This is a genomic window from Frankia torreyi (assembly GCF_000948395.1).
GTDB lineage: Bacteria > Actinomycetota > Actinomycetes > Frankiales > Frankiaceae > Frankia > Frankia torreyi.
Genome location: NZ_JYFN01000003.1, coordinates 1 through 57,671 on the forward strand (window position 1 = coordinate 1; position 57,671 = coordinate 57,671).

Consider the following 57,671-nt stretch of genomic DNA (forward strand, 5'->3'; position numbering starts at 1 on the left):
CGTGCGCAAGTCATCCTCAGGATACGGCGCCGTGGCTGCCGTGCCGACCACCCGCGATCGTTCGGTCGGACACTTCCGAGGCGAATATTCGTGTGCCTGGCGATCGCTTGTGTCGGGGCGATGGTTCGGCGCGTCCTGGGCGTCGGTGATCGTCGGGTCGGTCGCCGTGCACGCCGGGGGCGGCCGGACGCCCAACGCGCGCAGACGCGCGCACGCGCGTTGGGGCCGTGCATGCACACCCTCGTGCACACCGGTGCACGGCGCGTTGCACGATCCGTGCACACCCTCGTGCACACCGGTCCGGCCGGCCGATCGAGAGCCGTCACGCGCCCGGTCGGAGCACTGCCGCACATCTTGATCGTGGACTCGGCTTTCCGTGTTCAAACCATGCCTTTCGTCCCGGCTCTCGGCTCTGTTATCCGATTCTCCGTAGTGGGATAATTAGGTTCGGATCGGTGTGCCCTGCCGTGCGCCGCTTCGAATGATCGTCAGTCCGGCTCCTGTGAAGTGGGTGGGTATGACATCGTTGTGGATCTTCGTTGGCCGTTCGGTGCGTCGGGCGGGCGCGGCAGGTCGTGGCACGCGCCTCTCCTCGGCGACCGGCGTGCGTCGTCTTCTCGTGGTCGTGTCCGTCCCTGGAGAATCCACGAGGGTCGGGCGGAAACCCGGGTACACATGGCGCGGTGGATCACCTTAGCCGGCGGGCTATTCACTCTGTGTGACGGTAGCGGGATGTCCGCTACGGGGTAGCGGCGTCGCTGACGGGTGCGACGGCCTGTCCGCCGGTCTGAGCTGGGCGGACGGGTCGGGGTAGCCGTAGCGGCCGTGGGGTCGCTGTCGGGCGCGTGCCCGCGTGGAGCGGGGGCGACGTGCCGTGGCGCGGCTACCGCTGCCCGTGCGGACATCGGCATTCCTCGGATGATCCGGATCACGCGAGAGAAACGGGTATCGGCTCGTTGGAAGCGGCACGCCGTGACAAGGTTCAGATCCTCGCCGAATATCAGCCGGAAATCAACTGCGATGACTTTGCCGCCGCGATAGTCGCCTGGGCGGACATCCTTGTCCGCGAAGGGTCGGAGAACGGTGCCGGGGGAATTCCATCGGCCCGTACAGGAGAATCCGAGAGGCTTGGTAACGACTCGGAGAGCCGGTTTTCGTAGGGTCACGTCGTGCTATCATGCCCGCGACGATCACCACGAGAAAGGGTGTGCCCATGCCCCCGAAACTCATCCCGGAATCCAATGTGCCGCTGTCCGCATCGTCTTCCCGACGACTGCGGGCGATCTTTTATCTTCGGGTGTCGACGAAGTCGCAGGTTCGCACCGACTACGATCCGGAAGGCATCTCGATTCCGGCGCAACGCGTCGCCTGCGGGGCGAAAGCCGAGACGTTGAATGCCGACATGGTGGGCGAATATGTCGAGCCGGGCGCCTCGGCGCACAAGAATCTCGAACGACGCGAAGCGTTCCGCGACATGATCGCCCGGATCGAGCGGGACCGAGACGTCGATATCGTGATCGTCTACCAGCTCAGCCGGTTTGCGCGGGACCGGTACGAGGATGCCGCTTTCACGCTGCGGCTGCGGAATCTCGGGGTTGTTCTCGTGTCCGCGACGGAGAACATCGACGAGACACCGGCCGGTGAACTCCTCCACGGCATGCTCGCCGTGATCAACCAGTATCAGTCTGCCGCCAGTGGGAAAGACATCAGCTACAAGATGCGGCAGAAAGCCGCGAACGGGGGCACCCCGGGACTTGCTCCGATCGGCTATCTCAACGTGCGGATCCGCAGTGAGGGACGGAACATCGCCGATGTCATCCTGGACGACGACCGGTGGCGACTCGTGCAATGGGCCTTCGAGCAGTTCGCCACGGGCGCATGGACGGTGGACAGCCTGACCGAGGAACTCAACCATCGTGGTCTGACCAACCGCGCCGCAGGGAAACGCCCGGAACGACCGCTACATTCCTCCCACGTTCACAAGATCCTGACGAACCGGTACTACGTCGGCGTTGTCACCTTCGACGGGGTCGAATATCCGAACGGCCGGCATCCCACCTTCGTCGCCGAAAGAACGTTCATCAGAGTGCAGGGGCTCCTGAAATCCCGTGCGACTGCTGGCGACAAGCCACAGAAGCACTTTCATCCATTGAAGGGAAGCCTGTTCTGTGGCTACTGCGGGTCGAAGTTCGGGATCACGAACGCGACCGGCCGGCACGGCGGAACCTACCCGTACTTCTACTGCCTCGGCCGGAAACCCGGAAAGTGCCGACAGCCCTACGTGATGATCGATGTGGTGGAACAGCTCGTGGCGGACTGGTGGCGCCGCGTCGAGATCACGTCACGGCAGAAGGCGCGGATTCGTGACATCGTGCTCGACGGTGCGCAATCCCTCGTGACGAACGGCAGCGAACAGGCCGATCGGCAGAAACGCCGCATCGGCGAACTCGAAGACGAACGGCGCTCATGCATGCGCGCCTACTACAACGGCGCCATCGGCGAGGAACTCCTGAAGGAGGAGCAGCAGCGGATCGACCGCGACCTTGGTAAGGCGCGCCATGCTCCGCGCCTGCGAAAGCGAATGGCAGTCGATCGGCGCGGTTCTCGACCGACTGTTGAGTCTGTGCGAGGACAGCCACGCCCTTTACACCACTGCCCCGGCACTCGTGAAACGCCAACTCAACCAAGCGGTTTTCAAACGCTTCTGGATCATCGACAAGGGAATCCACGGGGCGGACCTGTTCCCGCCGCTGGCCCAACTCCTCGGTGATGATCTTGCCGCACTGCTGAGTCAGGAGATCCAAGATCTGATCAAGGCTCAGAACGCCACAGACCAGCCGGAAAGCCCAGACCTACATATCCCCACCAAGGGCGCACCTACGGTTGTCCACGATGACACCAGACCCCGTAGCGGGCATGCGAAAGCGCCGCTCGGCATCTATCCGAACGGCGCAACGCCCTATCAGCTCAAGAGAGGGGAAGATCATGTTTCGAACTTCACCACTCTTGTGGAGGTGAGGGGACTCGAACCCCTGGCCTCCTCCGTGCGAGGGAGGCGCTCTACCAGGCTGAGCTACACCCCCTGGAAGTAACCGAAGCTTACAGGATGGCGGGGGCTGTGTGACGACCACCCCCGTCCGGAGTGCATCGCCATCCGTCCGCCAGCTCGCGGGGCGAGGTCAGCCGATCCGGACCGTGCGGTCGCTGTGGGCCTCGGAGCGGGCCTCGTCGCGCCTCTCGGAGCGGGCGGCGGGGAGGGCCACCTCGGTGAGGTCCGCGCGGCGGCCGGGGTGTTCCGCGGCGCCGACTGTGACGGCGGTGCCGGCCCGGCGCGGGGTGCTTGGGCGCCGGGCCGGGGAGCCTGTGCGGGCAGGCGCCACGCCGGCGCCGACGGGACGATCGGGGGTGGTGGCCCAGCCGCCCTGGCCCCGGATGCCGAGGGCCTCCTGCGCTCCGGAGCCGACGAGGGTCGCGAGGAGGTGGTCGAACAGGTAGGCGGCGGCGGTCGGTCGCAGCAGGCCCGCCTCGTGGCGGGACCAGCCCCACGCGCGGGCGCCGTCGACGACGAGTTCCTGGTCCGGCCCGGCGTCCCCGGGGAAGGCCAGTCGCGCGTCGGCGGTCGGCGGTGGGCCGTCGAGGGGGCGGTGGGCCCACAGTTGCAGGGCCTCCTCGGGGCACCATCCCTCGTCCCGGACGGCTACCTGCCACGCCGCCCGACCGGGCCGGTACACGGCGAGCCGGACGGACGTGCCCCGGCAACGGAAGTGCAGGCCGACTCCGTCCGGGCGGACGCCTCGTATCTCGACCGGCACCGCGGAGCTGCCCGGGCAGACGAGGTATCCCTCGTCCCGCAGACGGGCCATCCACGCCTTGAAGGACACGGCGGATGCTGCCTTCCTGATCGATACGCACGTCGGGGGACTCCCACCGGAGGATCGGCGAACTGCCGGCCGGACCTGGGGCCGGGACATCGCGCGCGGCAGGCCACCGGCGAGCCGATCCGAAGCCGGATCGGTCGCCGTGGCCTGCGGCATGTCGCGAATCCTCGGCAGACGTCGGCAAACGCCGGATGCCCGCGTTCGGCGGGAGATGACGGAGCGGTGCCTCTCGCCACTGCGACCGGAGGTGGCGGTCCGTGGGCGCTGCCGGCTCGTTGCGGGGCCGGTGACCGGGACGACGGACGATCAGCGGGGGTCGGCCCGCCGGTCAGGATGGTCTTGCGCCCAGGTTCGATGCACCGAACTCCGAGGCCCCTCGCACCCGGGCCGGCCCCGAAACTATCGGGCCGACCGGCTCGTCACGCTGGCGGCGAGCCTCAGTGGGCGCGAGGGCTGGGACAACACGGACAGCTCCCGGGACGACAGACCACTCGCCACCCCCGGTGAGGGGCGGCGCCGTGCTGCAAACGGAGCGTCACCTCTCCATTATGCATGGGGGCCGATTCGGGTGCCGACGCGCAGACACCCGGCGGGCGGTTCGGGGCTGACCGGGACGAGGCCGGCCGCGATGGTCCGGCGGCCGTGCCGGGCGTCTCCCAGTGGTCCTCCCGTAACAGCTCCCGTGAGGCATCCCGTCGGCCCGGCGAGTTCAGGCCAGGCGGTGGGGGCGGCGCGGGCGCACGCCTGTCCGCGCAGTTCCGGCGCGTGCCGCGTCCCCGCGATCCGGCGACCAGCCGCGGCCGGCGGTCAGCGGTCGGCGGCCGGCTGCGGCGGCCGGCCAGGGCGGCCAGGGCGGACCGGGCCTGGTCGCTGGCCGCGGTGGATCGGGCACGGCCGATCGCACGGTCGACCCACGCGAGGGGGTTCCCCCATGCCAGCCTGGCAAGGCGGCCGGCGTTTGGCGCCTGTCCGGCGGCCACCGCGCTCGGCGGGACCGAGACCCCGGGGCCGGACCGAGGCCGGGACCGGACCGAGACCCCGGGACCGGTCGGCCGGATGGTCCGACCAGGGGATACCGGGTTGGTAGCGGTGCTCCGCGGGCATCGGGCTCGGTGGGGCCCGATCGGGCGGTGCGGATGTGGCCCAGGGCGGATCGAACCTGGCCTTCCCGGGAATCACGACGGCACAGACGTCCAGTCGGAACGAGGGACGGTGAGACGGTCGTGATCTTCAACACTCGGGTGGAGGCGGGCCGGCAGCTCGGCGCACGGCTGGCCCACCTGCGCGGCCAGGATGTCGTCGTCGTGGGGCTGCCCCGCGGCGGGGTCCCGGTCGGGTACGAGGTGGCGCGGGCCCTGGATGCGCCACTGGACGTGATCCTTGTCCGCAAGATCGGTGTGCCGTTCCAGCCCGAGCTCGCCATGGGCGCGATCGCCGAGGGCGGGGTGCGGGTCGTCAACGAGGAGACCCTGCGGCTGGCCAACGTCGGTCCGGGCGCGTTCGCCGAGGTCGAGGCGCGGGAGGCGGCCGAGTTGGAGCGGCGCGCCCGGCGCTTCCGGGACGGCCGGCCGCGGATCCCCCTCGCCGGCCGCACGGTGGTCATCGTCGACGACGGGATCGCGACCGGTTCGACGGCGCTGGCCGCCTGCCGGGTCGTCCGGGCCCAGGGGGCGGAGCGGGTCGTGCTCGCCACCCCCGTCGCCGCCCGTGACCGCGTCGACTGGCTGCGCCGGCAGGCCGACGAGGTGATCTGCGTCCAGGAGCCGGCGAGCTTCTTCGGCATCGGCGAGTTCTACGCCGACTTCGATCAGACACCGGACGAAGAGGTCACCGATCTGCTGCGCCGGGCCGCTGCCCGCCGTCCGGGGGGCGCGACCGGAAATCGCGATGCCGATCCGGTGGAGGACGCCCGTGCGGAGGCCGCCCGCGTGGAGGGTGCCCGAGCGGAGAACGCCTGCGGGGAGGCCGCCCGAGCGGAGGGTGCCCGCGGGGAGACCGCCCGAGCGGAGACCGCCTGCGGAGAGACCGCCCGAGCGGAGGGTGCCCCAGCGGAGGGTGCCTGTGACGGTGGGGGGCCCGGGACGGGCCGGGTCGTGGAGGTGTCGATTCCGGCGGATCTGGTGCGGCTCGCCGGGCGGCTGAGCGTGCCCCCGCAGCCGGGCGGGGTGGTCGTCTTCGCGCACGGCAGCGGCAGCAGCCGCATCAGCCCGCGTAACCGCTTCGTCGCCGACACCCTGGCGTCCGCGGGGCTCGCCACGCTGCTGTTCGATCTGCTGACCCCGGACGAGGAGCGCGACGTCGGGAACGTGTTCGACATCGGGCTGCTCGCCCGGCGCCTGCTTGCCGCGACCGCCTGGCTGCGGGAGGTGTCCGCGACCGCCGCCCTACCGCTGGGCTACTTCGGCGCGAGCACCGGCGCCGCGGCGGCGCTGTCCGCCGCGGCCGAGGCCGCCCAGCAACCCGCCTTCGACGTCGCCGCCGTCGTCTCCCGGGGCGGGCGGCCGGACCTGGCCTGGGATGCGCTGCCGGCGGTGCGGGCGCCGACCCTGCTCGTCGTCGGCGGGCTCGATGAACAGGTCCTCGAGCTGAACCGGCGGGCGCGGGAGCGGCTCACCGGCTGCGCGAGTCGCCTGGAGATCGTGCCGGGCGCGACGCATCTCTTCAGCGAGCCGGGCGCGCTGGAGCGGGTGGCCGCGCTCGCCCGGGACTGGTTCGTCGACCACCTCACCCTGCTGGGCCACGCACACCAGGTCTGACCGACCTCGTTCGTCAAGCACCTTTGCGTAATCGTGTGCGTGCTCCCCGAAATGGGGGAACGACGTCAAGGGGAGCGCATGGCCCACCCGGGCGGGGCGTCGGGCGGAGAGGGGCTAGGCATGGCCTACATCGGTTCGGTGGTCAGCGGGCCGCCGGTGACCGTGGCGAGAGCCACCACGATCAGCGAGGCGGCCCGGAAGATGGGGCGAACGGGCGTCGGCGCGCTGCTCGTCGTCGACGATGACCGGCAGGCGGCGGAGCGGCAGGTCGATGACCGGCAGGCGGGGGAGCGGCAGGTCGGGGATCGACTGGTCGGCATCGTGACCGACCGTGACATCGTCCTGCGCGGGGTGGCGCGGGGGATCGGGCCGGACGGCCGGATCGACGCGCTGATGACGACCGAGGTCATCACCGTGCCCGCCGGCATGGGCGTCGAACGGGCCTACGAGATCTTCCGGGATCACGCGATTCGGCGGCTGCCGGTGCTGGACGGCCGGCGCATCGTCGGCCTGGTCTCCGTCGACGATCTGCTGATCCGCAGCGAGCGGGAGATCGCGGACCTGGTGCATCCGCTGTGCGAGGAGACGTTCGCCCCGCACCGCGAGGCGGCGGCGCCGGTCGTGACGGAACGAGTGACGACCACGACCACGACCACCACGGCGGCCGTCCGCATGGCCGATTTCGCCGCGCCCGCCCGTCGACGGACCGCGCTGCACGCGCACCCCGGAGACACCCTGGTGGTTCACAGCCACGTACCCAGGGCACCGGACCGGCTCGGGGAGATCTTCGAGGCCCGGACGGACGCGGGTGACCCGCCGTTCGCTGTGCGCTGGTCAGACACCGGGCATGTCAGCTTCGTGTACCCCGGCCCGGACGCGGAGATCCGCCGTGGCGGCGAGCGGGCGGTCGCGGACAGCACCCGCTAGGGTCACGAGCTCGCCGACCGGCACCCGCCGCGGGGTCAGGCCGCGGTGTCCACCACGTGGCCGCCCTCGAAGGCGATCGTGCGGTCGGCGAGGACCTCGGCGTCGGTCGGGTCGTGCGTGACGATCAGTACGGGTGCGGACAGCGTCGGCAGGACCGTGCGCAGGAACGCCCGGACCTCCCCCCGGGTGGTGGTGTCCAGTGCGGCCAGCGGCTCGTCGAGCAGCAGCAGGCGAGGCTCCGTGGCCAGCGCGCGGGCGAGCGCCACCCGTTGGCTCTGGCCGCCGGACAGAGCCCCGGGGCGGCGGTCGCCGAGCTCGCCGATCCCGAACCGCTCCAGCCACGAATCCGCCCGTTCGCGCGCGTGCCGGCGGCCCTGGCCGAGGCGGGCCCGCACCCCGAACGCCACGTTGTCGCGGGCGCGCAGGTGCGGGAACAGCAGGTAGTCCTGGAACACGACGCCCACCGGGCGGCGCTCGGACGGGACGAAGCGGTGTTGCGTGGGGTCGTCGAGGACCTGTCCGGCCAGCGTGATCCGTCCCTCGTCGAGCGGGAGCAGCCCGGCCAGCGTGCGCAGCAGGGTGCTCTTGCCGGCACCGCTGCGGCCGAGAACGGCGACCGTCTCCCCCCGGGCGACCTGGACGTCGACGGCGAGGACGAACTGGCCGCGGCGCACCGTCACGCGGGCATCGAGGCCGCCCGTCTCCGACGCCGGTTCGGGCCCGGGCTTGGACGGGTCGGACTGCGTGCTCCCCGGCGTGCCGGCGCTCACCCGAGTCCTCCCTCAGGGCCGACGGCCACCGGTGTCGGGCGGGATGCCCGGCCCCGTAGCAGCCGCCGGGCGCCCGGGAACCACCGCGCGCGCAGCGCCACCAGCACCGCGACGCAGACGGCGAGCAGGACGAGGGACAGCGCGATGGCGGCGTCGGTGTCCGTCTCCAGCGCCAGGTAGACGGCCAGTGGCATCGTCGTGGTGGTGCCGGGGAAGTTGCCGGCGAAGGTGATCGTCGCGCCGAACTCGCCGAGGGCGCGGGCCCAGCACAACGCGGCCCCGGCGGCGACGGCGGGCGCGACCAGCGGGACGGTCACCCGGCGGAACGTGGTCCAGGGGCCCGCGCCGAGGGTGGCGGCGGCGTCCTCGAAGCGGCGATCGGCGCTGTTCAGCGCGCCCTCGACCGAGACGACGAGGAAGGGCATCGCCACGAAGGTCTGCGCGATCACCACTCCGGCGGTGGTGAAGGGCAGGGTGATCCCGAACCAGTCGTCCAGGCGCTGCCCGACAATGCCGCGCCGGCCCAGGGCCAGCAGCAGCGCCACGCCGCCGACGACGGGCGGCAGCACCAGCGGCAGCGTGACCAGCGCCCGTAGCAGGGAGCGACCCGGGAACCTGGTCCGGGCCAGCAGCCAGGCGAGCGGAATGCCGAACACCAGCGACAACGCCGTCGCCGCGGTGGCGGTCTCCAACGACAGCAACAGTGCCTCGCGGACGCTGTGCTTGGTGATCAGATCGGGTAGCCCGGACCAGGGGGCCCGGACGAGCAGGCCGACGAGCGGCAGGAGCAGGAACAACGCGGCGACCGCCCCGGGCACCCACAGCGCCCACGGCGCCCGGCGGCGGGTCTCCCGGCGGGCGGTACGGCCCATCGCCCGCGGGCGGGGTCGCCGGTCCGGATCGCGATCCAGGCCGCGATCCGGACCGGCTACCAGGCTCTCCGGTGCGCCCGCGGAGCCGCCCCTCGACCGGTTTCGCGCGCGCAGTGCTAGCCGCCAACCGGTCACGGCCCGCTGCGCCGGAGCGGCCCACGGGAGCGAGGCATCGCCTGGACTCGTCATCGCCGGCGGGGCCCCTCTCCCTGGTGACTCTGGTGATCCGTTGCAGCACAGGTGATCCGTTGCGGAGCAGGTGAGTGATCCGTTGCAGAGCGGGCCACCCGCGGGACCCGGGCCGCCGGACGGTCAGCGGCGGTCGGGCATCTCGATGACGACGTTGGTCGACTTCACCGCGCCGACCGCGAGGACGCCGGGTTCGAGCCCGAGCTCGTCGGCGGCCTCCCGGCTCATCAGGGAGACCAGCCGGTGCGGGCCGGCCTGGATCTCGACCTGGGCCATCACCGTGTCCCGGGTGACCCGGGTGATGATCCCGGGGAATCGGTTGCGGGCGGACTCGGCGACGACGGGCGTCGCTGTACTGGTCTGGTCTCCTGCCATATCCTTGGCGAACTCGGCCAGGTTGGCGCCCTCGATCGCTCGGCGACCGGCGTCGTCCAGGACGGTAGGCAGTCGGCCGCTGTCCGCCCATCGGCGGATGGTGTCGTCGCTGACACCGAGCAGCGCTGCCGCCTCACTGATCCGGAATCTCGGCATGCTTGTGATGGTAGCCCGGTAGCTTCGGCGAGTTCGACGCGCATAACCCGAATTTGCGGTGATTTTGGCGGCGTTTCTTCCGCTTACGCGGAGCTCCTCCGGTGCGGCGGGGTCGGCCCGTTCGTGGCCTCGGCCGGCCCGTCCCCGGCGGGATGACCGGTTGGCGCCCAAGCATCCGCCCCGACGGGGCACCATGCGGATGTTGCCCCGTCCGCCGATCCCCGTCCCTGGAGCGCCCGTGACACCGTCCGCTCGCCCGTTAGCCACCGCCACCGCCAGCACCGCCGACGGCCCGGCCGTCGACCCCACGGATCCGGTCGCGGCGCCGGTGCGGATCAACGTCCGCGCGCTGCTGGTCGAGGGTGACCGGATCCTGCTCGCCAACGAACGCGGCCAGACGTGGTTCCACCTGCTCGGTGGCCGGGTCGAGGCCGGGGAGACGGTGCAGGGGGCGTTGCGCCGCCTGCTCGATGAGCAGGCCGGCATCGAACTCGACCATCTCACGTTCGCCGGCTGCCTCGAGGGAACTGCGATCGAGCGCGGAGAGCGGGTCCGGGTGCTTGACGTCGTCTTCGCGGTCGACCGGTCCTGGGCCGGCGAGTTCGGCACCAGGCTCGACGACCTGGACATCGTCTCGGCGTCCCTCGTGAGCCTCCCCGACCTGGATCTGCGCCCCGCCACCCTGCGCCAGCTCATCCCCGAGTGGCTGCTGCACGCCCGACCGGCCTGGTACGGGGCGAGCGGCCGCTGACCGCCGAGGCGTGGCCGACCGCCGAGGCATGGCCGACCGCAAGGCGTGGCCGGCATCACGGCGTGGTTGACCGCAAGGCGTGGTCGGTCTCACCGAGTAGGTGACCTCGCGGCGTGGTTGACCTCAATCCGACTTCAGGTTCTAGCGTTCGGTCACGGGCCGGCGCCGCCTCGTGGGCACATCGGCGCGGCCCGTGGCCACCCGGCCCCGACCGCGACCTGGAGGACGGATCATGTACGCAGTCCGGCTGCACGAGTTCGGCCCGGCGGGCAATCTCCGCTACGAGCAGGTCGACGATCCGGTGCCGGCGGCCGGCCAGGTGCGCGTCGCGGTGGCCGCGGCCGGCGTTCACCTGGTCGACACCATCCTGCGGCAGGGCTCGGCCGGTGGCCCGTTCCAGCGCCCCGAGCTGCCGACCATCCCAGGGCGGGAGGTCGCCGGCACGGTCGACGCCGTCGGGCCGGGCGTCGACGAGGGGTGGCTCGGCCGGCGTGTCGTCGCCCATCTCGGCCTGACCGGCCAGGGATACGCCCAGCTTGCCGTCCGCGAGGTGGACAGCATCCATCCCATCCCGCCCGGCCTCGACGCCCCCGCCGCCGTGGCGATGATCGGCACCGGTCGCACCACGATCGGCATCCTCGACGTCGCCGAGCTGACCGCCGAGGACGTCGTCCTGATCACCGCCGCGGCCGGCGGCATCGGCAGCCTGCTCGTCCAGGCGGCCCGCGGCGTCGGGGCGACCGCCGTCGCCATCGCCGGGGGAGCCGCGAAGGTCGCCGCGGCGCGCCGCCTCGGCGCCGACATCGCCGTCGACTACACCCTCCCCGACTGGCCGGACGCCGTCCGGGCCGCCCTCGACGGCCGCACCGTGACCGTGACGCTGGACGGGGTGGGTGGCGCCGCCGGCCGCGCCGCCCTGGAGCTGATCGGACCGGCCGGCCGTTACTACACGTTCGGCTGGTCGGCCGGGTCGCCCACCGCCATCACCACCGAGGACGTGACGGAACGTGGCCTGCTGGTCGCCTCCGTCCTCGGCCCGCGGATGTTCCGCCGGCCCGGTGGGCTGGCGGCGCTGGAGGAGGCCGCGCTCGCCGCCGCGGCCGCCGGCACCCTGGTACCAGCCGTGCAGACCTTCCCGCTGGCCGAGGCGGCGGCCGCCCATGCCGCCCTGGAAACCCGCGCGACGACCGGCAAGGTCGTCCTGATCCCCTGATCCCCACCGAGCCCCCCTGAGCCCCGGGCGGAGCGGGCGGGGATCGTAGTGTTGCGGTGGTGGCGGTTCGAGGGACGGGCGACGCGCTGGTGCTGCTGACCGGATCCCAGGCGCGCCGGGCGGCCCTCGCGGCTCAGGGGCTGGCTCGTCCACGGCCGACCGGCCGGCTCGATCGTCGGCACCTGCGGGCCCTGTTCGCCCAGGTCGGGGTCGTGCAGATCGACTCGGTGAACGTGCTGGCCCGGGCGCACTACCTTCCCGGCTGGTCGCGGTTGGGACCGTACTCTCGGGAGATGTTCGACCGGCTCGTCCAGGTCGAGCGGTACGCCTACGAGTACTGGGCGCACGAGGCCTCGCTCGTCCCGGTCGCCTGGGAGCCGCTGTTCCGCTGGCGGGCGGCGGCGGCGCTGGCCGGCGAGGGCCTGTGGCGGGGGGTCGCCGCGTTCGGCCGGGAGCGCGCCGACTACGTGGCCGACGCGCTGGCCCAGGTCCGTGACCGCGGCCCGCTCGCCGCCGCCGACCTGGCCGAACCCGGCCGCGGCGGTGGGGGCTGGTGGGGATGGGCGGACGGCAAGCGGGCCCTGGAGTACCTCATGTGGACGGGCCAACTCTGCGTCGCCGGCCGCCGCGCATCCTTCGAACGGCTCTACGACCTGCCGGAGCGAGTGATCCCACCGGCCGTTCTCGGCCTGCCGACCCCCGACCCGCACGAGGCCGTCCGGATCCTGCTCGGCCACGCCGCCGACCGCCTCGGGGTGGCGACCGCAGGTGACCTCGCCGACTACTTCCGGCTGCCCGCCGCGGTGGCGAGGCCCCGCCTCGCCGAGGTGGTGGAGAACGGGGAGCTGGTGGAGGTGGGGGTGGCCGGCTGGTCCGGGCGGGCGTACGCCCGCCCGGAGCTCACCGTCGCCCGCCGGGCCGCCGCTCGTGCCCTGCTGTCCCCCTTCGACCCGCTGGTCTGGGAACGTGCCCGCACCCGTCGCCTGTTCGGGATGGATCTGGTCCTGGAGCTCTACACACCCGCGCCGAAGCGGCGGTACGGCTACTACGTACTGCCTTTCCTGCTCGGGGATCGACTCGCGGCCCGGGTCGACCTCAAGGCAGACCGGGCGGCGAGGGTCCTGCGGGTCGCGGCGGCCTGGCACGAACCCGATCCCGGCTCGGACATCCCGGCCCCGCGCCGTTCGGTTCGGCCAGGTCGGGCAGGTCAGCCGTCGGTCGTCGCGGCCGGTCGGGATCTGGCCGGTCGGGATCTGGCCGGTCGGGATCTGGCCGGTCGGGATCTGGGCGGTTCGGATCCGGCCGGCTCAGCGTCGGACGGTCCGGATCCGGGCAGTCCGGCGACGGTCGCCGGCGAGCTCGCCGCCGAACTCGCCGCGCTCGCCGGCTGGCTGGGCCTCGACCGTATCGAGGTCGTCGCGAACGGGACGTTGGCCCCCGCACTGACCCGAGCGGTCGCGGCCCTCGGCGCGGCCGGCTGAGCGCGCCGGTCCACCCGGCGGCTTTGGCAGCGCGCCTTTGGGATCACGGCTTTGGGATCACGGCTTTGGCAGCGTGGCTTTGGCCGCGCGGCCTTGGGAGCGCGGCCGGCGCCGCTACTTTGCAAGAGTGGCCCTCGATGCCGATGCCGATGCCGATGCCGACCGGCGCGAACCGGTTCGCGGACTGCTCACGCGGCCGTCGCCGGGAGGGGTGACGGTGTGGTCGTCGTCGGCGTGACGGGCCACCGGGGGCTCACCGGGGATCAGGCCCGCTACGTGGCCGCGCAGGCGCGCCGGCTGCTCACGCCCCTCGCCGACGCCGGTTTCGCCGGGATGACCTGCCTCGCCGAGGGCGCGGACACCATCGTCGCCGACGTCGTGCTCGCTCTCGGCGGCCGGCTGATCTCCGTGATCCCGGCGGACGGGTACCGCGACTTCCAACCCGCCGCGCATCGCCGGGACTTCGACCGCCTGCTGCGCTGCTCCGCCGAGGTTCGTCGGCAGGACCGCCCGACCCCGGACCTGGCCAGCCTGATGGCGGCGAGCCGGGTTCTCGTCGACGCCTCAGACCGGATCATCGCGGTCTGGGACGGTCTGCCGGCCCGCGGCTACGGGGGTACGGCTGACGTCGTCGATTACGCCCGGCTACGGCGCCGGCCCGTAGAGATCATCTGGCCGGCTGGTGCCGTGCGTCGCTCGGCGAGACCCGACGCCGAGGACTGACAGCGCCGGCCAGCCGGCGGCCGGACCGTCAGCGGGGAGTGAGCGGGACGATGCCCACCTGGACCGGGGTGAGACCGCTCTTGGGCGCGGCCGAGGTGCCGGCGGTCCCCGCGGCCGGAGGCTGCGCCTGGGCTGGGGCCTGTGCCTGGGCTGGAGCCTGCGCCTGGGTCTGGGTCTGGGTGCGCGCCGGCGCCTGGCTCTGACTCTGCGGTTGGCTCTGACTCTGCGGCTGGCTCTGGGCCTGGGTTCGGGGGGGTGCTTGCTGGGCCTGGGCCGGCCGGGCAGCCGGGGCCGCACCGCCGCTCGCGGCCGGCAGCCCCGCCGCGGCGGCCACGGGCGCCGCCGGAACGCGGTCCGTGCCGGCCGTGCCCGGCGTGATCGTGCCGGGCTGCCCCGTCGGTGCGGTGACCCGGGACGCCGGAGGCTGCGCGGCGGGCCGTTCGGTCGGCGTGAGGGGGGTGACGAGGAGCCCCTGGGGCGCCTGGACGGCCGGGTTCGGGGCGCTCACCGGGGCCTGCCCGGCGCCTTGCGCGGGATGACGATCGGCCGAGACCAGTGGCGCGCCAGCCGCACCGGCGTCCCCGGCACGGCTGGCCGCGGCGAGCCGCAACGTGTGCAGCGCGAAATCCTCGGCGGCGAGATCCTCCTGCTGCTCGTACTCGGTCGGGGCGAGCGCCGCCCCGCCGCCGGGGCTGGTCGGGGCGCCGGTGGCCGCGTCGCCGGGATCGGTCGGGGCGGCGGGATCGGTGGAGTCCGTGGAGTCGGCGGAGCCCGCCGGCGCGGGCGCCGCGGACGGGTGCGCCGGCGCCGGCGCGACCCGGTCTGCGGACCGGCTCCCGGCCGTGCCGTCCCCGGCGCGATTCTCGTGCAGGGGGGCCTGCGCGCCGGTGGTCACGTCGTCGCTGGAGCCACCCAGCCCCGCGGCGGTCGCGGCCGCCGCGACCGCGGCCGCCGCCGCCACCGCGAGCACGGCGACCGGGCGGGCCCGGGGACGGCGCCGACGCTCCTCCTCCGGGTCCGGCGAGTTCGGTGGCAACCGCCGCACCCCCGCCGCGGCCGCCGAACGTTCGGACGGGGTGGACTGGCCGCCCACCGTGGCGCCCTGGCCGGGCGGGAGGATCAGCGTCGGGTGCGTGCGGCTGGCACTCTGCTCCGAGCGGTCTGCCGCGGCGGACCGGCGGGGGCCGGGCCCCGCCGGCCGCTGCGACGGCGTCGGCGGCGGGGGGAGCACCGGCGGCGGTGGCAGGGTCGGCAACGGGGGCAGCGTGAGGCTGACCTCGGGTAGGTGGGGCAGGTCCGGTAGGCCGCCCCCGGCCGCGTCTCCCCGCCGTCCGGCATCCTCCCGCCGTCCGGCATCCTCCCGCCGTCCGGCATCCCCTCGCCGCTCGGCGGAGCGGGCTCGTCCGAACGGGTCGGCCCGCCTGATCGCCCGGCCGAGGCCGTTCCCGGCGCCGCGACCGTCCCCGCCACTGGTCTGCGTGTCGCTACTGGTCTGCGTGCCGCTACGAGTCTGCGTGCCCCCGTGGCTGGTCGCGCGGGCGGTGCTGTGGCGACCACCGCTGGCCGGCCTGACCTCCCCACTCCCACCGTCGGAGCGGGACGGCGGCGGAGTGAGTCGCGCGGTGACGGCCTGCTGGCGGGAGATCGCGCGGGAGCGGTCGCGCCCGGCGCGACCCGAACGAGGGCGTGGACCGGCAAGCAGGGCCAGTAGTTCGGAGACGTCGGGCAACGAGGCACCGTCGGCCTGTCGCACCCGGGCCAGCGCGCGGGCCACCCCGGGGCTGGTCGGGCTGTCCTGCTCGGGCCGTTGCGCGCGCCGCCAGCCGCCGCGGCCCGCCGGCTCCACCGAACCGGACGCCTTGCCCGTGGCGGCCAGGTCGACGATGCCGGCCCAGGCCACGATGTCGGCGGCCGGCCCGTCCCAGCCGCCCGCCGCCGGCCCGTAGCCGTACCCGGGCACGTAGCCGCCGCCGGCCGCAGGCACGGTCGCGGCCCCCTGCCCGGCGGCGGCCGTGGACAGTAGCAGCGGGCGCAGGGCGGCGGCGATCCCCAGGTCGACCAGGCGAGGACCGACGACGGACAGGACGACGTCCGTGGCCGTCAGGTCGCCCAGGGCGCCGACCGTGTGGTGGGCCGCGTCGATGGTTTCGAGCAGGGTGCGGGCGAGCCGGTCGATCTCGTCGGCGGACAGCGGTCCCCGCTCGGTGAGCTCGCGCGCCAGGGTCGGCCCGCCGACGAACTCGGTGACCACGTATGGGCGGTCCGCGTCGGGCGCGGCGTCGAGCACGCCGCAGGTGTGCGGACCGGACAGCACGCTGGCCCGGTCGACGGCCGCCGCGAAACGGGCCCGCATGTCGGCGCGCAGGGCGTCGCCCGGATGCAGCGCACGGATCGCCACCTGGCCGCCGCCCGGCGCCCGGCCCAGGTAGACGATGCCCGTGATGCCCGCGTCGAGGCGGCCGAGCAGCGGATAAGGCCCGAGCGCCGAGGATTCGCCGGCGGCGAGCGGTGCGACGTGGCGAGGTAGTCGAGCGGTCATGGTGGGTGCCCCGAATGCGACTCGCGGATGGCCGGCGGCGTGCGACCTCTCCGACGGTAGCTACTCAGGTCGTGTCCGTGAAGGCCGCTACGCCCCCTTCTTCGGATGCATCCGGGTCGTGGCCGCCGTGCCCACGAGGTCCGGGGTCGGCGTGGCCGCCTCGACGGGGCGCGGGGGCGCCGGCCGGGCGCCCGGATGAGCGGCCTCGATCCCGTCGAGCAGCCAGCCCAGGGCCTGCTCGAAGCGGGGCGTCAACAGCCGGCAGCCGGCCGTCCGCAGCGACTGCAGCCGGGGCAGCTCCTCGGCGGCGACGATCGCGTCGAAACCCGGTTGCGGTTCCAGCATCGGCGCAGGATCATCGTTATGGTCGCCCGCGGGTTCGTCCGGGTCGCGGTACGCCTGGCCGCTGAGCTCCCGCAGCGTGCAGCCGACGACCAGATCGCTGACGGAGTGGATGATCCGCAACTGCTCGTCCGGATCGTCGGTGATGCGCGACGCGACGGTGAGGTACTGCTCGAGGTAGCGCAGCTTGTTGGGGCCGAGCGCGGGGCGGACCGCGACGCCCAGCGCCCACGGGTGGCGCTGGAAGGACTGCCTGATCCGCCGGGCGATCTCGGTCAGCGCCGTGCGCCAGTCGGCGGGGATGTCGTCGAGCAGGTGCCCGCCGAGAAACTCGTTCCACATCAGGTCGAGGAGCTCGTCCTTGTCGCGCACGTGGTAGTAGAGCGTCATCGTCCCGACGCCCAGGCTCGCGGCGAGCCGGCGCATCGACACGGCCGCCAACCCCTCGGCGTCGGCGAGCTCGATGGCCGCCAGCGCGAGCCGCTCGGGGCTCAGGCTGGACCGGCACCCCGGTGGGGGACCCTGTCCCGCCCGGCGCCTCCCGCCCGGCCCGACGGCCGGTTCCGTCGGCGCGGCCATGACCTCGTCACCTCCGAACACGCAGCCGAACAGCAGTTTTTGCCGTTGGTACATCGTACGGCGTAGGGTGGCCCCTAGTCCTCGTACGGTGTACGACGGCTGCTAGGAGGGGATGTTGGGAATGGCACATTCGGAGGGAACAGGCGCAAGCGGCGTCGGCGGTCCCGATCAGGTGGCGGCGGGGGTGCCCGGGGGCACCGCGTCCGTCGAGGCCTCCGTCGGGGGTGGTCGGGGCGCGGCCGGTTCGGCGCCGCCGGCCCCCCGGGCGAAGTGGGCCGTGCTGGCGGTGTGCTGCCTGGCCCAGTTCATGGTGGTGCTCGACATCTCGATCGTGAACGTCGCGCTGCCGGCGATGCAGACCGATCTCGGCATGTCGGCCGGCGGTCTGCAGTGGGTGGTGAACGCCTACACCCTCGCCTTCGCCGGGCTGCTGCTGTTCGGCGGCCGGGCGGCGGACTTGTTCGGTCGGCGCCGGGTCTTCGTGTTCGGGCTGGGGCTGTTCACGCTGGCGAGCCTCGCCGGTGGCCTCGCCCAGTCCGAGACGCAGCTCATCATCGCCCGGGCGGTGCAGGGTCTCGGCGGCGCCGTGCTGGCCCCGGCGACGTTGAGCCTGCTGATGACCTCGTTCGCGGAGGGCCGGGAGCGGACCAGGGCGCTCGGCGCCTGGGGTGCCACGGCGGCCAGCGGCGGTGCCTTCGGAACGGTCGTCGGCGGGATCCTCACCGACGTCGCCGACTGGCGGTGGGTGCTGTTCGTCAACGTGCCGATCGGGGTGGCGCTCGTGGCCGCAGCCCGCGTGGTGCTCGTGGAGTCGCGGGGGCAGGTCAGCCGCCTGCGCGACCTCGACGCGCCGGGCACGCTGACCGTGACGGGCGGCCTGGTTCTGCTGGTCTACGCGATCGTCCGCACGGAGACCTCCTCCTGGGGCTCGCCGGTGACGATCGGGTTGCTGGTCGGTGCGGTCGTGCTCCTCGGTGCCTTCGTCGCGATCGAGGCCACCACGGCCAATCCGCTGGTGCCGCTGAACATCTTCCGCTATCCGGGGATCGCGGTCGCCAACGTGGTCGCGGCGCTCCTCGGCGCGGCGATGTTCGCGGTGTTCTTCTTCCTCACCCTGTTCCTGCAGCGGGTCGAGGACTACAGCCCGCTGCGGGCGGGGCTGTCGATGCTGCCGATGCCACTGATGATCATTTTGGCGTCGCAGCTCGTCACGCGGACGATCGGTCGGCTCGGCCCACGGCCGATCATCATCTTCGGCGCCGCCGTGGGCTCGTCGGGCCTGCTGTGGCTGTCGGCGATCACGGTGGGCGGCTCGTACTGGACGCATGTGTTCGGCCCGCTCGCGGTAATGGGCTTCGGCATGGGAACCACGATGGTCTCGATGGTCTCCGCGGCCACCGCGGGTGTGCCGATGCGGCTCGCCGGGCTCGCCTCCGGGCTTATCAACACCGGGCGGCAGATCGGGGCGGCCGTCGGTCTCGCCGCCGTGACGACGATCGCCACGCATCACACCGACAGTCGGCTCCGCCATGGGATCGCGCCGCCCGAGGCGCTGACCTCCGGGTACTCGCTCGGCCTGTTCATCAGCGGCTGCGTCTTCGCCGTGGGAGTCCCTGTGGCGTTCCTGCTGCCGCGGCTGCGCCGGCCCGAGCCGGCTGCCGCCGGGCCGCCGGCACCGGCCCAGCTCGCCGACGCCCAGCTCGCCGACGCCGACGAGCAGGCAGTCGCCCACACCGCCGAGATCTGACCTCGGGTCGAGCTGCCTGGTCTTTCCAGAGGGATGGACCGGACACGGAACCCTCTGGAAAGACCAGGAACTCCGACGCCCCGCCGCGGCGGGGCGTCGGAGCCGGCGGGACGTGACGTCAGGGGCGGGCCGAGCGCAGCAGTCCGACGACCTCGGCGGCGGCCCGCTGCACCCCGTCCGGGCCGAAGATCTCGATGCGGCCGACCGCGCGGCCGTGACCGGCGTGCACCGTGCGGACCTGGAACAGGTGCCAGTCCCGGACGTCCAGGTCATCGAGGAACGTGACGGTCTGGGACAGCACCGCTGCGGCGACCTGCGGCCGTTCTCCGGGCAGGGGCGGGATCCCCGCGGCCGCGAGCAGATCAGCCAGAGGTAGCAACTCGCAGGAATGTGCCAGCAGGGCCCGCCAGATCGTCGGGTCCTCGCCCGCGTCGGGGATCCGCTGCCACTGGTCGAGCCGGTGCGGCTCCGCCCGCGGCAGCACCCTGACCTCCCACGGCATCATCGGCCGATCCGGGCGCGGCAGCCCCGCCTCCGGCCCCGGCAGGTCCACTCGGCTCGTCTGCACGCTGAGGAAGTCGGCCTCCGCGGCCCGCAGCATCACGTCCGCCCGGCAGATGTGCAGCGAGCCCTGCCGGAAGGACAGCGCCAGCGCGTCGATCGAACCGCCGTGCGCGAGACGTTCGACGTCGACCCAGAGCGGCTGCCGGCAGTCCCCGGGGCGGGAGAAGATCGTGTGCAGCGAGTGCACCGTCTTGCCCGGCGCCATGCGTTCCGCGAGGACGATCTGCTGACCGAGCAACTGCGCACCGAGGATCCCGCCGTGCGCGCTCACCAGACATCGGGCCGGCACCGGAGGGACGTCCCCGCCCAGGTCCAGCACCGCCAGCAGGTCGCTCAGCGTAAGCCTGCCAGGCGCCGGGGCGTTGACCGGTACCAGCGACTTGGGCCGTGCGGATTCCGAACCGTCCCGCTGGGGATCGATGGTCTCCACGGACCGTCCACCCACATCGCACCCCTTCTCTCGCGACGGCCGACGGCCGGTGCCGCGAGGGACGCGATCGCTGCGCGCCGCGGCTCGGCGCGGGCAGGTGACCGGTCGCCGCGCCTGCCGACGGTCCGTCGCGCGTGGATCACGACTCCGCCCGGCGCGGAGCCTCGCGGGCCAATATCGACCCGTTCGGCGCTGTGAGTGGCTCGCAGTGGCGTACGCCACGTCCCCACGAACCGCCGACCAGCACAAAAGCCGCTAAACGCCAGATCGACCGTTCTCATGATCTGTATACGAATTCGGATACGGGACGGGATACAGAGTTTATCGACGCGTTACGTGCCGGGCGGTGATCTGAAACGACACCCCCTGACCCTCGTCTCCAGACCCGACGGGGGAGGCACCGGACGACCGGGCCGGGCGTGGCGAGCTCCCTCGACGCACTCCAGACGCGCGGATCCGACCTGCGCGGACCCGAAACCCGTGGACTCCGATGGCGAGAGCTGGCATGAGCGAAACCGCAACGACCCCGACCGCGCCCCTGACCGTGAGCGCCCGACCGTACGACTTCACCTTCGACCCCGCAACCACCGCACTCGTCGTCATCGACATGCAGCGCGACTTCCTCGAACCGGGTGGCTTCGGGGAGAGCCTCGGCAACGATGTCAGCCAACTGCGCAGCACGATCGAACCGCTGCAGGCCGTGCTGGCGGCCGTGCGGGCCGCGGGGCTGACCGTCATCCACACCCGCGAGGGCCACCTGCCCGACCTGTCCGACCTCCCGCCGGCGAAGCTGCACCGCGGCGACGCCGCGCTGCGCATCGGCGACCTCGGTCCCAAGGGCCGCATCCTCATCCGGGGTGAGTACGGGCAGGACATCATCGACGAGCTCGCGCCGGTCGACGGCGAGTACGTCATCGACAAGCCCGGCAAGGGTGCCTTCTACGCCACCGCCTTCGGCGACGTCCTCGCCGAGAAGGGGATCACCAGCCTCGTCGTCGCCGGGGTGACGACCGAGGTCTGCGTGCACACGACCGTCCGCGAGGCCAACGACCGCGGCTTCGAGTGCCTGGTGCTCAGTGACTGCGTGGGCTCCTACTTCCCCGAGTTCCAGCGGATGGCGCTGGAGATGGTCGCCGCCCAGGGCGGGATCTTCGGCTGGGTCGCCCCCTCCGCCGACTTCCTCGCCGCGCTCGCCTCCTCGGCCCCCGCGGCCGACTCCACCGTGCCCGCACCCGCCGTCACGGCCTCCTGAAAGAGGACGGGTCCCACCATGGTCAAGATCGGGAATCGGCCTGCGTCGTCCGCGCCGGCCCTGCCCTACTGGACGAAGGGCGACACCAACGCCTTCTTCGGCCTGGGCGTCAACGTGCTGGTCAACGTCATCGTCCTGAGCTCGCTGTGCCTGTTCGTCGTCAACATCCCCTCCGCCGACGTCTTCGGCGCGATCCTGCCCGCGCTCGGGATCGCGATGCTGCTCGGCAACCTGTTCTACGCCTACCTGGGTCGCCGGCTGGCGGCGAAGGAGGGCCGTGACGACGTCACGGCGATGCCGTACGGGCCGAGCGTCCCGCACATGTTCATCGTCGTGTTCGTCATCATGCTGCCGATCTACCTGAAGACGAAGAACCCGGTCGAGGCGTGGCAGGCCGGCCTCGCCTGGGCATTCATCATCGGCATCATCGTCGTGATCGGTGCGTTCGTCGGGCCGATGATCCGCAAGTACGCGCCGCGGGCGGCCATGCTCGGCACGCTGGCCGGCATCTCGATCGCGTTCATCTCCATGCGGCCCGCCGCGCAGATGTGGGACGCCGCCTGGATCGCGCTGCCCGTCTTCGGCCTGCTGCTCGTCGGCCTGCTCACCGACCTGAAGCTGCCGTGGAACCTGCCGATCGGCGCGGTCGCGCTGGCGCTGGGCACCGCCATCGGCTGGATCGGCGGGTTCATGGACACCCCGGCGGTGTCGGAGGCGGCCAAGGACATCGCGGTGTCGCTGCCGACCTTCCACTTCGACAAGCTGTTCCACGGCCTGTCCGACATCTCGCCGCTGCTGGCCACGGCCATCCCGCTCGGCGTCTACAACTTCACCGAGGGCATGTCCAACGTGGAGAGCGCCGCGTCCGCCGGGGACAACTACAACCTGCGGCCGATCCTGCTCGCCGACGGCTTCGGCGCCATCATCGGCTCGGCGCTCGGCTCGCCGTTCCCGCCCGCCGTCTACATCGGCCACCCGGGCTGGAAGGCCGCCGGTGGTCGCACCGGCTACTCCCTGGCCACCGGCATCGTCATCGCGGTCCTGTGCTTCCTCGGCCTGTTCGGCCTGCTCAACGCCGTGCTACCGCTGCCGGCGATCGTGCCGATCCTGCTCTACATCGGGCTGCTCATCGGCGCCCAGGCCTTCCAGGCCTCGCCGAAGGCGCACGGCGCCGCCGTCATCGCCGCGATCATCCCGAACATCGCCTCCTGGGCGGCCGGGCAGATCGACAACACGGTGACGACAGCCGTCGGCGTGGCGTCGAAGCTGAACCCGGCGGTCAACCTGAACGTCACCGACGCCGACCTCGAGGGCAACAGCGTGCTGCTGCATGGCCTGCACCTGCTCGGGGACGGCGCGGTGTTGGCCGGCCTGGTGCTCGGCTCCATCGTCGCGTTCATCATCGACAAACGGTTCATCTCGGCCGCGATCGCCTCGGCCGCCGGTGCGGTGTTGTCCTTCGTGGGGCTGATCCACGCGGAGAAGGTCGAGTGGGACGCGGGCGGCGGCCAGGTTGCCCTGGGGTACCTGTTCCTCACGCTGGTCTGCGTGGCCTGGGCGCTGACCAGGCCCGCACCGCGGGTACCGGACGCCGAGGAGATCGCGCTGGAGCGGGAGCACGGCATCCCGTCGCAGACGCGGCGGAGCACTCCCGACGAGGCCTCGCCGGCCGCCGACGCCGCCCGCCCGCCCGTCGCGGACCCGGTCTCGGCCCCGGACACCCCGGCCAGCACCTCGGCGACCGGCCCCAAGCCGACGACCTCGGCACCTGCGGGCGCCGGAACCGTCTGACCGGTCGCCTCAGCGAGGGGCGGATCTTCGCCACGCCGCCCGAGGCGCAGCCTTCGCCGCGCCGCCGGTCACCCACCCCGACCGGCGGCGCGGTTCTCGTTCGTGACCGGTGACGCGCATGCCGTACGGTCCGGTCGACGTGTGGCGGCCTGGTTGCATTACGCAACTTTGCCCTTCCGAAGCGCTTCGTGTCCGTTTCGTCTCTCTGGAAGGGCAGGGGAAGGGCAGGGGAGGGGCGGTCAGGGGCTGGCGGTGGTGGCGGGGGCCGCGGCGGAGCGGGTGAAGATCAGGGAGACCTCCATGATCCCGTGATCCTCCGTGGAGACGCCGGGGAAGCTCGGGTTCGGGACGTCGTAGTCGGCGAAGACGATCGGGAGCTGGCCGACGGTACGGATCGAGGTGCCGTCCCAGCGGGACTGCAGCGTCATCGTGACCCGCCTGGTCTTGCCCCGCAGGGTCAGGTCACCCTTCGCCGTGACGGCCCGGGTGGTCTTCGAGTCGGTGGGGACGGCGCCGATGTCGACCGGTTCGGCGAGGGTGAAGGTGGCGGTCGGGAAGGTGTCCGTGTCCATGATCCGGCCGCGGAACTGGCTGTCCCGGCGGCTCTCGTCGCTGGTCACCGTGGCCATCTGCACGGTGAAGGACGCCTTCGAGGCCCGCGAGCCGTCGATGGTGAGCGAGCCGGACACCTGCTTCGTCCGCCCCGCCGCCGTCGTGTCCTGGCCGAACAGGTTCTCCTTCACTCGGTAGCCGACCTCCGAGCCCGGCGCGATCGCCCAGGAGCCGGCCAGCGAGCCGGTCGGCGCCACCGTCTCGCTGCCGCCCGGCTGGGCCAGGGAGAACTCCTCCGGGGCGTCTTTCTTGATCACGTTGATGTAGAGGGCGGTGCCGCCGACGACCAGGATCGCCAGCACCACGACGGCGCCGATCAGGACGACGAGCAGCCGCGGCCGCCGACGTCGGGGCCGCGGGCCCGGTGCCTCGGGTTCGGTCATCGGAAGATCGTCCCTCTCGACGTGGGGGCTCGGAGACGGGCGTCGCCGAGGTTCGTTGCTGTTAGTTGTCCAGACAACGATGTTGAGAGGGTCATTGTGCCTGTCACCCGCCGGCGGCCGTCCCCGGGCCGGCGTGAGCGCCGCTGTCGGCGGCGTCCTGCTCGCGGGCGTGGTCGCCACGGTCACGGGTCTCGTGGCGGCGGGTCTCGTGGTCACGGGTCTCGTGGCGACGGGTCTCGTGGTCGCGCGGGTGGGAGCCGTGCTGCTCGGGCGGGCGGACTCGGCCCTGGGTGAGCGACTTGACCTGTACGGACAGCCCGTCGTCGCGCACCCGCAGGGGGACCACGACGAACCGCCCGGTCGGCAGGTAGGCGCCCGCCGGCGGTGAGTCCCAGCCGTGCAGGCCCAGCCACCAGCGATGACGGGAGTCGGTGAAGGCGTGGGCGCCTCCGGGGCCGAAGCCGACCTTCCCACCCGTCAGCATCGGCTTCGGTGCCGGGCGGCAGGGCCCGAGCGGGCCGGTGCACGACGCGCTGGCCACCACCTGGCGCCCGTTGAGCTCCGGTGCGGCCGAGTACACCAGGTGGTCGCGCCCCTGTTCGACGATCATCGAGGGGCTCGCGACCCGCTTCTGCTGCCAGGGCAGGCTGGGGCGCAGCAGTACCGCCGGCTCGCCGGTGAGCACCAGCCCGTCCGAGCGCAGCCGCTGGGCCCACAGCGTCGGGCCCGCGCCGCCGGGCCGTCCCGGGCTGCTCCAGGCCAGGTAGGCGCGCCCGGCGTCGTCCACGAAGGGGCTCGGGTCGGTGCTGCCGCCGTCCGCGGTCTGGCAGACGAACGGGGCCTGCGAGGTGTCCACGAACGGCTCGTCGAGGTGCTCCGAGGTCGCCGCCGAGATGCAGCGAATGCCGAGCTCGTGCCAGATCGTCGTGTAATAGAGGACGTACGAGCCGTCGAACGCGCCGATCGCCGCCGGCCCCAGCCCGCCGCCCGGGTCGGCCCAGTCCGGTGGCGCCTTCAGGGCGTCGGGCTGGGTGGTCCAGCTCCGGCGGTCCCGGCTGGAGAGCAGGCTGATCGTGCCGGGGGTACGCGGGTCCACGCCGACGGCGTAGGTCGTCCGGTTGCGGGTCAGCAGGGACGGCGCCGGGAAGTCGACGCCGGGGACGAGGATGGCCCGGGTCGAGGCGCCCGAGCTCGCCTTGGACAGGTACAACCCGGCGATGACGATGACGATGACGACCACGGCCGGCTGGCGTCGGGCGAAGTCGACCAGACCACCGGTAAGGCCCTTCTCGCCCATGCCGCCACCATCCTCATTGTGAGTATCTGATGGCGGAGTGTATTCACGGTGGGGTGAAGTTGGGCGTCAATCGACTCGTCGGACACTCCCTGTCGCCTCGGTGGTTGTTTCAGTAGTTGTCTCGGTGGTTGTCTTGAGGGGCGGCTCGAGGGGCGGCTCGGCGGTCGTCTCGGGGGGCGGCTCGGTGGTCGTCTCGGGGGGCGGCTCGACAGACAGCCCCCGCAGCAGGGCGGCGCTGCGCGGATTCAGCCCGACGATGGTCACCTCCGTGCCACGTTCGCGGTACTTCGTGCGGACGTCGTCGAGGGCGGCGACCGCGGCGGAGTCGAGGACGTCGGCCTTGGACAGGTCGATGACGACGCGGGCCGGGTCGCGGCCGTAGGCGAAGGCGTCGACCAGGTCCCCCGTCGAGGCGAAGAACAACGTGCCCTGGACGGCGTAGATCCGTTCGCCGCCCTCCGGGTCGAGCACGCTGGTCACCAGGGCCAGGCGGGCGACCTGGCGGGTGAACAGCAGGGCGGCCAGGACGACGCCGACGGCCACCCCGTACGCAAGGTTGTGGGTGGGCACCACGACGGCGACCGTCACGACCATGACCGCGGTCTCGCCGCGGGGCATCCGGCGCAGGGTGGACGGCGCGACGCTGCGCCACTCGAAGGTCATCACCGAGACCAGGATCATCACCGCGACCAGCGCGGACATGGGGATGTGTCGGACGAGGTCGCGCAGCGGCACGACAAGCATCAGCAGGAAGCCGCCGGCGGCGAAGGTCGACAGCCGGCCGCGACCGCCGGAGTTGACGTTGACGATGGTCTGGCCGATCATCGCGCAGCCACCCATCCCGCCGAAGAAGCCGTTGACGACGTTGGCGATGCCCAGGCCCCAGGCCTCGCGGTTCGGGTCGTGGGTGGAGTCGGTCATCCGGTCGACGATCTGGGCGGTCAGCAGCGTCTCCAGCAGGCCCACCGCGGTCAGCGCGACCACGTACGGGGCGATGATCTGCAGGGTCTGCCAGGTGAGCGGGACGTCGGGGAGGCCGGGCACCGGCAGGGAGCTGGGCAGCCGGCCCTCGTCCCCGACCGTCGGCACCGAGACGTGGAAACCGCACGTGACCAGCGTCAGGATCGCCACCGCGACGAGCGGCGCCGGGATCGCCGTCGTGACCCGGGGGACCGTCAGCAGGATCGCCAGGCCCCCCGCGACCAGAACGTAGACCTTCCACGACTCGCCGATGACGTGCGGCATCTGGGCGGTGAAGATCAGGATGGCCAGCGCGTTGACGAAGCCGATCATCACGGTGCGCGGCACGAAGCGCATCAGCCGCGCGACCCCGAGCACGCCGAGGACACCCATCAGCAACCCGACCCCGACGGTGGTCGCGAGCAGGTAGTTCAGCCCGTGCTCGCGGACCAGCGGCGCGGCCACGAGGGCCATCGAGCCCGCGGCGGCGGAGATCATCGCCGGCCGGCCGCCGGTGAACGCGATGATCACCGAGATGGTGAACGACGCGAACAGGCCGACCTTCGGGTCGACCCCGGCCACCACCGAGAACGAGATCGTCTCCGGGATCAGCGCGAGCGCCGTCACCAGGCCCGCGAGCAGCTCCACCCGGACGTGGCGCGCGCCGGGCCAGTGTCGGGCCAGCACGGGCAGGCGCAGTCCCCCGACGACCGCACGACGGCTCCCGGCCGCCACGCCGGCGGCCTCGCGGGCGGAAACACCTGTCATGGAAGCGGACCTCGAGGATCGACGGCGGCGTCGGCGCAGCGCCGAAGCCGCCGTGGCGGGACCGGACCCCTACTCGCCCGCCGCCTGTCGCCACCACGCGACGCATCGATCAGACGGCGACGCATGGATCGGGGGACGGCGCCCCGTGGGGAGACGCGACGGATCCCCGGGAGAGCGCAGCGTGGCGGCATCATCGCCCTGGGAACGACTGCGGGGCAGCGTTCCCCACGCCTCGGGTGCACGACCGGCGGTACGGTCCGGTTAGACGGATCTGACGATACAAAGTCAGCTTCGGTGAGGCGACGGCCGGGTTCGGCCGGTCATGCCCGGGGTGCCCCGAGCCGGGCGAGGGCCTCCTGCATCTGGTCGACCTCGATCGACTGGTTGAGCACCATCGCCCTGGCCAGGCTGCGCGTGCGGTCCGCATCGGCGTGCTGCGCCGCGTACTGCGCCATCGCCAGCCCCCCACGATGGTGGTGCACCATCAGGGTGAGGAACAGGACGTCGAGGTCGCGGCCGTGGATTGTCGCGAGCCGCCGCAGCTCGTTCGGGGTCGCCATGCCCGGCATCCGGGCGGTGTCGCCGGCCGACGCGGCGCCGCCGGCGGTGCCGTTCATACCCGGCATGTCGGTCATGGTCGCCGAGCCGGTGTCGCCGTGCCCCTCGTGCCCGGTGCCGGCCGCCGCGCCCGTGCCGCCCATCCAGCGCATCGGCGCGCCGGCGGCGGTCTGGGTCCGCCCCCAGCCCGACAGCCACGCCGACATGATGCCGATCTCCCGCTGCTGGGTCAGCGCGATGTCCTGCGCGACGCTGCGGGTCGACGTGTCGCCGCCGCGGTCGAACTCGATCATCGCCATCTGCACGGCCTGCGCGTGGTGCTCGGACATGTCGCGGGCGAAGCCGACGTCGACGGAGCTCTCGCCGGGCGGGCGGTCGAGCAGGTCGCCCAGCGCCGCGCCGGCGGCCAGCAGCCCGGCCACCAGCACCACGACGACCGGGGTCCACCACAGGGCCGCCCGGCCCCGGCGACGGCGACGCGGGGCACCGGCCTCGCCCGGCCGGGCTCTGGCGGTGCCGGGCTCGTCTCGCGCGGGCCGGTCGTCCTGCCTGCGCGGCTCGGCTGGGGCGTCTGCGGGCGCGGTGGGGGAGGCGGGCAGGCCGCCCCCGGCGCGCAGCTCTGAATCGCTCATCGTCCGTCAAGTCTGACGTAGGTGCCGACGTTTCGCGCGCCACCCCCCGCGAGCCTCCCCGTTTCGGCCGCGGGGACCAGGGTCAGCCGCGGGCGGTGGGGTCGGCCGCGGGCGGTGGGGTCAGACGTGCAGGTGTGAGTTGAAGACGAAGGTCCGCTTGCCGACCTGGACGCGGGTGCCGGGCACCAACGGGGCGGGCTGGTGCGGGTTGAGGGGGGTCCACACGGTCGCCTCGGGCGGCGCGATGTAGGTGCCGTTGGCCGAACCCTGGTCGGTGATCACCGCGTCCCAGCCGGCCAGGGTGATCACGGCGTGTACCCGGGAGACGGCGCTCTCGCCGTCCTCGACTGGCAGCGCCCGCGCCTTGCCGGCCCGGACGGCGTCGTCCCGGTCGGGCTGGCGGCCGATGACCAGATCCATGTCGACGTCCATCGTCTGCCCGTCGTCGAACACGAGCACCCCGACGGTCGGCCGCGGGCCCCACACCGTGCGGGAGCCCTGCTGGGCCAGCGACAGGCCGCACTCGGCGCAGTACGGCGCCTGCGGGTGGTTGAAGTGCCCGTTCGCGCACAGCACCCCCTCGACCTGGGGCTCGGAGCCGCTGGGCAGCATCGTCGGGGCCTCGTCGTCCTCGATGAGGTCGGAGACGGTGAAGGTCTGCCCGGGCAACTGGGTCATGGCGTCGTGCTCGTCGTCGGTGAGGTCGTCGCCGAGCCCGTCGTCGAGGCCGTCCGACAGGGGCTCGGCATGGCCGCCGAGCTGGCCGAGGCGGCCGAGCTGGCCGAGCTGGCCGCCGGGGCCGGAGTCGACAGCGGCGTGGCCGATCACCTCGCGCCCGGCGAGCTCGGTCGGCGGGTCCTCGTCGAGTTCGTCGAGTTCGTCGAGGTCGGCGGCCTGGGTGGGCTCCGCCGCCGCCCGGCGACGGTGGGCCTCCTCCTCCTCGCTGAGCAGCGGGGCCAGCGCCGGCGGGGTGGTCGACATCGGGTCCGGGGCGCGCGAGCCGGGCGTGGGGATCGCCGCGGCGCCGGTCATCGGGTCGCGCAGCGGATCGAAGCCGGCGAGCAACTGGTCGGCCGACGCCTTGGGGGCGGGCAGCGCGGGCGCGTCGCTGAGCAGCAGGCTCACGCCGATCCCGGGCACCGCGCCGATCCGCAGGTCGAGGGGGAAGCCGAGGTCGCCGAGGCCGCCGGGGAAGCCGGTCGGGCCGACGATGCCGGTCGGCCCGACGTCGATCCGGGCGATCTCCGTCGGCAGCAGCCGGTCGACCCAGGTGGCCGAGTCCACGCCGGACAGCGTCACCCCGGACGTCCCGGACGCCACGACGTCCATCGCCCCGTGGACGAGCGCCGCGACGCGGTCGTTGACGGTGGTCAGCAGGCTGAAGTCGGGCACCCGGTCCGGGTCGGCGTCGGCGAGGACCCCGGCGACCCGGCGCACGAGCCGGCGACCCATGGTCGACGCGGTCGTGCCCACCTCCGCGGCCACCTCGGCGCACAGCCCGAGCAGCCTGCTGGTGATCTCGGCGGTCTCGGGCCGGCCGGCCCGGGCGACGATGAGCGCGCCGGGCAGCCGGACGACCACCCCGGTCCGATCCGGGTGCCCGGACTCCACGACCACCCGGAAATGGTCCAGTCCCGCCATGACCTCGCCCCTCGTCCCCACACCCCGCGCCGCGCCGGTCATCACCGCCGGCAGCCTCGTGGCACATCCTCGCCGCTCGGTGCGGCCCGTCCGGTACGGTCCTATCCTGCCGTGCCCACGGGTCGGCTGGTACCGCCTTACCGTCACCGCGGCCGGTGATGTCCGGGGCCCGACAGGCGAGCGCGCGCCGCGGGCGCGTCACCCGCCCGCCGGGTGGTCGAGGGCGGGGCGGCGGTTACCCCAGGGCCCGGTCCAGGTTGATCGCCGCGCTGATCAGCGCCAGGTGGGTGAACGCCTGCGGGAAGTTGCCGAGCGCCTCGCCGGAGGAGCCGATCTCCTCGGCGTAGAGGCCCACATGGTTGGCGTAGGTGAGCATCTTCTCGAAGACCATCCGGGCCTCGCTCACCCGGCCGGCCCGGGTCAGCGCCTCCACGTACCAGAACGAGCACAGGTTGAACGTGCCCTCGTCGCCGGTCAGCCCGTCGCTGCCGTCGGCGGCGTAACGGCGCACCAGGCTGTCGCTGACGAGGTCCTCGCCGAACCGGTCCAGCGTCGAGAGGAACCGCGGATCGGTGGGTCCGGAGAACTTCACCAGCGGCATGCACAGCAGGGACGCGTCCAGCCGCGGTGAGCCGGGGAACTCCATGTAGGCGCCGCGGGTGGGATTCCACGCCTCGTTCTGCACGAACCGGTACGCCTGACCGGCGTAGTCCTTCCAGTCGTTCGTCGGGCCGGGCAGGCCCCGCTGGCGCGAGATGCGGCAGGCCCGCTCGAAGGCGACCCAGGTCATCAGCGCCGAGTAGGTGAAGCGCTGGCGCCCGCCGCGGGTCTCCCAGATCCCCTCGTCCGGGGTGTCCCAGTGCTTGGCCAGCCAGTCGAGCTGGCGGCCGAGGGCCTCCCAGAGCTGGAAGGAGATCGGAACCTTCTTGTTGTACAGGTAGACCGAGTCCATCAGCTCGCCGTAGATGTCGAGCTGGAGCTGCTCGGCGGCGGCGTTGCCGATGCGCACCGGCTTCGAACCGCGGTAGCCGGCGAGATGGTCCAGGACGATCTCGTCCAGGTGGGCGTTGCCGTCGACGCTGTACAGCACGTACAGCCCGGAATCCTTCGGTGCCTCGTGGCAGCGCTGCTCCAGCCAGTCCATGAACGCGGCGGCCTCGTCGGTGAAACCCAGGGCCATCAAGGCGTAGGTGGTGAACGCCGCGTCCCGGATCCAGGTGTAGCGGTAGTCCCAGTTGCGCACGCCGCCGAGCTCCTCCGGCAGCGAGGTGGTCGGCGCCGCCACCAGCGCGCCGGTGGGCCGGTAGACCAGCAGCTTCAGCACCAGTGCGCTGCGTAGGACCATTTCTCGCCAGCGGCCGTGGTAACGACTGCGCCGCAGCCACGCCTGCCAGTAGTTCAGCGTCCGGGTGAACAGCGTGTCCGCCTCGCCGGTGATCAGCGGACGGATCGTCGAGTTCCATTCGAGCACGATGTCGGCGGTCTCACCCATGGGCAGGTCGAACTCCGCGAACACGGCGGTGCCGTCGACCCGCAGCGGCAGCGCGGTGCGCAGCACGAGGGTGCCCTTCACCGATTCGAACACCGCCCCCGAGCCGGGGACCAGCGTCACCGTGTGCGCGGCGCGCCCGTAGTCGAACCGCGGGTCGCAGCGCAGCCGGAACGTCGCCGTCCCGCGCACGGCGCGGGCCTGGCGGACGACGACGTGCGGCGTCTCCGCGACGTCGCTGTCCACCGGGACCATGAAGTCGACGACCTCGCCGACCGCCCGTGGGGTGAGGAAACGGGTCATCAGGATGTTCGAGTCGGGCAGGTAAAGCTGCTTCGCCCGCGAGTCCGGACAGTGGATGCGGAACGATCCGCCGCGATCGGCGTCGAGCAGGCTCGCGAAGACCGACGGCGCATCGAAGCGTTGCGGGCAGTACCAGTCGATCGTGCCATCCGTGGCGACCAGGGCCACGGTACGCAGGTCGCCGATGACCGCGTGCTCCTCGATGGGCGGGTAGTCGGTGTCGGGCATTCGTAGGCTCCGCGAGGCGTGATTGGCCGAGGATCCGACCAGGGATTCTGCGGGGGACGGAGAGGGAGGACGCCACCGCGCGAGCACAACCCGACGCCGAGCCGCTCGCGTCCTCCCGGCCGCCGCCGGTCGCCACCCGAGCGATGGCAACCAGGCGAAGGTAACCCGCCGGGACGGTCCACGCCCATCACTGCCGACAAGCCGAAAAACGGGCCCAACCCGCCGTGTGAAATCGCGGTGTCGGCGATGCGTCGGCGCCGGGTCCGCGCCGCGTCTGTGGAGGTCACCGGGTCGGTGGAACCCTCGTCGCTACTGGCGGTCCGGGGCGGTCGCGGGCGGTGGCGGGGGCGGCGTTCGCACCCCGGTGGGGGGTCTCGCCGCGCGGGCGTCCGAGGTCGCCACCTACGATCACGCCATGGCCGCCCACCCTCCGACTGCCGAGGACGGTCGTGCCGCGCTGGTGATGTTCGCTCGGGGCGACCGGGTCTTCCCGGTCGACGACCTCGGTGGCGGGATCTGGTCGCGGCGCGGCACCGTGCTGGCCGTGCACGCGGCCGGGCGCCGCGAGCCGGCCGAGCAGCCCGGGCCGGTACGCGTCGAGTCGACCCGCAGCGCGGCACCGGTCACCGCGCGGGCGACGGTCCTCTGGGACGACGGCAGCGCCGAGGTGCTGGCCGAGGATCAGCTCTGCCTCGTCTACGACCAGGAGGCCCCCGTCGGCATGCGGGTCGTCACCCTGCCGATGGACGAGCCGGTGGATGTGGTGCAGCACGGCGGGCACGTCGTGCTGGTGCTGCGCGACGGCCTGGTCTCGCCCGCGGTCGTGGAGTCGCTGCGCGACAAGCTGCGGCGGGTGCGGGCGGCGCTGACTCCGGCGCGGCCGGATCCCGCCTCCGCGGCCGAGCTGCGTCGGCGGGACCTCGACCTGCTGCGGGCCTTGATCGCACAGCTCACCGGGGGCGCGCCCGAGCCCCGCTGACGAGTGCCTACAGGTGCTGGGTGCCCGCGGGTGCCGAGTGGCCGGCGGATGCTGGGTGCCGATGGGTACCCGCGGCCGGGCGGGGCGCCCCGGCCGCCGCCGTCGCGATGTCCGCCGTCGCGATGTCCGCGGTCAGGACGTCGAGTACGGCCCGGGGCGCACTCCGCCCGGGCCGTAGGCGTTGCCGTTCATCCCGGCCCGCGGCTGCTCGGTCATCGCCTGGCTCACCTTCGACGCGATCGCCTCGGTGAGTCGGATCGCCTGCGTGAGGGACAGGTTCAGCACGATCTCGCTGTCATCGGTCATCGCGAAGCGCACCGACACATCGGCCATGGTGGTTCCTCCCAGTCTCGGTCCGCCCGACACCCGGCTCCGGTGGTTGGAGGTCGGAGGGAGACCCGCACGGGCGCTACCTGCCGTGCGGCCTCGGGGCATGGTGACCGCCCCACCATCCCCGATGGGGATCTCACGCCGTACGTGACCCCCCCTGTCGCCCCCACCGATGAGACTGCTAGCGGCGTGTTGCTTCGACTCTGGGTGATCAGTCAACTGCGATAGCCCCCGTGTCTGCGCGCCAACCCGGACGGGAGTGTCCTTTTGTGAGGATGGCATCGCTTTCGGTGGTCGCGTGGGGCATCGGGGCGGATCGAGTGAGAGAGCTCACATCGAGCCCACGCCGCCGGGTCGGCGCGCCGTGTGGGGGTTCCCCGGTTCAGATCCAGCCGGGGAACCACATCCTGGCCCGCCACGAGGAGTAGGGGATCACCTGCGCGGCGAGGATCGGGTAGAAGTACGCGAACAGCAGGACGACGACGATCGTGTAGACGCCGACCGTCAACGCGCCGGTGAGCCGGCGGGCGTCGGAGGCCTCCCGCGGGCCGAGCGCGAGCCCCGCCAGCGCCGTGATCCCGAGGACGAGGAACGGCAGGCACGGCAGCGCGTAGAAGAAGAACATCGTGCGGTTCGGGAACAGCAGCCACGGCAGGAAGGCCGAGCCGAAACCGACCAGCACCAGGGCCGCCCGCCAGTCCCGCCGGGTCACCCACCAGGCGAGCATCCCCACCAGGCAGGCGGTGCCCACCCACCACACCGCCGGGTTGCCCAGCGCCAGGACCTCCCGGGAGCAGCCGGCCGGGTCGTGGCAGCCGGACGTCCCGTAGGCGGGCGACGAGTAGTAGTACGCCACCGGCCGGGCCATCACCAGCCAGCTCATCGGGTGCGAGGCGAAGGCATGCCCCTGGTCGAGGCCCTCGTGGAACTTCAGCACCGCCATCTGGTACTTCCACCAGCCGTGCCACGCCGCGCCGAACCCGTCGCCGTAGAAGTGCCGGTAGTAGCCGCCGTCGGTGACGAACCAGCCCGTCCAGGTGGCCAGGAACGTCACGATCGGGACGATCACGAACATCGCGGCCCAGGCGGGCAGGTCCCGTCGCAGCGCCCCCAGCACGGGCCGCTGCGCACCGCCGGTGCGCCGGGCGCCGATGTCCCAGGCGATCGCGAGCGCCGCGAAGCCGATGATCGTGTACAGCGCGCTCCACTTCACGCCCATCGACAGGCCGAGCGCCACCCCGCAGGCCAGTCGCCACCGGCGGAATCCCAGCCGGGGCCCGTACAGCTCGCGCAGCCGATCCTGACGGCCGGCCGCGGCGCCTGAGTCGGCTGTCGCCGCCGATTTCGCCGTAGCTACGGAGTTCGCCGCGGCCGTCGAGTCTGCTGTGGTGGCGGAGCCTGCCGAGTCCATGCCCGCGCCGTCCGCGCCTGGCGAGCCGGCGACCGGCGGGGGNGGNGCGGGNGGCGGACCGGAGCCTCGGGCCAGGGCCGCGCTCAGGCGGTCGGCGAGCCGGGCCCGTCCGTCGTCGCGGTCGAGCAGCAGGCACGCCAGCGCCACGACGACCCCGGTCATCAGGAAGATGTCGAGGATCCCGATCCGGCTCTGCACGAACTCCAGGCCGTCCATGGCGAGCAGCAGGCCGGCGAAGCAGCCCAGCAGGGTCGAGCGGAACATCCGCCGGGCGGCTCGGGCGAGGACGAGCACGGCCAGCGTGCCGAACAACGCCGAGGAGAACCGCCAGCCGAGCTCCGGGTCGCCGTGCGGGACCCCCCCGCAGTTCGTGTACCCGAACAGGCCCTCGGAGGCGGCCATCAGCCACTTGCCGAACGGCGGATGGACGACGTACGCCGGCCCGGAACAGGACCTCGAGTCGATCTCGTAACCGGCGGTGAGCAGGCCCCAGGCGTCCTTGGTGTAGTAGACCTCGTCGAAGTACACCCCGCGTGGCTGGGTGATGTTCCAGAACCGCAGCAGGCCGGCCAGCACCGCGACCGACAGGGTCGCCAGCCACCCGGCCAGCGGTGAACCCGGCATCGGCGGGCACAGCCGCTCACGCAGCGCCTCGGCCCGCGTCCGCCGCGGACCGAGCGGGTCCGGACCGGTCACGGGCGGCGTGTCGCCTCCTCCGCTCGCACTCCAGGGCACGTGGGCCGTCGTCGCCGTCACACCGATCAGGGTAGGTCCTGGCTCCTGACACACTGGGCGGGTGTCCGGGACCCTGGTGCTGTGCGGCGCTCCGATCGGTGATGTCCGGGACGCGAGCCCACGCCTCGGTGAGATCCTCGCCACGGCGGATGTGATCGCGGCCGAGGACACCCGGCGGGTGCTCCGGCTGGCGCACGCCCTCGGCGTCACCATCTCCGGCCGGATCGTGTCCTGCTACGACGCGGTGGAGGGCGCCCGCGCCGCGCTCCTGACCGACTACCTGCGTGAGGGGGCCACGGTCGCCCTGGTCACCGACGCCGGAATGCCGGCGGTGTCCGACCCCGGCTTCCGCGTGGTCGCCGCGGCCGCTGCCGCCGGCATGACCGTCACCGTCGTGCCCGGCCCGTCCGCGGTGACCGCCGCCCTGGCCGTCAGCGGCCTGCCCACCGACCGGTGGACCTTCGAGGGCTTCCTGCCGCGCAAGGGCGCCGACCGGCGTTCCCGGCTGCGCGAACTCGGCAACGAGACCCGCACGATGGTGTTCCTGGAGTCCCCGCACCGGCTCCCGGCGGGCCTGGGCGACCTGATCGCCGCCTTCGGTGCCGACCGCGCCGCGGTGCTGTGCCGGGAGCTGACCAAGACCTTCGAGGAGATCGTCCGCGGCGATCTCGCGGCCCTGCTCGCCTGGGCCACCGACGGCCGCGTGATCCGCGGGGAGTTCACCCTGGTGATCGCCGGCGGCGCCAGGCGCGGACCGGTGACCGTCGATTTCGCCGCCGCGGAGGCGGCCAGGCCCGTCCAGTCCCCTCCACCCGCCGCCAGCTCGCCCGCCGCCCGGCCGGCTGCTGCCGGCTCGTCCGCCGCCGGCCTGTCCGCCGCGGGTTCGTCCGCCGTCCTCCTGCCCGCTGCCGGCTCGTCCGCCGTCGGTGGGCCTGCCGTCGGTTCGCCCCTCGGCGGTTCGCCTAGCGGCGGATCGGAGGAGCTCGACGCCCCTGCCGACGTTGCGGGCTCCGTCGACTCGGTCGATGCTCGGGTCCTCGCCGCCGACGTCGCCCGCCGCACCGCCGCCGGCATGCCGCGCAAGGAGGCCCGCCGGGCGGTCGCCGCCGACCACGGCGTGTCCCGCAACGATGTCTACGCCGCCGAACTCGCCGTCCGTGCGCCCCGCCCCGCCCCGCCCGACCGTCCCCGCTAGGTCGGCCGTTCCCGTCAGGTCGGCCGTTCCCGTCAGGACCGACCCGAACGGCCGCGCCGGTCCCGACCAGCCGACGGTCAGCAGTTGCAGGAGGTCGTTCGCGGTTCGCCTGCCTGCTACCGCGAATAACCTCCTGCAGTTGCCTCTGCAACCACCGGCGTCGGACGGCTGGCCACGCCCGCACGTCGGGGGCGGGGCTTCCGGGAGGCGCGGGCACGGTTCCGCGGAACCCCAAGATCGCCGAGGTGGGGGCTGGAGTCGGGAGTGGGGCTCGCGGCGTGGGTCAGCAGCCCCGCTGGAGCAGCAGGGCCTTGCCCATCGCGGCCCATTCGTAGATGATCATGTAGGGCCACAGGCGGCGGGGCGGCGGCACCCCGATCATCCGGACCTCGCCGGGGTAGCAGCGGCCAAGCCGTAGCCGGGCCCGGGTGCTCTGCGACGTCGAGGTGATCACGATCAGGGAGTGCCAGCCGCGCCGTGCCGCCGCGGCACCCACCCAGCGGGACTCGCCCTGGGTCGTCAGGGGGCTGGGCGCGAAGCAGATCACCTCCACGCCGGGGATGGCGTCGGGGCAGGGGTCGTCGGCGGTCGGCGTCGAGACGGCGAGAACCGGGGCGTAACCGGCGCGGGCGAGGGCGACCGCCCGTTCGAGCCGGCCAGCACTGCCGGCGAACATGACGATGGCGTCGACCGGCGCCGGCTGTTCGCGCTGGGGGAAGACGAACAGCCGTGCGGTGGCCGCAGTGAACGCGACCGCCAGGGCGCCGACCAGGGCGATGGCGATGGCCCGGCGGCGCGACGTGCCGGCCGGCGCGCGCTCGAGCGGACCCGCCGCCATGGACCTCCCTTCAGGGCGGCTCGGCGCCGCCGTGGCCATCGTGGAGCCTCGTTCCACCGCGTGGACCCGAGCCAACCACGGCTCACCAGCTCCGGGTGGGCTCACCCGCCGCAACCCGCCGCCCCGGACAACACCGAGATGCGGCGCCGACGGGCGGCCCGTCTCCCTGCCGCCCTACGCCGACGCCGCCCTACGCCGACGCCGCCCTACGCCGACGCCGCCCTACGCCGACGGGGAGGTGGAGGTCGGCGGTGCCGAGGCCGGCCGGCTGGTGATCCGGCGGGGATGGGCGAACGTGGCCCGGGCGGCCTCCCTTGGCCACACGGTGCGTGACGCGCCGTCCTGCCACTGCACGATCGGGATCTGGTGGCCGACCTGCAGCCCGGTCGCCTCGTCCAGCCGAAACCGGCCGAGCAGCGTCGTCGTGTCGATACCGCGGGCGGCGGCGAGCACCGAGGCGTCCTGCACGCCCCCGCAGAACCGGATCGCCCGCCCCAGGATCAGGCCGGTGACGTAGGCCCAGGCGGCCGTCTCCGTCGGCGCGACGCCGTGCAGGGCGGTGTAGTCGGCGGTGAACTCGCGCGCCGTCGGGCCGGTGGCGGTCGGCTGGGTGCTCTCCGGCATCCAGCTTCCCGGGGCGAGCAGTTGCTCGCGCAGGTCGCCAAGGCTGGCGGTGGCCTGGGCGCTGACGGCGGTGGAGAATGCCGCCGCCCGCCACGGCCGGCGCAGCAGGATGTTCGCCGCGGCCAGCTCGTCGTCGGGGCTCGCGTGCACGATGAGGACGTCGCCCGGGGGTAGCCGGGTCGCGGCGAGTGTGGCCTTCCCCGGCGCGAAGACGTGCGAGGCGACCTCGAACGCCTGGGCGGTGGCGGCTGCCCTGGCCACCGAGGTGATCTCGACCGCGGTGTCGCCCGAGGCGAGCAGGACGACCTTGCGGGCCCGCCGGTCGGCCGCCCGCACCGCCGCGAGGACCCCCCGTGGCCAGGTCGAGGTGGCCGCGGCGATGTTGACGACGTTGGGGAACGCCTGCCGGACGAACCTGGTCGACGGCGCCCCCGTGTTGAACACCACCCGGTCGGTCGCCGCGCAGGCCGCCAGGGCCGCCCGGTGGCCGTAGGGCCCGAGCAGGGCGTCCGGACGGCCGGCGACGGCGGCTCGCATCGCGGCCGCCGGGTCGGGGTAGGCGTCGTACGCGGTGAGGCTCACCTCGTCCCAGGGGGCGGGGAGCCGCTCGTCGCGCGCCCACAGGGTGACGCCGCGCAGACCGGCCAGGCCCTGGGCGGCGTCCGGCCCGGTCAGCGGGGTGACGAGGGCCACGGTCAACGGCGTCGTCATCGGCAGGAATCCTCGCAGTCGCTCACGAGATAAGCGTCCCATGCTTGATAGGCGCATTCCTCGGCGCGCCCGGCAGCGGCCGTAGACTTCACCGGATGCGGAAGGATGGGTGAGGTGGCGCGAAACTCTGACCGGGCGGGCGAACCACCGCCGCCGCCCGATCCCCTGCCGGTGGCCGTCGTCGACAGCCACTGCCACCTCGACCTCATGGACACCGAGGTGGACGCCGCGATCGCGGCCGCCGTCGCCGTCGGCGTCACCCGGGCCGTCACCGTCGGGGTGGACCTGCCGACGAGCCGGTGGCAGGCCGACGTCGCCGACGCCCACCCGGAGCTCTACGCGGCCGTGGCCATCCACCCCAACGAGGCCGCCCACGGTGTGAGCGAGGAGACGTTCGCGGCCATCACCGAGCTTGCTCGCCGGGACAAGGTCCGGGCCATCGGCGAGACCGGGCTGGACTACTTCCGCACCCCGCCGGAGGCGCACGCCGTCCAGCAGGAGAGTTTCCGCCGGCACATCGCGATCGCCAAGGAGACCGGCCGCGCCCTGATGATCCACGACCGGGATGCGCACGAGGACACGCTGCGCATCCTCGCCGAGGAGGGTGCTCCGGACACGGTCGTCTTCCACGCCTTCTCCGGCGACGCCGAGATGGCGAAGGTCTGCGCCGACGCCGGCTACGTGATGTCCTTCGCCGGCAACGTGACCTTCAAGAACGCGGCAAACCTGCGCGAGGCGGCCGCCGTCGCCCCGGCCGAGCTGCTGCTCGTCGAGACCGACGCGCCGTTCCTCACCCCGGTGCCCTGGCGGGGCCGGCCCGGCGGTCCCTACCTGATCCCGCTGACGCTGCGGGTGCTCGCCGAGACCCGTGGGGTGGGCGTCGCCGAGCTCGGCGCGTCGATCGCCGCCAACGCCGAGCGGGTGTTCGGGCCCTGGTAGGCACCGACGCGCTGCTCGCACCGGCCGAGCTGCGGGCGCTGGCGCACGCGCTGGACCTGCGGCCGACGAAGCGCCGTGGGCAGAACTTCCTGGTCGACGCGAACACCGTGCGCCGCCTGGTGCGCCTGGCCGACGTCGGTCCACGCGACACGGTCCTGGAGATCGGTCCGGGTCTCGGCTCGATGACCCTGGGGCTGCTCGGCACCGCCGGCGCAGTCGTGGCCGTCGAGGTGGACGCGCCGCTGGCCGCCGCCCTGCCGGTGACCGTCGCCGCCCGGCTGCCCGCCGAGGCCGCGGCGCGGCTGCACGTGGTGCTCGCCGACGGGCTGCGGCTGGGACCGGCGGACCTGCCCGCGGGCGTGCCCGCCCCGGACGTGCTCGCCGCGAACCTGCCCTACAACATCGCGGTGCCGCTGCTGCTGGGCGTGCTCGAACGGCTGCCGTCGCTGCGCCGCGGCCTGGTGATGGTGCAGGCGGAGGTCGCCGACCGGCTGACGGCGCCGCCCGGCAGCCGGGTGTACGGCGCGCCCAGTGTGAAACTGGCCTGGTACGCGCGCAGCCGCCCGGCCGGCGGCGTGCCCCGCCCGGTCTTCTGGCCGCAGCCGAACGTCGACTCCGGGCTGGTCGCCTTCACCCGCCGGACCCCGCCGGCGCCGGCGGAGCTACGCGCCGAGGTGTTCGCCGCCGTCGACGCCGCGTTCGCCCAGCGCCGCAAGACGCTGCGCACCGCTCTGGCCCCCTGGGCCGGCTCGCGCGCCGCCGCGACGACCCTGGCGGAGGCGGCCGGGGTGGATCCCGGCGCCCGCGGCGAGACCCTCGACGTCGAGGCCTACTGCCGCCTCGCCGCCGCCCGCGTCGCCGCCGAGCGCGCGCCCGCGGACTAACGTCGCCGGAGAGGCTCGGTCAGAGGGAGGCGATGCCGACGGCGCGGCGGACGCCCTGGAGGACGGGGCGGGCGCGGTCGCGGGCCTGCTCGGCGCCGGCGGCGAGGATGGCGTCGAGCTCGCTGCCGGGGGCGACGAGCGCCTCGTACTGCTCACGCAGCGGCGACAGCCAGGCGTTGACGGTCTCGAACAGGGCGTTCTTCAGCTCGCCCCAGCCCGTGCCGCCCTGCTCCAGGCGGGTCCGCATCTCCTTGATCGCCTCGGGGGTGGCGAAGTTCTCGAACAGTGCGAACGCCGCCGAGGTGTCCGGGTCCTTCGGCTGCTCCACCGGTGTGCTGTCGCTCACGATGCCGCGGATGAGCTTCCGTAGCTGCTTCTCGGGGGCGAACAGGGGAATCGTGTTCTTGTAGGACTTGCTCATCTTGCGGCCGTCGGTTCCGGGCAGCGCCCGCGCCGAGATGCCGGCCGGATAGATTCCCTCCGGAATCCTCAGGCTGAAGACGTCGCCGAAGAGATGGTTGAACGAGCCGGCGATGTCGGCGGCATATTCGACGTGCTGCGACTGGTCCTGCCCGACGGGCACCACGTCGGTGTTCATGATGAGAATGTCGACGGCCATCAGAATCGGGTAGTTGAACAGGCCCATGTTGATCCCGGCGTCCAGATCCGCCACGCCGGACTCGGCGTTGCGGTCGCGGGCGGCCTTGTAGGCGTGCGCCCGGTTCATCAGGCCCTTGCCGGTGACGCAGGACAGCACCCAGGACAGCTCGAAGATCTCGGGGACGTCGGACTGGCGGTAGAAGACCGTGCGCGCCGGGTCGAGGCCGAGCGTGATCCAGGTGGCCGCCACCGACCGGGTGTAGCTCGCCAGCTCCCTGCGGTCGCGAATCGACGTGAGGGCATGGTAGTCGGCGATGAAGTAGATCGACTCGTAGGTCGAGGTGAGCTCCAGCGAGGGCCGGATCGCTCCGATGTAGTTCCCGAGATGCGGCTCGCCCGTCGGCTTGATGCCGGTCAGCGAGACCTTCGGCTGTTGCGCTGCCATGGCTGGGCAGTCTACGGAGGCGAACCGTGCCGGCGATTCGCCGGCGTCGTGGCGGGCTGGCGTCGTGGCGGGCTGGCAGTGTGGCGAGCTGGCGGCGTAGCGGGCTGGCGGCGTCCCGGGGTCGGGCCCGGGACGCGCCACCCGCTGCCGTCAGGCGTCCCCGCCGAACAGGCCGGTCACGGAGCCGTCCTCGAAGACCGCCTTGATCGCGGCGGCCAGCAGCGGGGCGATCGACAGTTCGGTGATCTTGTCGATCCGCGCCTCGCTGGGCAGCGGCAGGGTGTTGGTGAGGACGACCTCGCCGATCTCGGAGTTCTTCAGCCGGTCGGCCGCCGGCCCGGACAGCACGCCGTGTGTCGCCGCCGCGATGACGTGGGTCGCCCCATGCTCCTTGAGCGACTCCGCCGCCTTCGTGATCGTGCCGGCCGTGTCGATCATGTCGTCGACGATGACGCAGGTGCGGCCGCGGACCTCACCGACCACGTCGAACATCTTCACCTGGTTGGGCACGTCGGGGTCCCGCCGCTTGTGGATGATGGCCAGCGGGCAGCCCAGCCGGTCGGTCCAGCGCTCGGCCACCCGTACCCGGCCCGAGTCGGGGGCGACGACGGTGACTTCCGAGGTGTCCAGCTTGTTCTCGATGTAGTCGGCGAGCAGCGGCAGCGCGAACAGGTGGTCCACCGGGCCGTCGAAGAAGCCCTGGATCTGCGCGGTGTGCAGGTCGACCGACATGAGCCGGTGCGCACCGGCGGTCTTGAACAGGTCGGCGACGAGCCGGGCGGAGATCGGCTCGCGGCCGCGGTGCTTCTTGTCCTGGCGGGCGTAGGGGTAGAACGGCGCGACCACCGTGATCCGCTTGGCGCTCGCCCGCTTCAGGGCGTCCACCATGATCAGTTGCTCCATCAGCCAGGTGTTGACCGGCGCCGAATGGCACTGCAGGACGAAGGCGTCGCAGCCGCGGACCGATTCGGAGAAGCGAACGAAGATCTCGCCGCTGGCGAACTCGTAGGCGTTCGTCGGCACGGGTTCGACGTCGAGTGCGGCCGCCACCTCCGCTGCGAGGCCGGGGTGCGAGCGTCCCGCGAAGAGCATCAGGTTGCGCCGGTTCTCGGTCTGGTAGGCCACCGCGTTCTCCTCGGACGTGACGGATGATCAGATTGGGGTGCGCGACGTGCCGGCCCGGCGAGCCGCCCGACGCAGACCGCCGGGGCCGGGTCGGGGCGTCGGCGCGTTCGACCGGCGAGCCGTGGGCGGGCAGTCGCGGCGTCGGTCGGGCGGCGGGCGGTCGGGCTGCATCGGTCGGGAGGCTGGCGGTAGGAGCTCTGGCGGTAGGAGCTCTGGCGGTAGGAGCTCTGGCGGTACGGGCTAAGGGGCGGTACGGGCGGGCTGGGATGGATGGTGGGCAGGTATGTCTGGGGCTTACCCGGTCCGGCGCCCGTAAGCGGGACGCGGCTGGTCGCGGGTCCGCTGCCGCCGTGGGGCTGTCGGCGGCGTGGGGCTGTTGGCGACGTGCCTTCGCGCGGGGGGTGCTGCTCCGCGCGGCCCGCCGAGGTGTCCGGACCGATGGGGCGGTGTGCATCCCCCCGCTGGTCAGAAGGTTGGGACCGACGCCTCTACGTTCTGCTTCCCGCTCCGGGAACGCCAGCGATGCCGGCCTCGCCTCCGCTGGTGTGCGCCAAGTCACCCCGACCGTGCGGGCCGGCGTCGGGCGTGCCGACCTCGGGCGCCTGCGCTGCGCGGGAGTCGACTGCGCGGGAGTCGACTGCGCGGGAGTCGACTGCGCGGGAGTCGACCGGCGTCGCGGTGTCGGGGACGGCGGGAACCGGCGAGGCAGCGGCGGCGGCCGCGGCCAGCGCGGCGGGGCTGCCGGGCCGGCGCCGCTCCGTCCAGCCCTCGATGATCCGCTGCCGCCCCTCGCGGATGGCCAGCGCGCCCGGCGGCACGTCCTCCCGGATGACGGAACCGGCGCCCGTGTAGGCGCCGTCCCCGACGGTGACCGGGGCGACGAGCATCGTGTCGCTGCCGATGCGGACGTCGGAGCCGATGACGGTGCGGTGCTTCGCGACGCCGTCGTAGTTCACGAAGACGGTCGTGCAGCCGATGTTGCTTCGCTCGCCGACGACCGCATCGCCGACGTAGGCGAGGTGGGGGACCTTCGTATGGTCGCCGAACTCGGCGGACTTCGTCTCGACGAAGGATCCGATCTTGCCCTCCCGGCCGAGCCGCGTGCCGGGGCGCAGGTGGCTGTAGGGGCCGACGGCGGCGCCGGCGCCGATCTCGGCCCGGTCGGCCGTGGTCCGCACGACGCTCGCCTCCGCGCCGACGATCGTGTCCGTGAGGGTGCACTCGGGGCCGACGGTGGCGCCACGCGCGAGGTGGGTGCGCCCGTGCAGGAAGGTGTGGGGGGCGATCGTCGTGTCCGGCTCCAGGGTGACGTCCGCGTCGATCCAGGTGGTGGGCGGATCCACGACGGTGGTGCCGGCCTTCATCGCCGCGATGACGATCCGGTCGCGCAGCGCCCGACCGGCGGCGGCGAGCTGGACCCGGTCGTTGACCCCGGCGGCCTCGACCGGGTCGGCGACGACCCTCGCCGCCACCGGACTGCCGTCGCCGACCAGTAGCCCGACGACGTCGGTCAGGTACTCCTCGCCCTGGGCGTTCTGCCTGGTCAACCGGGCCAGCGCCGCCTGGAGCGGGCCAGCGCGGAAGGCGTAGACGCCGGTGTTGATCTCCCGGATGGCGGCCGTGGCCGCGTCGGCGTCGCGGTGCTCGATGATCGCCCGGACCCCGCCCGCGGTGTCGCGCACGACCCGGCCGTAGCCGGTGGCGTCGTCGAGGACGGCGGTCAGCACGGTCGCGGCGGCGCGCTGGGCATGGTGATGGGCGGTGAGGGCGGCCAGCGTCTCCCCGGTGAGCAGCGGGGTGTCGCCGGGGAGCACGACGACCGTGTCGTCGGCGGCGAGCCCGTCGAGCGCCGCCAGGGCGACCCGAACGGCGTGGCCGGTGCCGTGCTGGCGGTCCTGCACGACGGTGATGACCGCCGGGGCCTGCTCGGCCAGCATCGCCGCGACCTGTTCCCGGCCGTGGCCGACGACGACGGCGGTGCGGGGCGCGGCCATGGTGCCGGCGGCGTGCAGCACGTGCCCGAGCAGGGTTCGCCCGGCGATGCTGTGCAGCACCTTCGGTGTCGTCGAGCGCATCCGTCGACCCTCGCCCGCTGCCAGGATGATGACGGCGGCCGGACGTGGTGATGTCACGCGATCTCCCGAATCTTCGGCCTGCACGACGATGGGGCGACGGGCACCACACTACCGCGACCTGCTGGCCGGGCCTGGGGAGGTGACGGCCGCCGGTAACACGCCGGGCGCCGTCACCGGGGGAACACGGCGGCCGCCCGGCGGGGAACGACCCGATCGATACCCCGCCGAAGCACTCGGTCGATCGCGGAGAAAGGGGGCGACGGCGGTCCGGCCGGCGCGGCGATACTTCCCGGCGATTCTTTGTGATGGTATTACTGGTAGTGCTCCGGTAGTGCTCCGCCGCCACGACTCGAACGTGGACTAAGAGAACCAAAATCTCCTGTGCTGCCGATTACACTACGGCGGACCGCGGGGAAAACATGCCAACTCTACCATCGTGGGGTGGCTCGGAAGGTAAAAGCAGGGTCGCGGACCACTGTCCCGCGGGTCGGGCCGCGCCGCGGTCCCCGCCGACCCGGCACAGCCCGATGCATCGGGCTCCCGTGGCGATCGGGGCGCACCGCACCACCGCCGCACCGCTGCGGGGCATGCCGCCCGGGGTAGGTGGCGTCGGGCGTCGCCGCGGTCGCCCCGCGAGGTTCCAGGCACGGTTGGCCGGTCGCCCTCCGGGGTGGTCCGGGTGGGGCCCCCGGTGGGGCGGGTACCCCCACGAGACGTAGACCTTTCGGGCGGGTGCCGGCCGGTGGGTCGACGGCGGTGCCGGCAGGCCGGGCGGTCGGGCCGCCGTATTGGGTGGCCCGTTTGCGTGGTGGACGCCGGCAATGGGGACTGTTGTCACATCGGCGGGCTACCGTGACCGGTGGAGTGCCGGCGCAGTGGACCTGCCGCGATGGACGGGACGAGGCGATGACCGCTACCGACACGGTGACACCGAGCGACAATCGGGCGCCGGATGACGACCGGGAAACGACTGCGGGGCAGGCTGTCGGCCGCGCCGATCCCGCCAACAGCCGGGGCAACGCCACCAGGCCCAGGTCGATGGCGAAGGCTCGGGCCGAACAGATCATCATGGTGACGACGATCATCGTTCCGCTTGCCGCGGTGGTCGCTGCGATACCCGCGCTGTGGGGCCGGTGGATCTCCTGGCATGACGTCGTCCTTGCCCTGATCTTCTATGCCATCAGCGGGCACGGGGTGACGGTCGGATTCCACCGTTACTTCACCCACCGTGGTTTCAAGACGTCCCGGCCGATGCGCATCGCGCTCGCCGTCGCCGGCAACATGGCGATCGAGGGTCCGGTGATCCGCTGGGTGGCCGACCACCGGCGCCACCACGCCTTCAGCGACGCCGAGGGCGACCCGCACTCGCCGTGGCGCTACGGCCCCGGCACGTGGTCGATGATGAAGGGCCTCTACCACGCCCACGTCGGCTGGCTGTTCGACGTCGAGCAGACCGACCAGCGCCGCTTCGCCCCCGACCTGCTGGACGACCCGGACATCGTGAAGGTCAGCCGTTCGTTCGCCGGGTGCGCCTTCGTCAGCCTCGCCGCGCCGGCGATCATCGGCGGCCTCTGGGGCGGCTCGTTCGAGGCGGCCGCGCAGGCGTTCTTCTGGGCGGGCCTCGTCCGGGTCGCCACGCTCCACCACGTCACCTGGTCGGTGAACAGCATCTGCCACGTGCTCGGCTCCCGGCCGTACCGGTCGCGGGACCGTTCGACCAACGTCTGGCCGCTGGCGCTGCTGTCGATGGGCGAGTCCTGGCACAACCTGCACCACGCCGAGCCGACCTCGGCCCGCCACGGCGTGCGCCCCTGGCAGATCGACACCAGCTTCTACATCATCAAGCTGATGGAGACGCTGCACCTGGTCTGGGATGTGCGCTGGCCCGACCCGGCCCGCCTCGCCGCCAAGCGCGTCACCGCCGACGCGACCGCCTGAGCCCCCGACCTCACCGCGTCCAGCCTCGACGCCATCGGCCTGCGCCCGGCCGGCGGCGTCGGGGCGGCCCGTTCAGCCCTCCAGCTCGGCGGCGAGCGTCAGCCAGGCCTCCTCGGTGCCGTCCTTGTCGGCGACGACGGCGCGCAGCTCGGCGTCCAGCGCCAACAGGCGTTCGTGGTCGGTCGCCGCCTCGGCGAGGGCATGGTGGAGCTCCTGCTCCCGGCGGGTCAGCCGATCGAGGGCGCGTTCGAGGCGGGTCAGTTCCTTGCGGGCGGCCCGCAGCTCGCTGCCGGACCGGGACGGCCCGGTCGCCGTGCCGGTGGCGGATGCTGCCGTGCCGGAGGCCGCCGTCGCGGAGGCGGGAACGCCCGGCGCGGTTTCGCCGATCCGGGCGCCACCCGCGCCACCCCGGCCACCCGCGCCACCTGTCCCGCCCACGGCGGCCCCCGGGGCCGGCGGGGCCGAGGTGGCGGTCTCCGACCCGGCGGCGGCGCGGCGGGCCAGGTACTCCTCGATGCCGCCCGGCAGCATCCGCAGGTGGCCGTCGCCGAGCAGCGCCATCGTCACGTCGCAGGTGCGCTCGAGGAAGTACCGGTCGTGGCTGACCACGACCAGGGTGCCGGGCCAGGAATCGAGCAGGTCCTCCAACGCGGTGAGGGTGTCCGTGTCGAGATCGTTGGTCGGCTCGTCCAGGAACAGCACGTTCGGACGGGCCATGAGCAGGCGCAGGAGCTGCAGCCGGCGCCGCTCGCCACCGGAGAGGTCACCGACCCGGGTCCACTGCCGCGACGACGGCAGGCCGAACTGCTCCAGCAACTGCCCGGCGCTGCGTTCCCGGCCCCGCTCGACCTCCAGCGACCGGCCGACCTGCTCGACGGCCTCCAGCGCCCGCAGCGACGCCGGGAGTTCGATGACCTCCTGGGACAGCAGGGCGGGGCGGACGCTGGCCCCGACCTTCACCCGCCCACCGTCCGGGACGACGTCGCCGAGCAGGGTGCGCAGCAGCGTCGTCTTGCCGGCGCCGTTGACACCGACCAGCCCGATCCGGTCCCCCGGACCCAGCAGCCAGGTGATGCCGTCGAACAGGGTGCGCTCCCCGATCCGGACGGTGATGTTCTCCGCGTCGTAGACGTCCTTGCCGAGCCGGGAGGCCGCGAAGCTGCGCAGCGCCATCGTGTCGCGGGGCGGCGGCTCGTCGGCGATCAGGGCGTTGGCGGCGTCGATGCGGAACCGCGGCTTGCTGGTCCGGGCGGGGGGCCCGCGGCGTAGCCAGGCGAGTTCCTTGCGCAGCAGGTTCTGCCGGCGGGCCTCCGACGCGTCCGCCCGCCTGGTCCGTTCGGCCCGGGCGAGGACGTAGGCGGAGTAGCCGCCCTCGTAGGCGTCGACGCGCCCGTCGACGACCTCCCACACCCGGCCGCACACCTCGTCGAGGAACCAGCGATCGTGGGTGGCGACGAGCAGGCCGCCGCGCCAGCCGGCGAGGTGGGCGGCGAGCCAGGCGACCCCCTCGACGTCGAGGTGGTTCGTCGGCTCGTCGAGGATCAGCAGGTCGAGGTCCTGGACCAGCAGCCGGGCCAGCGCCACCCGCCGACGCTCGCCGCCCGACATCGGGCCGAGCACGTCGTCGAGGCGGTCCAGCAGGCCGAGGCCGGCGAGCACGCCGCGGCGGCGCGGGTCCGCAGCCCACTCGTGCTCCGCGCCGGTGCCGACCACGACCTCGCGGACCGTCCGGTCGGCGGGCAGCACGTCCGCCTGGGCCAGCGAGCCCACCCGGGTCGATCCCGCGAGCACGGCCCGGCCCGCGTGTGGCTCCGCCTCGCCCGCGATGATCCGCAGCAGGGTGGACTTGCCGGCGCCGTTGCGCCCGACCACCCCGATCCGCTCGCCCGTGCCGATGCCCAGACTCACCTGGTCAAGCAGGGTGCGGGTACCGAAGGCGGCGTCGACGTTCTCCAAACTGACCAGGACGGGGCTCACGGCCCTCCGCCCGACCCGTCCGCGTCGTCCGGTCCCTCCAGCACCCGGGCGCCGGCCGCCGGCCCGGAGGCTCGGCGCACGGCCCGGGCGACGCCCATTCCGGCCAGGCTCGCGGCCAGTTCGACGCTCTCGGTCGCCCCGGCGGCGAGGAAGGCGCAGGTCGGCCCCGAACCGCTCACGATGGCCCCGACGGCGCCGAGCTCGCGGCCGGTCTCCAGGACCCGGCGCAGCGCCGGCCGCAGCCGCAGCGCCGCTGGCTGCAGGTCGTTGACGAGGGCCGCCCCGAGCTGGGCGGGGTCGCCGGTGCGCAGCGCCGCCAGCACGTCGTCGGCGGGGGTGGGCCCGGTGCGCAGCCGGCCCTCGGACAGCTTGTCGAACTCGGCGTAGACGGCCGGGGTGGACAGTCCGCCGTCGGCGAGGGCGAACACCCAGTGGTACTCGCCGGTGGCCAGGACGTCGGTGAGCTGCTCGCCCCGGCCGGTGCCCAGCGCGGTCCCGCCGGTCAGCGGGAACGGGACGTCGCTGCCGAGCCGGGCGGCGAGGCCGGCGAGGGCGACCCGGTCGAGGCCGGCCTGCCACAGCGCGTCGAAGGCGACGAGCGCCGCCGCCGCGTCCGCGCTGCCGCCGGCCATGCCCGCGGCGACCGGGATGCCCTTGGCCAGGGTCAGGTGCACCCGCTCCGAGGTGATGCCCGCGGCCTCGGCGACCAGGTGCGCCGCGCGGACGGCGATGTTGTCACGGCCGGTGGGAACGATGGACACGTCGGGGGTGGTCGTGGCCGGGCCCCGCGCGGTCGGGTCGGCGCCCTCGCCGGAGACCTCGACGGTGACCACGACCCCGTCCTGGTCGCCGGGGGGCACCCCGTCGAGCGCCGTGGGGTCGAGCGTCGTGGGGTCAAGCTCCGTGGGGTCAAGCGCGGTGGCGGTCAGGTCGTCGAACAGCGAGACGGCCTGAAGCACGGTGATCACATCGTGGTAGCCGTCCGGCCGCAGCGGGCCGACGCCGAGATGCAGGTTGACCTTGGCCGGGGCCCGGACGGTCACGGCGGCGGTGCCGGCTCCCGCGCCTTGGCGCGGGCCCGGGTGGGATCGAGGCAGCGGATGCTCCTTCGCTCGGACTCACTCAGGCTCACTCGAGGGGACGGCTCTACTCGTGCGGGCGCCCCGCCCATACGGGCAGTGCGACCGGCCGGATCCAACCTATCCGCGGGCCCGGAGCGTATGACTGTCCGCCCACGGGGTACATGGGAGAACGGGATGCCTGGCTGGTGAAATCGGGCGGCTCGTGGCGTGGGTGACCCCGTCGGGGAGGGCCCACACGTGCTTCGGAACGCCACCCCGCCCGGTTGGACCTGGCCCTTCACACCTTTTCCCAGCTCCCCATGACGTCCGGCCTGCACATGCGTCGCCGTCGTGTCCTAGCTGACCCGCGGCGGCCCGGTCGGACCCGCCCCCGAAGGGCGGGCGGCGGCCTGACCCCGGGTGGTGCCCCGCGATCACGACCCACCCCGGGGCGCCGAAACCATGAAAGGGAGCACCATGACCACGACCACCAGCTCCGGAACCACGACGACCGGCGCCGGGACCTCGACCAGCGCCGGCCATGCGGATTCGCCGGCGACCGGCGTCGCTGGCCGGGCCGCTGTGCCGGACCGCAAGCACTCAACGGAGCTCATCAGCGAACTGGGCCGCACGTCGATCGCGGACGTCGTGGTCCNCAAGATCGCCGGGGTGGCGGCCCGCGAGGTCGCGGGCGTACACAAGCTGGGCACCGGCGGCGCCCGGGCGGTCGCCTCGGTGAAGGCCCGCATCCCCGGCGCGTCGGCCAGCGTCGCGCAGGGCGTCGTGGTCGAGGTCGGCCAGCGGCAGGCGGCCGTCGACCTGGACGTGGTCTGCGACTACGGCGTCTCCATCGTCGACCTGTCGCAGTCGATCCGGCGCAACGTCGTCAGCTCCGTGGAGGGGATGACCGGGCTGGAGGTCACCGAGGTCAACGTTGCGGTCGACGACGTCTACATCGCTGAAGACAGCCAGGAAGAGACCCGGCGGGTCGAGTGAGCCCGGTCAGGACGGGGGATGCCGCCGCCTGGTTTCGCTGGGATCCCGACAGGGTCGCGGCGGCCGTGGCCGCCTGCCCTGGGGTGACGCGGCTCGTCGCCGCCCCCACGCCCGCGGCCCTGAGCATTCCAGCGCGCCCCAGCGCGTCGCCCTGCGGTAATGCCGACCCGGCAGCCCGCACCGACGACGCCACGGCCGAAGTCACGCGGGTGGACGCGGCGCGGGACCGGTTCGGGGGGGCTGAGGTGGCGACGTACCTGCCGGGTCGCCGGGTCGCGGGGGTGCGGGTGCGGGCTGACCGGATCCTCGTGCAGGTCGACTGCCGCTACGGCGAGCCGCTGCCCGATCTCGCCGGCCGGATCCGGGCGGCGGTGCGCTGCGCCGCCCCCGACTGTCCCCGGGTGGACGTGGTCATCCGCGATCTCGACCCCGCGGACGGGCCGGCATCGGTCGACCCGCGAACGCCGATCGGCGGACGGAGCCCGACCGAGGGGTCCGCGCCCGGTGGGTGGCCACTCGGTCGGGGTGCAGGGGATCCGCGGCTGGCGCGATCGGGGGATGACGATCAGCCGTGGGTGTGGCCGCCGTGACCTCCCGACATGCGGGGGATGACGTCGCCCGTCCGCAGACCCGGCCGGACCCCGACGCGGCCCGGCGCCGGGCGGAGATCCGGGCGTTCGTTCGGACGCATCACCCGGACCGCGGCGGAGATCCGCACGCTTTCGCCGAGGGACTGCGGGCGCTGCGCGCCGCATCGACCCCTGGCTCGGCGACCCCTGGCTCGGCGACCGGTGCCGCCTCGCGGCCTACGGCCTACTACCGACGTACCGGAGCCGAGCAGCTGGCCGGCTGGATAGCGGAGCGCGGCCGGGACTGGGGCGGCACCGCGCGGCGCCGATGGCCGGGTCTCGGTGAACGGTGGGCCCATCGGCTCGGCGTCCGATGGGTACACCGAAAGGAGGGTTCGAGAGCACAGCGTGGCTCTCGGGTCCGCTGACGCGACACTCCCGCATGAAACGTAGCTGTCCCCTCGCCATATGTGACGATCGTGCCCATGGCTCCTGCCTGACCCGTCCGAGGGGCACGCCGGACGTACTACCCGACTGGACGGGTCGTGGACCGGAAGGGGCGTCACCATGCGAGCTGCAGCACTCGGTCTGATCACCGGCCTCATCGCCGGGCTCGCTCTCGCCTTCGGCGGGTTCAGCGAGTTCCTGATCGTCCTCGTCTTCGGGGCGGTCGGGCTGGTCGTCGGCAAGGTCGTCGACGGTGATCTCGACATCACCCGCTACGTGGGCGGGGACCGGCGCCGGAGCCGGCGGTGACGACGCCGTCTCGGCCCGATGCGTCCGCCGAGCCGGCCGGCACCCGGCGCGGAGGTGCGGCGGCAGGTTCGCTGCGTGTCGCCGACCGGGTCGTGGAGAAGATCGCCGCAGTGGCCGCCGCGGAGGTGCCCGGGGTGACCGGGCCGCCGCGACGGCTCTCGCGCCGGGGAGGTGCCCGCCGGGACGGGGCGCGATGGCGCCGCGGGGCCCGGTGGCGCGGGCATGCCCGCCGACCCCGGGTGGACGCCCGGCTCGAGGGCAGCACGGCGCGGCTGACCATGACGTTCTCGGTGCGGTACCCGAACCCCGTCGGCGAGACCGCCGAGCGGGTGCGGGGCGAGGTGCGGGAACGGCTCGCGGCGCTCGCCGGTGTGCGGGTCGCCCATCTCGACATCGAGGTGCCCTCCCTGAGCCCCGGCGGCGGCGAACCGGACGGCTGATCCCCGGGTGGCTGCCCGCGGTCACCCCGCCCCTGTCCTCCACCGGCTGCCGTTCCACGGGCTTCGGTGTCCGTTTTGCCGTCATGGGTTCGGTGCCCGTTTCATCCCCGGGGGAAAGGTGGGGAGGCGGATGGGTGGTGTCTGTTCGTGCTCGGCTGGGCACGAGTCGTGGAGTACGGGTGGACTCGGTGGGGGGTGGACATCGTGCGGATGGGACGTCGGATCGTCGCCGGGCTGCTGGCCGCGCTGATCGCGGCTGCCGGTGTCATCGCCGTCATCGAGATCATCGCTGCCGCCGCGGGCGGTGGTCATATCGTGATCGACTGGCAGAGCTGGGCGAACAGTCTCAGCGACACCGCCTGGTCGGAGGGGCCGGCGTTGCTGGCCGCCGGATTCGTCGCGCTGGTCGGGTTGCTGCTGATCGGGACCGCGCTTCGGCGCGGCACACCCGCCCGGCTGCGTATCCGCTGGGACAGCCCGCGGACCGGGGTGTTCGTGGACCGGCGCGGGCTGGCCCGGGACCTGCGGGCCACGGCACTCGCCGTCGACGGGGTGGAGCGGGCCCGGGTCCGGGTGGACCGGCGGGGCACGGATGCCCGGCTGCGCCTGCGTCCCCCCATCGCGGGCGGCGCCCCGCATCGGGTGGAGGTCGCGCAGCAGGTGGAGGCCGCGCTGCATGAGGAGCTCGACGCCTTCGCGTTGGCCGAGCCGTCCGTCCCCGTCGTCCGGGTAACCGCGCGGTCGACCGCTGCTCGGCACGAACTGGCCGGGGGGGATGGGCCGGCTAGGCATGACGGCCCGGCCGAGCGGGGCGGTCCGGGCGGGCATACCGGCCCCTCCGGGCGTGACGGCCGGGTCGGGTCAGAGGGTCCGGACGGGTCAGAGGGTCCGGACGGGCCCGGCCGGCGGGTCGGGCCCGAACCGGACGGCGCCCGTGTGGGTGCCGCGACTCGGCAGGGAGGCGAGGCGCCGTGACCGGCCCCGGGCCGCACACGCCGTCGACCGACCGGCGCAACCAGGTCATCCTCGCCGTCCTGGGCGTGCTGCTCACCGCGGCCGGCGTGGTCGCGCTGCTCACCGGGGTCGGCGTCTTCGGGGACGGCCGGGCGGACCAGTCGGTACTCGATCCGGACGTCCGTGACTTCGCCGCGGACCACGGCTGGTTCTGGCTGGTCATCGGGGTCGGCAGTGGGCTGGTCGCCCTGCTGGCACTGGTCTGGCTGGCCCAGCAGATGCGCACAGACAGGTCCCCCGGGCTGGACGTGACCCACGATGCGCTGGGCGACGTGCACCTGCCGGCGGCCGCGCTGACCGACGCTGTCGCGGACGACGTGGCCGGGATCGCGGGCGTCGAGGGCGCGTGGGCCGAGCTGCGGGGCAGGCGCGAACCGTCGCTGGACATCGCGGTCCGAGTGACCCGCGGCACCGACGTGTCCGGCGTGGTCGGGGAGGTCTGCGGCCCGGTGCTGGGACGGGCCCGGCGGGCGCTCGGCCGCCCCGATCTGCCAGCTCAGGTGAACATCCGGCCCGTCGGTGCGGCCCGACGCCCATCCGGCGTCCGCTGATGCCGCCGGTCCGGCCGTGACCGGTGCCCCACGACGGCACGCATCCCCGCAGGGTCTTGACAGATCGGGGTGGTCGTCCACCACTCGCGAAGCGTCCGGTACTGTGAAGGACCGCGCCGCGGTGGTTCTCCCGCCCTCCGGCGATGGAATCCCCTGTTTTGGAAAGGATGAGCGCCGCCATGTCCGAGGTCCGCATCGCCGCGGAGCCGCGCACCGAGTTCGGTAAGGGCGGTGCTCGTCGCACCCGCCGCGCCGGCAAGGTACCCGCTGTTCTCTACGGTCACGGCAAGCCGCCGCGCCACATCGCCCTGCCCGCGCACGACCTGCTGCACGCCTTCAAGACCGACGCCGGCACGAACGTCCTGCTGACGCTCGAGCTTGCCGACGGCACCGAGCTCGCGCTCGCGAAGGACGTCCAGCGGCACCCGATCAAGGGCAGCTTCGAGCACATCGACCTGGTTCTCGTGAACCGGGGCGAGAAGGTCGTCGCAGACATCCCGGTGCAGGTCGTCGGCGAGCCCCACCCCGACACGCTGGTCGACCAGCAGGTCACTTCGATCGCGGTGAAGGCCGACGCCTCGCGTCTGCCGAACGCGATCGAAGTGGACATCACCGGCCTGGAGCCGGGCACCGCCGTGCTGGCCCGCCAGCTGCCGCTGCCTGACGGCGCCGAACTCGACGCCGATCCCGATCTGGCCGTCGTGCAGTGCCTGGCCAAGCGGACCGTCGCCCAGCAGGACGCCGAGCTCGGCGAGACCACCGAGGCGACCGAGGAGGCCGGCGTGGCGAGCGCGTCCGCCTAGGCGAACGGCTCTCCCCGTCGACCCCCTCGTCATCTCGTCACCTGCCGATGACCTGCGGATGAGCTGTCGATGACGAACGTGCCGACCGACGACGGGCCGTGGCTCGTCGTCGGACTGGGCAATCCGGGTCCGGGCTATGCCGGCAACCGCCACAACGCCGGTTTCATGGTCGTCGAGCTGCTCGCCGAGCGGGCCGGGTCGCGGCTGAAGTCGCACCGGTCCCGGGCGGATGTCGCCGAGGTTCGCCTCGCCGGCGCGCGGGCGGTCCTGGCCCGCCCGCTGTCCTTCATGAACCTCTCGGGTGGGCCCGTCTCGGCGGTGCGCACCTTCTACAAGATCGATCCGGCCCGGGTCATCGTCGTGCACGACGAGCTGGACATCCCGTTCGGGAGCGTCCGGCTCAAGCGCGGCGGCGGGGACAACGGCCACAACGGGCTGCGATCGATCTCCTCTGCCCTCGGCACCCGCGACTACCTGCGGGTCCGGGTCGGCATCGGTCGCCCGCCCGGCCGGATGGACCCGGCCGACTTCGTCCTGCGGGACTTCGGCGCGGCGGAGCGGCGCGAGCTGCCGCTGCTGCTGGAGCACGCCGCCGACTCGGTCGAAATGCTCATCACGGATGGCCTGGAGCCCACGCAGAACCGCTATCACGCCCTGCTCTGAACGGGGCCCCGCACTCTGTCCCGACCCCGCCCGGTTCCGACCCCGCCCGGCGTGGTCAGGACGGCGTCAGGTGCTCCTGGATGCGGCCGATCAGCGCCGCGTGGTCGAGCTCCCGGCGGACGAAGGCCCGGCCGGCGAGGCCGATCTCGGCCGCCCGCACCGGGTTGTCCAGCAGCTCGCACGCGGCAGCGGCGAAGGCGCCCGGCTCCTCGGCGACCAGCAGGTCGGTGCCGGGGGCCCAGTCCAACCCGCGGCTGCCGGTCGGGGTGCTCACCACCGGGGTGGCGGTCGCCATCGCCTCGATGGCCTTGATGTTCACGCCCGAGCCGGAGCGCATCGGGTTCACCGACAGCGTCGCCGCGGTGAGGTAGCCGGCGACGCTCGGTACGTCGGTGTGCAGCTCGACGCCCTCGAAACCGGCGAGCCACGCGGCCAGGCCGTCCTCCGGGCGCCGCCCCACCACCTGGAAGGTGGCCTTCGGATGGCGGACCCGGATCATCGGCCAGCATCCCCCGAGGAACCAGCGCAGCGCCTCGATGTTCGTCGGGGTGTCCAGCGAACCGACGAAGATCAGCCGCTGGTCGCCGGCCACGGCCGCGGCGGCCGCCGCGGCCGGCTCGGTGGAGGCGGTCGCCCGCAGCGCCCCCACGGGCAGGAACGGTGGCAGGTGGAACGTGGGCACGCTTGCCCGGGTGCGCCGCCACTCGTGGTCTTCCAACGAGATGTCGGCGATGCAGGTGACCAGGGGGGAATGGTGCATCGCGAGTTCGGCCAGGCGTAGCTTGTGGTACTCCAGCTCGTAGGCCACGGCCCGGGGGCCGGAGCTGCTGCGGGCGAGCACCCGGAAGAACTCCGAGTCGACGTTGTGCGCGCGCACCAGGTGCGGCAGCTTCCAGATCCGGGCGATCTCCTCGCCGAGATGCGACGATCGGCAGCTGTAACTGATCACGGCGTCGGCGCGCGGGGGCGTGGACTCCAACGCGCGGCGCAGCGGCCCGACCGGTCGAGAGGCGTGCATGAACGGCTTCGGCGTCAGGTGGGCGCGCGGGCTGTCGTCCCGGGGCAGTCGGATGACCGCCGAACCGGGAACCGCCTCCTCGTAGGCGGCGATGTCCAGATCCTCCCGCGAGGGAACCAGGATCTGCATCCGAATACCGGCCGCGGAGGCCGCGGTGAGGAAGCTGAATGTCTCCACCCGGCCGCCGGCGTCCGCCGGGAGAAACGGTTCCTCGACAACGACGATCCAGCGCGTGGAGTCGCTCACCGGTCCCACTGTAACGACTCGGGTTCACCCGCATGGGGGAGGGTCCGCCCGGTCGCTCGGGCGAGGAATGCGACGCGTGGCCGGGTGGTCACGATGGTGTCGAGTAGCGGTGAATAAACCGGGCGGTTTCCTGTGGCCCTCATCGGCGGATCGCGGCCGCGCCGGACTGCCGCGCAGGTCGGGTCCGGGCATCACGGCCGCGCAGCGTCATGAGGTCAATCGCGTGATTCGACGGGCCAGGAGCCGTTCGCCGTGGCGTTCCGATGGAACGCTACGGTTACTGTCATGACAGGTGTCCGGACCATCGGTCGAGGAGCCGCCGTCGCGGCGCTCGGAGCCGCAACTGTTTACGGTCACGTTCTGTATCCGGTTTATATCGGACTGCGCAGCCGTGGCCTGGAACCGACGACACCGCCGGACCCTGAGATCTGGCCGGGCCTGAGTGTTGTCGTCTCCGCGTACCGGGAATCCGCGGTTATTGGCACGAAACTGGATGAGCTGGCCGGCGCGGACTATCCCGGGCCGATGGAGGTCATCGTCGT

At 73.1% G+C, this 57,671-nt stretch carries 47 protein-coding genes, 1 tRNA gene and 2 pseudogenes (1 of these 50 running past the window's edge); 25 read left to right on the forward strand and 25 right to left on the reverse strand.

Annotated features, from left to right (window positions below; genetic code table 11):
* Positions 1-1,177 precede the first annotated feature (1,177 nt).
* The gene (locus FF36_RS02545) at positions 1,178-2,770 is read left to right on the forward strand and encodes a recombinase family protein (RefSeq protein WP_082121622.1); all 1,593 of its coding nucleotides are present in this window, start codon (positions 1,178-1,180) and stop codon (positions 2,768-2,770) included.
* A gap of 239 nt (positions 2,771-3,009) precedes the next feature.
* Here FF36_RS02545 and FF36_RS02550 read toward each other — a convergent pair.
* Together FF36_RS02550 and FF36_RS02555 are read right to left on the reverse strand one after the other, a co-directional pair.
* Positions 3,010-3,083: transfer RNA gene (locus FF36_RS02550), tRNA-Ala, on the reverse strand.
* A gap of 96 nt (positions 3,084-3,179) precedes the next feature.
* A complete protein-coding gene (locus FF36_RS02555) occupies positions 3,180-3,881 on the reverse strand; it encodes a hypothetical protein (RefSeq protein WP_044883340.1) in 702 nt (233 codons plus the stop codon).
* Between the two features lie 1,220 nt (positions 3,882-5,101).
* Here FF36_RS02555 and FF36_RS02560 point away from each other — a divergent pair.
* Together FF36_RS02560 and FF36_RS02565 are read left to right on the forward strand one after the other, a co-directional pair.
* Positions 5,102-6,634, forward strand: a complete 1,533-nt coding sequence (locus tag FF36_RS02560) for a phosphoribosyltransferase family protein (RefSeq protein WP_044883341.1) — start codon at positions 5,102-5,104, stop codon at positions 6,632-6,634.
* Positions 6,635-6,754: 120 nt separating this feature from the next.
* Positions 6,755-7,561 carry a DUF1918 domain-containing protein gene (locus FF36_RS02565; protein ID WP_044883342.1) on the forward strand — a complete coding sequence of 269 codons (807 nt, stop codon included), beginning with the start codon at positions 6,755-6,757 and terminating at the stop codon, positions 7,559-7,561.
* A 35-nt stretch (positions 7,562-7,596) separates the two neighbouring features.
* On the opposite strand, the gene FF36_RS02570 is transcribed toward FF36_RS02565, so the two are convergent.
* The 3 genes from FF36_RS02570 to FF36_RS02580 all read right to left on the reverse strand — a co-directional run bounded on the left by FF36_RS02570 (position 7,597) and on the right by FF36_RS02580 (position 9,923).
* Entirely contained in the window at positions 7,597-8,331 is a 735-nt protein-coding gene (locus FF36_RS02570; RefSeq protein WP_044883343.1) for an ABC transporter ATP-binding protein, read from the reverse strand.
* On the reverse strand, positions 8,328-9,203 hold the full coding sequence (locus tag FF36_RS02575) for an ABC transporter permease (protein ID WP_044883344.1): 876 nt from the start codon (positions 9,201-9,203) through the stop codon (positions 8,328-8,330). The genes FF36_RS02570 and FF36_RS02575 overlap by 4 nt, the downstream gene beginning before the upstream one ends.
* A gap of 312 nt (positions 9,204-9,515) precedes the next feature.
* The gene (locus tag FF36_RS02580) at positions 9,516-9,923 is read right to left on the reverse strand and encodes a TOBE domain-containing protein (RefSeq protein ID WP_044883345.1); all 408 of its coding nucleotides are present in this window, start codon (positions 9,921-9,923) and stop codon (positions 9,516-9,518) included.
* Between the two features lie 238 nt (positions 9,924-10,161).
* On the opposite strand from FF36_RS02580, the gene FF36_RS02585 reads away from it, so the two are divergent.
* The 4 genes from FF36_RS02585 (at position 10,162) to FF36_RS02600 (ending at position 14,091) form a co-directional block, all read left to right on the forward strand.
* Positions 10,162-10,674 carry an NUDIX hydrolase gene (locus FF36_RS02585; RefSeq protein ID WP_044883346.1) on the forward strand — a complete coding sequence of 171 codons (513 nt, stop codon included), beginning with the start codon at positions 10,162-10,164 and terminating at the stop codon, positions 10,672-10,674.
* Positions 10,675-10,906: 232 nt separating this feature from the next.
* Positions 10,907-11,887, forward strand: a complete 981-nt coding sequence (locus FF36_RS02590) for a zinc-binding dehydrogenase (RefSeq protein WP_044883347.1) — start codon at positions 10,907-10,909, stop codon at positions 11,885-11,887.
* Positions 11,888-11,946: 59 nt separating this feature from the next.
* Complete coding sequence (locus FF36_RS02595) at positions 11,947-13,368, forward strand: winged helix-turn-helix domain-containing protein (RefSeq protein WP_044883487.1); 1,422 nt, start codon at positions 11,947-11,949, stop codon at positions 13,366-13,368.
* A gap of 219 nt (positions 13,369-13,587) precedes the next feature.
* Positions 13,588-14,091, forward strand: a complete 504-nt coding sequence (locus FF36_RS02600; RefSeq protein WP_044883348.1) for a hypothetical protein — start codon at positions 13,588-13,590, stop codon at positions 14,089-14,091.
* 28 nt (positions 14,092-14,119) lie between these two features.
* On the opposite strand, the gene FF36_RS02605 is transcribed toward FF36_RS02600, so the two are convergent.
* Both FF36_RS02605 and FF36_RS02610 read right to left on the reverse strand, forming a co-directional pair.
* Positions 14,120-16,630: a hypothetical protein gene (locus tag FF36_RS02605; RefSeq protein WP_052680918.1), complete on the reverse strand. Its 2,511-nt coding sequence runs from the start codon at positions 16,628-16,630 to the stop codon at positions 14,120-14,122.
* An 87-nt stretch (positions 16,631-16,717) separates the two neighbouring features.
* Entirely contained in the window at positions 16,718-17,551 is an 834-nt protein-coding gene (locus FF36_RS02610) for a TetR/AcrR family transcriptional regulator (RefSeq protein ID WP_044883488.1), read from the reverse strand.
* A 112-nt stretch (positions 17,552-17,663) separates the two neighbouring features.
* Here FF36_RS02610 and FF36_RS02615 point away from each other — a divergent pair, with 112 nt between their 5' ends.
* Positions 17,664-19,298 carry an MFS transporter gene (locus FF36_RS02615; RefSeq protein WP_044883350.1) on the forward strand — a complete coding sequence of 545 codons (1,635 nt, stop codon included), beginning with the start codon at positions 17,664-17,666 and terminating at the stop codon, positions 19,296-19,298.
* A gap of 118 nt (positions 19,299-19,416) precedes the next feature.
* On the opposite strand, the gene FF36_RS02620 is transcribed toward FF36_RS02615, so the two are convergent.
* Positions 19,417-20,292 (reverse strand): acyl-CoA thioesterase, encoded by an 876-nt coding sequence (locus FF36_RS02620; RefSeq protein WP_242418131.1) that lies wholly within the window; start codon positions 20,290-20,292, stop codon positions 19,417-19,419.
* Between the two features lie 505 nt (positions 20,293-20,797).
* Between FF36_RS02620 and FF36_RS02625 the strand changes: the two genes are divergently transcribed.
* Both FF36_RS02625 and FF36_RS02630 read left to right on the forward strand, forming a co-directional pair.
* Positions 20,798-21,544 (forward strand): cysteine hydrolase family protein, encoded by a 747-nt coding sequence (locus FF36_RS02625; protein WP_044883352.1) that lies wholly within the window; start codon positions 20,798-20,800, stop codon positions 21,542-21,544.
* Positions 21,545-21,562: 18 nt separating this feature from the next.
* Positions 21,563-23,335 (forward strand): hypothetical protein, encoded by a 1,773-nt coding sequence (locus FF36_RS02630; protein ID WP_044883353.1) that lies wholly within the window; start codon positions 21,563-21,565, stop codon positions 23,333-23,335.
* Between the two features lie 239 nt (positions 23,336-23,574).
* Here FF36_RS02630 and FF36_RS02635 read toward each other — a convergent pair whose 3' ends face one another.
* The 6 genes from FF36_RS02635 to FF36_RS02660 form a co-directional block, all read right to left on the reverse strand.
* Positions 23,575-24,330: a YceI family protein gene (locus FF36_RS02635; protein ID WP_052680919.1), complete on the reverse strand. Its 756-nt coding sequence runs from the start codon at positions 24,328-24,330 to the stop codon at positions 23,575-23,577.
* A gap of 103 nt (positions 24,331-24,433) precedes the next feature.
* Positions 24,434-25,627, reverse strand: a complete 1,194-nt coding sequence (locus FF36_RS02640; RefSeq protein WP_044883354.1) for a family 43 glycosylhydrolase — start codon at positions 25,625-25,627, stop codon at positions 24,434-24,436.
* A 66-nt stretch (positions 25,628-25,693) separates the two neighbouring features.
* The gene (locus FF36_RS02645) at positions 25,694-27,355 is read right to left on the reverse strand and encodes a SulP family inorganic anion transporter (RefSeq protein ID WP_044883355.1); all 1,662 of its coding nucleotides are present in this window, start codon (positions 27,353-27,355) and stop codon (positions 25,694-25,696) included.
* A 320-nt stretch (positions 27,356-27,675) separates the two neighbouring features.
* Positions 27,676-28,545, reverse strand: coding sequence for a DUF305 domain-containing protein (locus tag FF36_RS02650; RefSeq protein ID WP_044883356.1), 870 nt, complete (start codon positions 28,543-28,545; stop codon positions 27,676-27,678).
* A 120-nt stretch (positions 28,546-28,665) separates the two neighbouring features.
* Positions 28,666-30,186: an FHA domain-containing protein gene (locus FF36_RS02655; RefSeq protein WP_044883357.1), complete on the reverse strand. Its 1,521-nt coding sequence runs from the start codon at positions 30,184-30,186 to the stop codon at positions 28,666-28,668.
* Between the two features lie 235 nt (positions 30,187-30,421).
* Positions 30,422-32,206 carry a glycoside hydrolase family 15 protein gene (locus FF36_RS02660; RefSeq protein WP_044883358.1) on the reverse strand — a complete coding sequence of 595 codons (1,785 nt, stop codon included), beginning with the start codon at positions 32,204-32,206 and terminating at the stop codon, positions 30,422-30,424.
* A 364-nt stretch (positions 32,207-32,570) separates the two neighbouring features.
* On the opposite strand from FF36_RS02660, the gene FF36_RS02665 reads away from it, so the two are divergent.
* Complete coding sequence (locus tag FF36_RS02665) at positions 32,571-33,185, forward strand: hypothetical protein (RefSeq protein WP_242422246.1); 615 nt, start codon at positions 32,571-32,573, stop codon at positions 33,183-33,185.
* A gap of 132 nt (positions 33,186-33,317) precedes the next feature.
* Here FF36_RS02665 and FF36_RS02670 read toward each other — a convergent pair whose 3' ends face one another.
* The 3 genes from FF36_RS02670 to FF36_RS36870 form a co-directional block, all read right to left on the reverse strand.
* Positions 33,318-33,518: a hypothetical protein gene (locus tag FF36_RS02670; protein WP_009741926.1), complete on the reverse strand. Its 201-nt coding sequence runs from the start codon at positions 33,516-33,518 to the stop codon at positions 33,318-33,320.
* Positions 33,519-33,897: 379 nt separating this feature from the next.
* Positions 33,898-34,971 (reverse strand): dolichyl-phosphate-mannose--protein mannosyltransferase (locus tag FF36_RS36865; protein WP_422615064.1); only part of this gene is annotated, 1,074 nt, incomplete at its 5' end.
* Positions 34,972-34,978: 7 nt separating this feature from the next.
* A partial coding sequence (locus tag FF36_RS36870) for a phospholipid carrier-dependent glycosyltransferase (protein WP_242422248.1) occupies positions 34,979-35,682 on the reverse strand: 704 nt, incomplete at its 3' end.
* 40 nt (positions 35,683-35,722) lie between these two features.
* Between FF36_RS36870 and rsmI the strand changes: the two genes are divergently transcribed.
* Positions 35,723-36,856: a 16S rRNA (cytidine(1402)-2'-O)-methyltransferase gene (gene rsmI, locus FF36_RS02680; RefSeq protein WP_044883360.1), complete on the forward strand. Its 1,134-nt coding sequence runs from the start codon at positions 35,723-35,725 to the stop codon at positions 36,854-36,856.
* 283 nt (positions 36,857-37,139) lie between these two features.
* Here the strand turns inward: rsmI and FF36_RS02685 are convergent, their stop codons facing one another.
* Entirely contained in the window at positions 37,140-37,694 is a 555-nt protein-coding gene (locus FF36_RS02685) for a YdcF family protein (RefSeq protein WP_044883361.1), read from the reverse strand.
* A 222-nt stretch (positions 37,695-37,916) separates the two neighbouring features.
* Entirely contained in the window at positions 37,917-39,029 is a 1,113-nt protein-coding gene (locus FF36_RS02690) for an ABC transporter substrate-binding protein (protein WP_044883362.1), read from the reverse strand.
* A 114-nt stretch (positions 39,030-39,143) separates the two neighbouring features.
* On the opposite strand from FF36_RS02690, the gene FF36_RS02695 reads away from it, so the two are divergent.
* A complete protein-coding gene (locus FF36_RS02695; RefSeq protein WP_044883363.1) occupies positions 39,144-39,968 on the forward strand; it encodes a TatD family hydrolase in 825 nt (274 codons plus the stop codon).
* 107 nt (positions 39,969-40,075) lie between these two features.
* Positions 40,076-40,852 (forward strand): 16S rRNA (adenine(1518)-N(6)/adenine(1519)-N(6))-dimethyltransferase RsmA, encoded by a 777-nt coding sequence (gene rsmA, locus FF36_RS02700; RefSeq protein WP_242418134.1) that lies wholly within the window; start codon positions 40,076-40,078, stop codon positions 40,850-40,852.
* Between the two features lie 19 nt (positions 40,853-40,871).
* Here the strand turns inward: rsmA and FF36_RS02705 are convergent, their stop codons facing one another.
* From FF36_RS02705 to glmU, 3 genes are all read right to left on the reverse strand, one after another.
* The gene (locus tag FF36_RS02705; RefSeq protein ID WP_044883364.1) at positions 40,872-41,897 is read right to left on the reverse strand and encodes a tryptophan--tRNA ligase; all 1,026 of its coding nucleotides are present in this window, start codon (positions 41,895-41,897) and stop codon (positions 40,872-40,874) included.
* Between the two features lie 150 nt (positions 41,898-42,047).
* The gene (locus tag FF36_RS02710) at positions 42,048-43,022 is read right to left on the reverse strand and encodes a ribose-phosphate diphosphokinase (protein WP_044883365.1); all 975 of its coding nucleotides are present in this window, start codon (positions 43,020-43,022) and stop codon (positions 42,048-42,050) included.
* 488 nt (positions 43,023-43,510) lie between these two features.
* Entirely contained in the window at positions 43,511-45,154 is a 1,644-nt protein-coding gene (gene glmU, locus FF36_RS02715; protein ID WP_082121624.1) for a bifunctional UDP-N-acetylglucosamine diphosphorylase/glucosamine-1-phosphate N-acetyltransferase GlmU, read from the reverse strand.
* A gap of 849 nt (positions 45,155-46,003) precedes the next feature.
* Between glmU and FF36_RS02725 the strand changes: the two genes are divergently transcribed.
* On the forward strand, positions 46,004-47,035 hold the full coding sequence (locus FF36_RS02725; protein WP_044883367.1) for an acyl-CoA desaturase: 1,032 nt from the start codon (positions 46,004-46,006) through the stop codon (positions 47,033-47,035).
* Between the two features lie 72 nt (positions 47,036-47,107).
* Here FF36_RS02725 and FF36_RS02730 read toward each other — a convergent pair whose 3' ends face one another.
* Positions 47,108-49,012 (reverse strand): ABC-F family ATP-binding cassette domain-containing protein, encoded by a 1,905-nt coding sequence (locus FF36_RS02730; RefSeq protein ID WP_044883368.1) that lies wholly within the window; start codon positions 49,010-49,012, stop codon positions 47,108-47,110.
* Entirely contained in the window at positions 49,009-50,055 is a 1,047-nt protein-coding gene (locus FF36_RS02735; RefSeq protein ID WP_044883369.1) for a 4-(cytidine 5'-diphospho)-2-C-methyl-D-erythritol kinase, read from the reverse strand. The genes FF36_RS02730 and FF36_RS02735 overlap by 4 nt, the downstream gene beginning before the upstream one ends.
* 495 nt (positions 50,056-50,550) lie before the next feature.
* On the opposite strand from FF36_RS02735, the pseudogene FF36_RS39860 reads away from it, so the two are divergent.
* The 9 genes and pseudogenes from FF36_RS39860 to pth all read left to right on the forward strand — a co-directional run.
* Positions 50,551-50,728, forward strand: a pseudogene (locus tag FF36_RS39860) (Asp23/Gls24 family envelope stress response protein); the annotation flags it as partial.
* Between the two features lies 1 nt (position 50,729).
* Positions 50,730-51,069, forward strand: a pseudogene (locus tag FF36_RS36875) (Asp23/Gls24 family envelope stress response protein); the annotation flags it as partial.
* Complete coding sequence (locus tag FF36_RS02745) at positions 51,066-51,659, forward strand: hypothetical protein (protein ID WP_044883371.1); 594 nt, start codon at positions 51,066-51,068, stop codon at positions 51,657-51,659. The pseudogene FF36_RS36875 and the gene FF36_RS02745, both read left to right, overlap by 4 nt.
* Before the next feature lie 546 nt (positions 51,660-52,205).
* Positions 52,206-52,394 carry a DUF2273 domain-containing protein gene (locus FF36_RS02750; RefSeq protein WP_044883372.1) on the forward strand — a complete coding sequence of 63 codons (189 nt, stop codon included), beginning with the start codon at positions 52,206-52,208 and terminating at the stop codon, positions 52,392-52,394.
* Entirely contained in the window at positions 52,391-52,834 is a 444-nt protein-coding gene (locus FF36_RS02755; protein WP_044883373.1) for an Asp23/Gls24 family envelope stress response protein, read from the forward strand. The genes FF36_RS02750 and FF36_RS02755 overlap by 4 nt, the downstream gene beginning before the upstream one ends.
* Before the next feature lie 210 nt (positions 52,835-53,044).
* Positions 53,045-53,809: a DUF6286 domain-containing protein gene (locus tag FF36_RS02760; RefSeq protein WP_052680929.1), complete on the forward strand. Its 765-nt coding sequence runs from the start codon at positions 53,045-53,047 to the stop codon at positions 53,807-53,809.
* On the forward strand, positions 53,806-54,399 hold the full coding sequence (locus tag FF36_RS02765; RefSeq protein ID WP_044883374.1) for a hypothetical protein: 594 nt from the start codon (positions 53,806-53,808) through the stop codon (positions 54,397-54,399). The genes FF36_RS02760 and FF36_RS02765 overlap by 4 nt, the downstream gene beginning before the upstream one ends.
* A 179-nt stretch (positions 54,400-54,578) precedes the next feature.
* The gene (locus FF36_RS02770; RefSeq protein ID WP_044883493.1) at positions 54,579-55,202 is read left to right on the forward strand and encodes a 50S ribosomal protein L25/general stress protein Ctc; all 624 of its coding nucleotides are present in this window, start codon (positions 54,579-54,581) and stop codon (positions 55,200-55,202) included.
* Between the two features lie 69 nt (positions 55,203-55,271).
* The gene (gene pth, locus FF36_RS02775; RefSeq protein ID WP_044883375.1) at positions 55,272-55,865 is read left to right on the forward strand and encodes an aminoacyl-tRNA hydrolase; all 594 of its coding nucleotides are present in this window, start codon (positions 55,272-55,274) and stop codon (positions 55,863-55,865) included.
* 55 nt (positions 55,866-55,920) lie between these two features.
* Here the strand turns inward: pth and FF36_RS02780 are convergent, their stop codons facing one another.
* Positions 55,921-57,129: a glycosyltransferase gene (locus FF36_RS02780; protein WP_044883494.1), complete on the reverse strand. Its 1,209-nt coding sequence runs from the start codon at positions 57,127-57,129 to the stop codon at positions 55,921-55,923.
* Between the two features lie 285 nt (positions 57,130-57,414).
* Between FF36_RS02780 and FF36_RS02785 the strand changes: the two genes are divergently transcribed.
* Positions 57,415-57,671, forward strand: the beginning of a protein-coding gene (locus FF36_RS02785) for a glycosyltransferase family 2 protein (protein ID WP_044883376.1). It continues 976 nt past the right edge of the window; only the first 257 of its 1,233 coding nucleotides appear in the window; it begins with the start codon at positions 57,415-57,417; its stop codon lies beyond the right edge, outside the window.

Bases quoted from the DNA above. Each gene is read 5' to 3' on its own strand.
- FF36_RS02605 (WP_052680918.1), bottom strand. From the start codon at position 16,630: ATGACCGCTCGACTACCTCGCCACGTCGCACCGCTCGCCGCCGGCGAA.
- FF36_RS02670 (WP_009741926.1), bottom strand. From the start codon at position 33,518: ATGGCCGATGTGTCGGTGCGCTTCGCGATGACCGATGACAGCGAGATC.
- FF36_RS02590 (WP_044883347.1), top strand. From the start codon at position 10,907: ATGTACGCAGTCCGGCTGCACGAGTTCGGCCCGGCGGGCAATCTCCGC.
- FF36_RS02545 (WP_082121622.1), top strand. From the start codon at position 1,178: ATGCCCGCGACGATCACCACGAGAAAGGGTGTGCCCATGCCCCCGAAA.
- FF36_RS02630 (WP_044883353.1), top strand. From the start codon at position 21,563: ATGGTCAAGATCGGGAATCGGCCTGCGTCGTCCGCGCCGGCCCTGCCC.
- FF36_RS02565 (WP_044883342.1), top strand. From the start codon at position 6,755: ATGGCCTACATCGGTTCGGTGGTCAGCGGGCCGCCGGTGACCGTGGCG.
- FF36_RS02685 (WP_044883361.1), bottom strand. From the start codon at position 37,694: ATGGCGGCGGGTCCGCTCGAGCGCGCGCCGGCCGGCACGTCGCGCCGC.
- FF36_RS02640 (WP_044883354.1), bottom strand. From the start codon at position 25,627: ATGGGCGAGAAGGGCCTTACCGGTGGTCTGGTCGACTTCGCCCGACGC.
- FF36_RS02750 (WP_044883372.1), top strand. From the start codon at position 52,206: ATGCGAGCTGCAGCACTCGGTCTGATCACCGGCCTCATCGCCGGGCTC.
- FF36_RS02690 (WP_044883362.1), bottom strand. From the start codon at position 39,029: ATGACGACGCCGTTGACCGTGGCCCTCGTCACCCCGCTGACCGGGCCG.
- pth (WP_044883375.1), top strand. From the start codon at position 55,272: ATGACGAACGTGCCGACCGACGACGGGCCGTGGCTCGTCGTCGGACTG.
- FF36_RS02650 (WP_044883356.1), bottom strand. From the start codon at position 28,545: ATGAGCGATTCAGAGCTGCGCGCCGGGGGCGGCCTGCCCGCCTCCCCC.
- FF36_RS02625 (WP_044883352.1), top strand. From the start codon at position 20,798: ATGAGCGAAACCGCAACGACCCCGACCGCGCCCCTGACCGTGAGCGCC.
- FF36_RS02615 (WP_044883350.1), top strand. From the start codon at position 17,664: ATGTTGGGAATGGCACATTCGGAGGGAACAGGCGCAAGCGGCGTCGGC.
- FF36_RS02655 (WP_044883357.1), bottom strand. From the start codon at position 30,186: ATGGCGGGACTGGACCATTTCCGGGTGGTCGTGGAGTCCGGGCACCCG.
- FF36_RS02760 (WP_052680929.1), top strand. From the start codon at position 53,045: ATGGGACGTCGGATCGTCGCCGGGCTGCTGGCCGCGCTGATCGCGGCT.
- FF36_RS02660 (WP_044883358.1), bottom strand. From the start codon at position 32,206: ATGCCCGACACCGACTACCCGCCCATCGAGGAGCACGCGGTCATCGGC.
- FF36_RS02575 (WP_044883344.1), bottom strand. From the start codon at position 9,203: ATGGGCCGTACCGCCCGCCGGGAGACCCGCCGCCGGGCGCCGTGGGCG.
- FF36_RS02705 (WP_044883364.1), bottom strand. From the start codon at position 41,897: ATGGCAGCGCAACAGCCGAAGGTCTCGCTGACCGGCATCAAGCCGACG.
- FF36_RS02635 (WP_052680919.1), bottom strand. From the start codon at position 24,330: ATGACCGAACCCGAGGCACCGGGCCCGCGGCCCCGACGTCGGCGGCCG.
- FF36_RS02610 (WP_044883488.1), bottom strand. From the start codon at position 17,551: ATGGCCGCGCCGACGGAACCGGCCGTCGGGCCGGGCGGGAGGCGCCGG.
- FF36_RS02725 (WP_044883367.1), top strand. From the start codon at position 46,004: ATGACCGCTACCGACACGGTGACACCGAGCGACAATCGGGCGCCGGAT.
- FF36_RS02770 (WP_044883493.1), top strand. From the start codon at position 54,579: ATGTCCGAGGTCCGCATCGCCGCGGAGCCGCGCACCGAGTTCGGTAAG.
- FF36_RS02580 (WP_044883345.1), bottom strand. From the start codon at position 9,923: ATGCCGAGATTCCGGATCAGTGAGGCGGCAGCGCTGCTCGGTGTCAGC.
- FF36_RS02645 (WP_044883355.1), bottom strand. From the start codon at position 27,355: ATGACAGGTGTTTCCGCCCGCGAGGCCGCCGGCGTGGCGGCCGGGAGC.